The 49135-nt window shown below is 62.9% G+C and carries 47 protein-coding genes, 1 rRNA gene and 1 riboswitch (1 of these 49 running past the window's edge); of the genes, 22 read left to right on the top strand and 26 right to left on the bottom strand.

The genetic code is table 11. From position 1 onward, the window contains the following. Nucleotides 1-63, bottom strand: a 16S ribosomal RNA gene (locus O3300_RS27270); the annotation flags it as partial. Nucleotides 64-574: 511 nt separating this feature from the next. Between O3300_RS27270 and cobT the strand changes: the two genes are divergently transcribed. The 13 genes from cobT to O3300_RS27205 all read left to right on the top strand — a co-directional run bounded on the left by cobT (nucleotide 575) and on the right by O3300_RS27205 (nucleotide 13424). Next, entirely contained in the window at nucleotides 575-1615 is a 1041-nt protein-coding gene (gene cobT / locus O3300_RS27265; protein WP_305054643.1) for a nicotinate-nucleotide--dimethylbenzimidazole phosphoribosyltransferase, read from the top strand. Nucleotides 1616-1619: 4 nt separating this feature from the next. Next, nucleotides 1620-2426 (top strand): adenosylcobinamide-GDP ribazoletransferase, encoded by an 807-nt coding sequence (locus O3300_RS27260; RefSeq protein WP_305054642.1) that lies wholly within the window; start codon nucleotides 1620-1622, stop codon nucleotides 2424-2426. Between the two features lie 5 nt (nucleotides 2427-2431). Further along, on the top strand, nucleotides 2432-2986 hold the full coding sequence (locus O3300_RS27255; RefSeq protein ID WP_305054641.1) for a histidine phosphatase family protein: 555 nt from the start codon (nucleotides 2432-2434) through the stop codon (nucleotides 2984-2986). A gap of 44 nt (nucleotides 2987-3030) precedes the next feature. Continuing rightward, a riboswitch (cobalamin riboswitch) is annotated at nucleotides 3031-3273 on the top strand. A 126-nt stretch (nucleotides 3274-3399) separates the two neighbouring features. Then, nucleotides 3400-5262, top strand: a complete 1863-nt coding sequence (locus O3300_RS27250; protein ID WP_305054640.1) for a TonB-dependent receptor domain-containing protein — start codon at nucleotides 3400-3402, stop codon at nucleotides 5260-5262. Between the two features lie 85 nt (nucleotides 5263-5347). Continuing rightward, nucleotides 5348-6373 (top strand): iron ABC transporter permease, encoded by a 1026-nt coding sequence (locus O3300_RS27245; RefSeq protein ID WP_305054639.1) that lies wholly within the window; start codon nucleotides 5348-5350, stop codon nucleotides 6371-6373. Further along, nucleotides 6370-7137 (top strand): ABC transporter ATP-binding protein, encoded by a 768-nt coding sequence (locus O3300_RS27240; RefSeq protein ID WP_305054638.1) that lies wholly within the window; start codon nucleotides 6370-6372, stop codon nucleotides 7135-7137. Before O3300_RS27245 ends, O3300_RS27240 begins: the two co-directional genes overlap by 4 nt. Nucleotide 7138: 1 nt before the next feature. Beyond that, nucleotides 7139-7771, top strand: coding sequence for a cob(I)yrinic acid a,c-diamide adenosyltransferase (gene cobO / locus O3300_RS27235; RefSeq protein WP_305054637.1), 633 nt, complete (start codon nucleotides 7139-7141; stop codon nucleotides 7769-7771). Between the two features lie 7 nt (nucleotides 7772-7778). Then, on the top strand, nucleotides 7779-8345 hold the full coding sequence (gene cobU, locus O3300_RS27230; RefSeq protein ID WP_305054636.1) for a bifunctional adenosylcobinamide kinase/adenosylcobinamide-phosphate guanylyltransferase: 567 nt from the start codon (nucleotides 7779-7781) through the stop codon (nucleotides 8343-8345). Next, nucleotides 8339-9292, top strand: a complete 954-nt coding sequence (gene cbiB, locus O3300_RS27225; protein ID WP_305054635.1) for an adenosylcobinamide-phosphate synthase CbiB — start codon at nucleotides 8339-8341, stop codon at nucleotides 9290-9292. The genes cobU and cbiB overlap by 7 nt, the downstream gene beginning before the upstream one ends. Then, nucleotides 9285-10271, top strand: coding sequence for a threonine-phosphate decarboxylase CobD (gene cobD, locus O3300_RS27220; protein WP_305054634.1), 987 nt, complete (start codon nucleotides 9285-9287; stop codon nucleotides 10269-10271). The genes cbiB and cobD overlap by 8 nt, the downstream gene beginning before the upstream one ends. Next, on the top strand, nucleotides 10268-11167 hold the full coding sequence (locus tag O3300_RS27215) for a cobalamin-binding protein (RefSeq protein WP_305054633.1): 900 nt from the start codon (nucleotides 10268-10270) through the stop codon (nucleotides 11165-11167). Before cobD ends, O3300_RS27215 begins: the two co-directional genes overlap by 4 nt. After that, complete coding sequence (locus O3300_RS27210) at nucleotides 11164-11973, top strand: ABC transporter substrate-binding protein (RefSeq protein ID WP_305054632.1); 810 nt, start codon at nucleotides 11164-11166, stop codon at nucleotides 11971-11973. Before O3300_RS27215 ends, O3300_RS27210 begins: the two co-directional genes overlap by 4 nt. Then, a complete protein-coding gene (locus O3300_RS27205; RefSeq protein ID WP_305054631.1) occupies nucleotides 11970-13424 on the top strand; it encodes a cobyric acid synthase in 1455 nt (484 codons plus the stop codon). Before O3300_RS27210 ends, O3300_RS27205 begins: the two co-directional genes overlap by 4 nt. 3 nt (nucleotides 13425-13427) lie before the next feature. Here O3300_RS27205 and O3300_RS27200 read toward each other — a convergent pair whose 3' ends face one another. Then, nucleotides 13428-14585, bottom strand: coding sequence for a hypothetical protein (locus tag O3300_RS27200; RefSeq protein ID WP_305054630.1), 1158 nt, complete (start codon nucleotides 14583-14585; stop codon nucleotides 13428-13430). A 206-nt stretch (nucleotides 14586-14791) separates the two neighbouring features. On the opposite strand from O3300_RS27200, the gene O3300_RS27195 reads away from it, so the two are divergent. The 6 genes from O3300_RS27195 to yacG all read left to right on the top strand — a co-directional run bounded on the left by O3300_RS27195 (nucleotide 14792) and on the right by yacG (nucleotide 20217). After that, nucleotides 14792-16264, top strand: a complete 1473-nt coding sequence (locus O3300_RS27195; RefSeq protein ID WP_305054629.1) for a DHA2 family efflux MFS transporter permease subunit — start codon at nucleotides 14792-14794, stop codon at nucleotides 16262-16264. A gap of 73 nt (nucleotides 16265-16337) precedes the next feature. Further along, on the top strand, nucleotides 16338-17534 hold the full coding sequence (locus O3300_RS27190) for a type II secretion system F family protein (protein WP_305054628.1): 1197 nt from the start codon (nucleotides 16338-16340) through the stop codon (nucleotides 17532-17534). 106 nt (nucleotides 17535-17640) lie between these two features. Next, a complete protein-coding gene (locus O3300_RS27185; RefSeq protein WP_289900359.1) occupies nucleotides 17641-18510 on the top strand; it encodes an A24 family peptidase in 870 nt (289 codons plus the stop codon). A 31-nt stretch (nucleotides 18511-18541) separates the two neighbouring features. Next, the gene (gene coaE, locus O3300_RS27180; protein WP_099665417.1) at nucleotides 18542-19189 is read left to right on the top strand and encodes a dephospho-CoA kinase; all 648 of its coding nucleotides are present in this window, start codon (nucleotides 18542-18544) and stop codon (nucleotides 19187-19189) included. Between the two features lie 62 nt (nucleotides 19190-19251). Further along, the gene (gene zapD, locus O3300_RS27175; RefSeq protein ID WP_077399896.1) at nucleotides 19252-20007 is read left to right on the top strand and encodes a cell division protein ZapD; all 756 of its coding nucleotides are present in this window, start codon (nucleotides 19252-19254) and stop codon (nucleotides 20005-20007) included. Between the two features lie 18 nt (nucleotides 20008-20025). Beyond that, on the top strand, nucleotides 20026-20217 hold the full coding sequence (gene yacG, locus O3300_RS27170) for a DNA gyrase inhibitor YacG (RefSeq protein ID WP_034748814.1): 192 nt from the start codon (nucleotides 20026-20028) through the stop codon (nucleotides 20215-20217). Between the two features lie 3 nt (nucleotides 20218-20220). On the opposite strand, the gene O3300_RS27165 is transcribed toward yacG, so the two are convergent. The 5 genes from O3300_RS27165 to argJ all read right to left on the bottom strand — a co-directional run bounded on the left by O3300_RS27165 (nucleotide 20221) and on the right by argJ (nucleotide 23508). Next, nucleotides 20221-20637: a PIN domain-containing protein gene (locus O3300_RS27165; RefSeq protein WP_305054627.1), complete on the bottom strand. Its 417-nt coding sequence runs from the start codon at nucleotides 20635-20637 to the stop codon at nucleotides 20221-20223. Nucleotides 20638-20643: 6 nt separating this feature from the next. After that, nucleotides 20644-20853 (bottom strand): DNA-binding protein, encoded by a 210-nt coding sequence (locus O3300_RS27160; RefSeq protein WP_251351086.1) that lies wholly within the window; start codon nucleotides 20851-20853, stop codon nucleotides 20644-20646. Nucleotides 20854-20972: 119 nt separating this feature from the next. Beyond that, nucleotides 20973-21395: an NUDIX domain-containing protein gene (locus O3300_RS27155; RefSeq protein ID WP_251351085.1), complete on the bottom strand. Its 423-nt coding sequence runs from the start codon at nucleotides 21393-21395 to the stop codon at nucleotides 20973-20975. Further along, on the bottom strand, nucleotides 21392-22273 hold the full coding sequence (locus tag O3300_RS27150) for an ATP-binding protein (protein WP_289906890.1): 882 nt from the start codon (nucleotides 22271-22273) through the stop codon (nucleotides 21392-21394). Before O3300_RS27150 ends, O3300_RS27155 begins: the two co-directional genes overlap by 4 nt. Next, nucleotides 22270-23508 (bottom strand): bifunctional glutamate N-acetyltransferase/amino-acid acetyltransferase ArgJ, encoded by a 1239-nt coding sequence (argJ, locus tag O3300_RS27145; protein WP_305054626.1) that lies wholly within the window; start codon nucleotides 23506-23508, stop codon nucleotides 22270-22272. The genes O3300_RS27150 and argJ overlap by 4 nt, the downstream gene beginning before the upstream one ends. A 220-nt stretch (nucleotides 23509-23728) precedes the next feature. On the opposite strand from argJ, the gene O3300_RS27140 reads away from it, so the two are divergent. After that, entirely contained in the window at nucleotides 23729-25093 is a 1365-nt protein-coding gene (locus tag O3300_RS27140; RefSeq protein ID WP_305054625.1) for an alpha/beta hydrolase, read from the top strand. 80 nt (nucleotides 25094-25173) lie between these two features. Here O3300_RS27140 and secA read toward each other — a convergent pair whose 3' ends face one another. Continuing rightward, a complete protein-coding gene (secA, locus tag O3300_RS27135) occupies nucleotides 25174-27942 on the bottom strand; it encodes a preprotein translocase subunit SecA (protein ID WP_099665423.1) in 2769 nt (922 codons plus the stop codon). Between the two features lie 279 nt (nucleotides 27943-28221). Between secA and O3300_RS27130 the strand changes: the two genes are divergently transcribed. After that, nucleotides 28222-28731, top strand: coding sequence for a DciA family protein (locus tag O3300_RS27130; RefSeq protein ID WP_099665424.1), 510 nt, complete (start codon nucleotides 28222-28224; stop codon nucleotides 28729-28731). A gap of 1 nt (nucleotide 28732) precedes the next feature. Here O3300_RS27130 and lpxC read toward each other — a convergent pair whose 3' ends face one another. The 3 genes from lpxC to O3300_RS27115 all read right to left on the bottom strand — a co-directional run bounded on the left by lpxC (nucleotide 28733) and on the right by O3300_RS27115 (nucleotide 31520). Next, the gene (gene lpxC / locus O3300_RS27125) at nucleotides 28733-29668 is read right to left on the bottom strand and encodes a UDP-3-O-acyl-N-acetylglucosamine deacetylase (RefSeq protein WP_077399869.1); all 936 of its coding nucleotides are present in this window, start codon (nucleotides 29666-29668) and stop codon (nucleotides 28733-28735) included. Nucleotides 29669-29743: 75 nt separating this feature from the next. Next, nucleotides 29744-30586: a DMT family transporter gene (locus O3300_RS27120; RefSeq protein WP_099668227.1), complete on the bottom strand. Its 843-nt coding sequence runs from the start codon at nucleotides 30584-30586 to the stop codon at nucleotides 29744-29746. Nucleotides 30587-30746: 160 nt separating this feature from the next. Continuing rightward, nucleotides 30747-31520, bottom strand: a complete 774-nt coding sequence (locus O3300_RS27115) for a helix-turn-helix transcriptional regulator (protein WP_305054624.1) — start codon at nucleotides 31518-31520, stop codon at nucleotides 30747-30749. A gap of 104 nt (nucleotides 31521-31624) precedes the next feature. Here O3300_RS27115 and O3300_RS27110 point away from each other — a divergent pair, with 104 nt between their 5' ends. Further along, nucleotides 31625-32392, top strand: coding sequence for a class I SAM-dependent methyltransferase (locus O3300_RS27110; protein ID WP_289919562.1), 768 nt, complete (start codon nucleotides 31625-31627; stop codon nucleotides 32390-32392). A 141-nt stretch (nucleotides 32393-32533) separates the two neighbouring features. On the opposite strand, the gene O3300_RS27105 is transcribed toward O3300_RS27110, so the two are convergent. The 15 genes from O3300_RS27105 to rsmH form a co-directional block, all read right to left on the bottom strand. After that, nucleotides 32534-33040 (bottom strand): peroxiredoxin, encoded by a 507-nt coding sequence (locus O3300_RS27105; protein WP_034784976.1) that lies wholly within the window; start codon nucleotides 33038-33040, stop codon nucleotides 32534-32536. Nucleotides 33041-33224: 184 nt separating this feature from the next. Beyond that, nucleotides 33225-34433 (bottom strand): cell division protein FtsZ, encoded by a 1209-nt coding sequence (ftsZ, locus tag O3300_RS27100; RefSeq protein ID WP_034748865.1) that lies wholly within the window; start codon nucleotides 34431-34433, stop codon nucleotides 33225-33227. A gap of 152 nt (nucleotides 34434-34585) precedes the next feature. Further along, the gene (gene ftsA / locus O3300_RS27095) at nucleotides 34586-35818 is read right to left on the bottom strand and encodes a cell division protein FtsA (protein WP_010394955.1); all 1233 of its coding nucleotides are present in this window, start codon (nucleotides 35816-35818) and stop codon (nucleotides 34586-34588) included. A 65-nt stretch (nucleotides 35819-35883) separates the two neighbouring features. Further along, nucleotides 35884-36702: a cell division protein FtsQ/DivIB gene (locus tag O3300_RS27090; RefSeq protein ID WP_099665427.1), complete on the bottom strand. Its 819-nt coding sequence runs from the start codon at nucleotides 36700-36702 to the stop codon at nucleotides 35884-35886. 1 nt (nucleotide 36703) lies between these two features. Beyond that, complete coding sequence (locus tag O3300_RS27085) at nucleotides 36704-37672, bottom strand: D-alanine--D-alanine ligase (RefSeq protein WP_305054623.1); 969 nt, start codon at nucleotides 37670-37672, stop codon at nucleotides 36704-36706. Between the two features lies 1 nt (nucleotide 37673). Then, nucleotides 37674-39077, bottom strand: a complete 1404-nt coding sequence (gene murC, locus O3300_RS27080; protein ID WP_305054622.1) for a UDP-N-acetylmuramate--L-alanine ligase — start codon at nucleotides 39075-39077, stop codon at nucleotides 37674-37676. Between the two features lie 10 nt (nucleotides 39078-39087). Continuing rightward, nucleotides 39088-40182 carry an undecaprenyldiphospho-muramoylpentapeptide beta-N-acetylglucosaminyltransferase gene (gene murG / locus O3300_RS27075; protein WP_289900366.1) on the bottom strand — a complete coding sequence of 365 codons (1095 nt, stop codon included), beginning with the start codon at nucleotides 40180-40182 and terminating at the stop codon, nucleotides 39088-39090. Then, a complete protein-coding gene (ftsW, locus tag O3300_RS27070) occupies nucleotides 40179-41390 on the bottom strand; it encodes a putative lipid II flippase FtsW (protein ID WP_305054621.1) in 1212 nt (403 codons plus the stop codon). Before ftsW ends, murG begins: the two co-directional genes overlap by 4 nt. Further along, nucleotides 41390-42946, bottom strand: a complete 1557-nt coding sequence (gene murD, locus O3300_RS27065; protein ID WP_305054620.1) for a UDP-N-acetylmuramoyl-L-alanine--D-glutamate ligase — start codon at nucleotides 42944-42946, stop codon at nucleotides 41390-41392. Before murD ends, ftsW begins: the two co-directional genes overlap by 1 nt. Continuing rightward, complete coding sequence (gene mraY / locus O3300_RS27060; protein WP_077399841.1) at nucleotides 42946-44121, bottom strand: phospho-N-acetylmuramoyl-pentapeptide-transferase; 1176 nt, start codon at nucleotides 44119-44121, stop codon at nucleotides 42946-42948. Before mraY ends, murD begins: the two co-directional genes overlap by 1 nt. A 2-nt stretch (nucleotides 44122-44123) precedes the next feature. Then, the gene (gene murF / locus O3300_RS27055) at nucleotides 44124-45554 is read right to left on the bottom strand and encodes a UDP-N-acetylmuramoyl-tripeptide--D-alanyl-D-alanine ligase (RefSeq protein WP_305054650.1); all 1431 of its coding nucleotides are present in this window, start codon (nucleotides 45552-45554) and stop codon (nucleotides 44124-44126) included. Nucleotides 45555-45565: 11 nt separating this feature from the next. After that, complete coding sequence (locus O3300_RS27050; protein ID WP_305054619.1) at nucleotides 45566-47074, bottom strand: UDP-N-acetylmuramoyl-L-alanyl-D-glutamate--2,6-diaminopimelate ligase; 1509 nt, start codon at nucleotides 47072-47074, stop codon at nucleotides 45566-45568. Between the two features lie 8 nt (nucleotides 47075-47082). Then, on the bottom strand, nucleotides 47083-48861 hold the full coding sequence (locus O3300_RS27045) for a penicillin-binding protein 2 (RefSeq protein WP_034748891.1): 1779 nt from the start codon (nucleotides 48859-48861) through the stop codon (nucleotides 47083-47085). Continuing rightward, nucleotides 48861-49130 (bottom strand): cell division protein FtsL, encoded by a 270-nt coding sequence (ftsL, locus tag O3300_RS27040; protein ID WP_034748894.1) that lies wholly within the window; start codon nucleotides 49128-49130, stop codon nucleotides 48861-48863. Before ftsL ends, O3300_RS27045 begins: the two co-directional genes overlap by 1 nt. Then, nucleotides 49127-49135, bottom strand: partial view of a 16S rRNA (cytosine(1402)-N(4))-methyltransferase RsmH gene (gene rsmH, locus O3300_RS27035; protein WP_099665434.1) — the end only. Its footprint extends 969 nt past the window's final position; 9 of the gene's 978 nt are visible here — the last part of the coding sequence; its start codon lies off the right edge, out of view; it ends in the stop codon at nucleotides 49127-49129. Before rsmH ends, ftsL begins: the two co-directional genes overlap by 4 nt.

Here is a 49135-nt window from a genome sequence, read left to right as displayed (position 1 = left end):
GACTTGCATGTGTAAGGCATGCCGCCAGCGTTCAATCTGAGCCAGGATCAAACTCTTCAGTTTAATCTCTGTTTAATGTCATTTCTGACAGGTCGGACAGTATCGCTACCATCCAAATCTTTTGCATTGCAAAAGATTTGCTCACTCAAAAAACTGACAGGCTACTTCCGAAGAAGTATCCTATTTCATTATTTCTTGTGAACATTTGATATATTTTAAGTATTACGTCAATCCGAAGATTGACGCTGCACTTACATCAAATGCCCACACTTATCGACTGTTAATTGTTAAAGAACTGTATTCGGTACTGCTTTCGCGCTATCGACAAAGCGTTGTGTTTGTCAGCTGCGAAGAAGGAAGAGTATGAAGCATTTCGCTACGTCCGTCAACACCTTCTTTTTACTGCATCGCCGTTTCCGGTGATCCTCAACTGCCGCATTTGACTGCGCCTCATTGGGGAGGCGAACTATAGCAAAGCCGTCCACGCCCCGCAAGCGCTATTTTGCAGTTGGGCAAATATTGCTGTGTGATATCGTAGCGCCGACCATACCCTGCCTCATCCACATAGATTCCCATGCCTATCCCACACATCAGCCCCACCGCCAATCCCGCCCTGGCCAGCGCACTCGAACATGCCATCAACAGCAAGACCAAGCCATTGGGCAGCCTCGGCATGCTGGAAACCCTGGCCCGCCAGATCGGCCTGATCCAGCAAAGTACGCAACTGGCGCTACACCAGCCCGCCATCATCGTTTTCGCTGCCGACCATGGCGTCGTTGCCGAAGGCATTTCTGCCTATCCACAAAGCGTGACCTGGCAGATGGTGGAAAACTTCCTGGGCAATGGCGCCGCCATCAATGTCTTTGCCCGCCAGAACGATTGCGCCTTATATATAGTAGACGCTGGCGTGAACCACGATTTCGGCCCGCGCGACGGCTTGCTTGACCGCAAACAAGGTCCCGGCACCCGCAACTTTGCCAAAGAGCCCGCCATGAGCCGGGAGCAGTGTCTGGCCGCCATGCAGGCGGGGATGGACCTGGTCGCTAGCCTGGACGGCAATGTGCTGGGCTTTGGCGAAATGGGTATCGGCAACACCACCGCCGCGGCAGCACTGATGCACAAACTGACCGGCACGCCCGTTGCCGATTGCGTGGGCGCCGGCACGGGCCTGTCGAAAGAGGGCGTACTACATAAACAGCAGGTGATCGAAGCGGCCGTCGCCCATCACACGGCAGTCGATGAGCCGCTCGACGTGCTGGCCACCTTCGGCGGTTTCGAAATCGCCATGATGGCCGGCGCCATGCTCAAGGCGGCCGAACGGCGCATGATACTGCTGATCGATGGCTTCATCGTCAGCAGCGCGCTGCTGGTGGCAGCCCGTTTGCAGCCAGCCATTCTCGATTACTGCGTGTTTTCGCACTGCTCCGATGAAAACGGCCACCGCCAGCTGCTGGCCAGCCTGGGCGCGCGTCCGCTGCTGCACCTCGATTTGCGCCTCGGTGAAGGCACGGGTTCCGCGCTGGCCTTGCCGCTGCTGCACGCGGCCGTCAACTTCATGCGCGAGATGGCGACCTTCGCCTCGGCCCAGGTCAGCGCAAAGTCCACGCCAGACTAAGACCATGGCCAATCCCATTTCCGCCGCAATCCACCAGTGCCGTCTATTCTTCATCGCGCTGCAGTTCTTCACGCGCCTGCCCATCCCGCGCTGGGTGGGTTTCGAGCCGGCCTGGCTGCAGCACGCCTCGCGCTACTTTCCCCTGGTGGGCGTGGTGGTGGCAGCCATCAGTGGCGCCGTGTATCTGCTGGCCAGCTGGCTGCTGCCTTCTGCGGTGGCCGTGCTGCTGGCCGTCGCCGCCGGCATTTACCTGACAGGCGCCTTCCATGAAGATGGTTTCGCCGACATGTGCGACGGCTTTGGCGGCGGCTTGACGCGCGAGCGTGTACTGGAAATCATGAAGGACTCGCGCATCGGCGCGTATGGCGCCATCGGCATCGTCTGCCTGCTGGCCATCAAGTGCACGGCGCTGGCCTCGTTGCCGCCACACATCGTCGTGGCGACACTGTGCATCGCCCATCCTTTGTCCCGCCTGGCCGCCGTCTCGCTGATCCGGTTCATGGATTACGCGCGCGACGAAGGCAAGTCCAAGCCCATGGCGCAGGAAATGCGTGCGGGTGAATTCATCATCGCCACCGTCTGCGGCCTGCTGCCTGCCATCGCCTATGGCGCTCTGGGGATATTCGACTGGGCCACGCTGGTCTTTGCCGTCGTGGTGGCGGCAGCTGCCGCTTTCTGGCTGGGCCGCAAATGCCAGCGCCGCCTGCAAGGCTACACGGGCGACTGCCTGGGCGCCGTGCAGCAGGTGGCGGAAGTGGCGGTCTATCTGGCCATCCTGTCCAGCTTTCAACCTCCACTGCGCTTCTATTAACAAACATGCGCCTGATCCTCGTCCGCCACCCCGCGCCACACATCACCAGCGGCACCTGCTATGGCCGCAGCGACGTGGCGGTGGCGCCGCACGAAATGGCCACGGTGCGCGCCAGCTTGCAGGCAACCTTGCCGCCGCATGTACCGCTGTATACCAGTCCGCTGCGCCGCTGTGCCGACCTGGCGACAGCCTTGGCGCAGGACTTGCCCGCAAGCGCCCTGCGCTTCGACGCGCGGCTGGCGGAGATGGATTTCGGCGCGTGGGAAATGCAACCCTGGCACGCGATTGCGCGCGCGGAAATCGATGCCTGGGCAGCCGACCTGGCCTGGCACCGCCCCGGCGGGGGCGAGAACGTGCTGGCGATGGCCGCCCGCATCGACGCGTTTCTAGGCGATCTGTTGCGCGAACAACACGAAACGGTCGTCATCATCTGCCATGCGGGCACCATCCGCCTGCTGTCGGCACTGCAAGCCCGGCTGCCATTGGAGGAAACAGCCCTGCTGGCCGCCCATTCTGCCCATAAAATCGCCTACGGTGCGACGGTCGTCGTCGATTTCTGATACTGAATTGTCCAGCCGACCATGTCAGTCCATGCCTGCTGCACGTATAATGGCGGGGTTTTGGTGCCCGCGTTCATGTCCATGAGCGCAGTTAAACGGGAAACACGATGCCGCGATCGCGGCGAGCGTGTGCTGCCCCCGCAACGGTAAGCAAGTGTCGCCCCTCCCTACCGGAAACGGGCGACAAGCTATCTCTGACAACCACTGTGCTTGCAATCATCGAGCATGGGAAGGTGAGATAGCCGTACTTGCCAGCCCGGATACCGGCCAGGACAGGTGGAAGTGTGCGAACGGGGATGTTCGCGATCCGAATGGCCCATGGCCATCTTCGATCGTCATCTTCAGTTCCCACTTCTGTTCAATCTGGCCTACGGGGACGTCGGCTGGTTGCATATTACTTACTGAAAATTATCATGACCCATGCTGTTTCCCGCCACGCGGCCCTCACGTCGCTCGCGCTAGCCATTGCCGCGCCTGCCGCTTTCGCCCAAGCCACGCCAGACACCTTCGATCCTATCGTCGTTACCGCCAACCGCTACCCGCAGCATCTGAGCGAAGTATTGAGCGATACGCAGACCATCAGCTCGGAAGACATCGCGCGCTCGGGCGCCGGTACGCTGATCGACCTGCTGCAAAAGCAGCGCGGCATCGAAGTCAATCGCAATGGCGGCCCAGGCACAAGTTCGAGCGTATTCATTCGCGGCGCGAACAGCAACCAGAATATCGTGCTGGTCGACGGCGTGCGCATTGGCTCCGCCACATCGGGCGCTGCCAACTGGAGCGCCCTGCCGCTGTCGAGCATCGACCACGTTGAAATCGTCTACGGCCCACTGAGCACCATGTATGGCGCCGATGCTGTCGGCGGCGTGATCCAGATCTTTACCAAGAAAGGCGACGGCGCGACGCGCTTTTCCGCCTTCGCCGGCTACGGCCGCGACAGCACCCGCCAGGTGGAAGCCAGCGTTGCCGGCTCTACCGGTGGCAACAACAGTTTCAGCTACGCGCTGACCGCGGGCAAGGAAAAATCAGATGGCTATTCCGCCACCAAACCTGGTAATTCTTCCTATAACGGCGATAAAGACGGCTACGACAAAGAAAGCGTCAGCGGCCAGTTTGGTTATCAGATGGCGAAGGGACATGACGTCGGCCTGGTTTTCCTGAACAGCAAACTGGATGCACAATACGATGCGGGCTTGAACTTCGACGCACGCAACTACAATAAGCAGGAAAGCGCCTCTGTCTTCACGAAGAACCAGTTCTTGCCGAACTGGACCAGCGAGCTGCGCTACGCAGAATCGAAGGACAAACTTACCTCAGTTTCCGCGCTCGGCTCCTCCGGCAGAAGCCAGTTCGACACCAAGCAAACTGACATCAGCTGGCAAAACGATATTCTCATTGGCCGTGATACTTTGCAATTACTGGGTGAATACCGTGACGAAGATGTCGTGAGCTCGGCCAAAGGCCTGTCCGGCGGACGCAATACAAAGTCTTTCGCGGCATCGTACAACCTGGTACGCGGCGCCCACCTGGCCAGCATCAGCGGCCGTCGCGACGACAGCTCGGCGTTTGGTACGCACAACACGGGTAGCGTCGCCTATGGCTATCGTTTCAGCAATGCCTTGCGCGCCAACGCCAGCTATGGCACCAGTTTCCGCGCACCGACCTTCAACGATCTCTACTACCCTGATTTTGGCACCCCCACGAACAAGCCAGAAAAAGGCCGCAATGCTGAAATTGGATTGCACTACAACGACGGCCAATCGCAACTGAGCGCGATCTACTACCATAACAAGATTACCGATATGATCAACTATGTGTCGGCTTGCCCAGTTATTGGATGGAAACCAGGCTATGGCTGCAGCACGAATGTCGACAAAGCCCTGCTCGAAGGCGTGACGCTGGCTGGCGCGCACAAGTTCGGCGCCTTCAACGTCAGTGGCAATATCGACCTGCAAGATCCACGCAATGAATCCATTGACAAGCAACTGACACTCCGCGCGAAAAAGCACGCCAATTTCGCTGTCGATTACACGACCGGTCCTTTGACCGCCGGTACGGAATGGCAGTTGTCGGACAAACGTTTTGCAGATCCTGCCAACAAGACCACCCTCGGTGGCTATGGCTTGCTGAACCTGTACACCACCTACCAGTTCGCACGCGACTGGTCGGTGCTGGCACGCTGGAACAACATCACCAACAAAGACTATGAACTGGGCCGTTTCTATGCGACGCCACGCTCGAACCTCTTCGTTGGCGTACGCTACGGCATGAAGTAACCGCGTCGTAATGATGTAAGCTGCGGGCGATGGCATGCCGTCGCCCGCAGATGCAGTTCTGCAGTCCCCGTTTTTAAGGCAGTACATGCACCCATTTTTCCGCAATATGCGCCACCGCGCCACCGTGATCCTCACGGTGCTGATCGTGTGCGCGGTTGCCAGCCTGATTTTCTCCGGCATGATCGGTTCGATCGCGATTCCGCTCGCCGACCTGCCTTCCGCCCTGTTCCATGTCATGCAGGGTAAGACCGATACCCTCGCCGCCACCTTGCTCGACCTGCGCCTTGGCCGCGCGCTGACCGCTTTTGTCACCGGCGCGGCACTGTCGCTGGCCGGCCTGATGATGCAGGCGCTGCTGCGCAATCCCCTGGCCGATCCGTACGTGCTGGGCATTTCCGCCGGCGCTTCCGTTGGCGCGCTGGCCGCGCTGCTGTTCATGTGCGCGCTGTGGGTCGTCGACGCGGCTGCGTTTGCCGGCGCCGTCGGGGTGTCCATGCTGCTGTACTTTTTTGCGCGCCGCGACCTGCGCGGCGGCACGGCGGCCGAAGGCGGCGCCTCGCTCTTGCTGCTGACGGGCGTGATCCTGGCCTCGGCCTGCATGGCCATCGTCACCCTGATGCTCTCCATCGCCCCGGAAAGCCGCTTGCGCAGCATGGTGTTCTGGATGATCGGCGACCTGTCCGGCGCGCCCGCGCGGCTGATGCCTTGGCTGGTCCTGGCCGGTGCCCTGGTCTTCGCACTGCGCTGCGCGCGCTCGCTGAACGTCATGGCGCTGCACGCGGAAGCGGCCAGCACCCTGGGCGTGCGCGTGGGCGCCCTGCGCAAGGGCCTGTTCTTCTGTTCCGGCCTGCTCACGGCCAGCGCCGTCACCAGCGCCGGCAGCGTGGGCTTTGTCGGCCTGATCGTGCCGCACGCGCTGCGCTTTGCCTGCGGCCCCGACCATCGCCTGTTGATACCGGCTGCCGCGCTGGCCGGCGGCACCTTCCTCGTACTGGCCGACACGCTTGCGCGCACCGTGCTGGCACCGTTACAGCTGCCCGTCGGCGTGGTCACGGCCATGATAGGCGCGCCCGTCTTCCTGTACCAACTGCACCGGTTGCGACGCACATGATACGTACCTACCAACTCGGCCTGAAGGCAGGCACGCGCTCTCTCGTGGAAAACCTCATCTGGCAAATCAAGGATGGCGAATGCTGGAGCGTGATCGGCCGCAATGGCGCGGGCAAGAGCACCTTGCTGCGCACCCTGGCCGGCTTGCGCGAACCGGATGCGGGCCACGTGACCATACAGGGCCGCGCCCTGGTCGACTGGCCGCTCGACGAACTGGCGCGTGAACGGGCCTTCCTGGCGCAGGCGCGCCACGATGCGTTCTCATACCGCGTCATCGAAACGGTACTGTCGGCGCGCCACCCGTATCACGACAACCATTACTGGGAAGGCAGCGACGACCAGCGCATCGCCCTGGCGGCGCTGGCGTCGATGGAAGTGGAACACCTGGCCGAGCGCGACGTGCGCAGCCTGTCCGGCGGCGAACGCCAGCGCGTGGCAATCGCTGCAATGCTGGCGCAGGACACGCCCTTGCTTCTGCTGGACGAACCGGCCAACGCGCTGGACCTGGCGCACCAGGTCAGCGTCATGGGCCTGCTGTCAAAGCTGTGCCGCGAACAGAATAAAACCGTGGTGATGGTGGGGCATGACCTGAACCTGGCGCACAGCGTCTCGACCCATGCGCTGCTGCTGATGGGCGACGGCGGCTGGCTGGCCGGACCCGTGGCCGACGTGATGCAGGCGTCCATCCTGGGCGACTACCTGGGCCACCCGATCGAGATCATCGATCACGGCAAACGCAAGATATTCATACCGAAAGAGGACTGACATGAGCGACAAGAAGACAATCGATGCGGACACCGCGGCCATCAATGAACGCCACCGCGTGCGCATGGAGCGCAAGAAGGCCATCATCGATGCGGCCATCGCCAAGGCCGACAAGGAAATCGGCATCATCATCGTCAACACGGGCAATGGCAAGGGCAAGAGTTCGAGCGGCTTCGGCATGGCTATCCGCGCCATGGGCCATGGCATGAAAGTGGGCGTGGTGCAGTTCATCAAGGGCGCCATGTCGACGGGCGAAGAAAAATTCCTGCGCCGCTTCCCCGATGAAATCAGTTTTCATGCGATGGGCGAAGGCTATACCTGGGAAACGCAAAACCGCGAACGCGACATCGAAAAGGCCGAACTGGCGTGGGAACAGGCGAAGACCTTCCTGGCCGACCCCAGCTACGGCCTGGTGCTGTTCGACGAGCTCAATATCGCCCTCAAATACAACTACCTCGAGGTGCATAAAGTCATCGCCGACCTGCTGGAACGCCCGGCCATGCAGCACGTGGTCATCACGGGCCGCGGCGCGCCGGACGAACTGATCGCCATCGCCGACACCGTCACGGAAATGGCCGTTGTCAAGCATGCGTATGCGGCCGGCATCGGCGCGCAAATCGGCACCGAGTGGTAACAGCGCCATGACGCGCACCCTGGTCTTCGGCGGCGCCCGTTCCGGCAAGAGCGCCCATGCGGAAACGCTGGCCTGCGAGTCGGGCAAGGAAGTGATCTACATCGCCACCGCGCAGGCGGGCGATGCTGAAATGGCCACGCGCGTCAAACATCACCGCACGCAGCGTCCGGCCGAATGGGTAACCCTGGAAGAACCGCTGCGCCTGGGCGACGCCATCCTGCGCGAAGCACTGCCCGGCCGGCTGCTGCTGGTCGACTGCCTGACCCTGTGGTTGACGAATCTGATGTTTTCCAGTGGCGAGACCTATCCGGACGTAGGCGACATCGCCCTGCCCGAGCTGTTCCACAGCGAGCGCGCGCACCTGCTGTATGCGCTGGCAGAAATCGAAGACACCGGCTGCAACCTTATTCTCGTGTCGAACGAAGTGGGCATGGGCATCGTGCCCTACGGCGCCATCTCGCGCTGCTTCACCGATGAAGCGGGCCGTTTGAACCAGGCCGTGGCAGCCGTGTGCGACAAGGCTGTCTTTGTGGCCGCCGGCCTGCCGCTGTACCTGAAAGGCGGCCCATGCTGAGCGGCTTGTCGCTGCCCATGCTGGCCGCTTTGATGACGGCCGGCGTGCTGCTCGACCTGCTGCTGGGAGAGACGCGCCGCTGGCATCCGCTGGTGGGCTTCGGCCGCCTCGCCAGCGCGTTCGAACGCCTGCTGAACCGGGGCCGTGGGCGCTTCCTGCGCGGCGTGCTGGCGTGGTCGCTGGCCGTGCTCCCCATCAGCTATGCCGCCTACTGGCTGTGCGGCCTGGCAGGCGCCGCCCTCCACGTCTGCCTGCTATATCTATGTCTGGGCCTGCGCAGCCTGCGCGACCACAATCAGCCCATCGCCGACGCCCTGGCCATCGATGACCTGGACAACGCGCGCCTGCTGACGGCGCGCATCGTCAGCCGCGACACGGCCAATGCCGACGCGGCCAGCCTGGCCAAGGCCAGCACGGAATCCCTGCTGGAAAACGGCAACGACGCCGTCTTCGGCACCCTGTTCTGGTTTGCCGTGGCGGGCGGCCCCGGCGCCGTACTCTTCAGGCTGGCCAATACCCTCGACGCCATGTGGGGCTACCGCAATGTACGCTACGACTGGTTCGGCTTCTGCGCCGCGCGCATCGACGACCTGTTGAATTATCTGCCGGCGCGCCTGACGGCCCTGTCCTACGTCTTGCTGGGCAAGACCATGGCCGACAAAAAACGCGCGTGGCAGTGCTGGCGCAGCCAGGCACCCAACTGGGGTAGCCCGAATGCGGGTCCCGTGATGGCCAGCGGCGCCGGCGCCCTGGGCCTGGCCCTCGGCGGCGACGCCATCTACGACGGCGAACTGGAACACCGCCCGCCTTTGGGCAGTGGCCGTCCCGCCGAAGCGCGCGATATCGATCGCGCCTGGCGCCTGGTGGCCGAAACGGCCGTGCTGTGGCTGATCTGGGTGGCGCTGCTGGCAAGCCTGTTCTACCTGAAGGGAAAATACCTTGCTTGAACATGGCGGCAACCTGCGCGACGCCGCGCGCGAATACGGCAGGCCGTTGGAAGACTGGATCGACCTGTCGACCGGCATCAACCCGCACTGGTATGCAGCGCCAGCACCGAACGCCAACGCCTGGCACCGGCTGCCGGAAGCCGATCCCGCGCTGGCCGCTGCCGCCTGCGCGTATTACGACGCGCCAGCCATGCTGCCCGTGGCCGGCACCCAGGCTGCCATCCAGGCCCTGCCCCGGCTGCGCGCGCCCTCGCGCGTGGTGGTGGCCGCACCGTCATATGCGGAACATGCGCACCACTGGGGCCAGCATGGCCACCAGTTGCGGCAAGTGCCGTATGCGCAGCTGGCCGATGCCGTCGACCACTGCGACGTGCTGGTGGTCTGTAATCCGAACAATCCCACGGGCGAGCGCATCGCGCCCGAGCTGCTGCTGGAGTGGGCGGACAAACTGACCGCGCGCGGCGGCTGGCTGGTGGTCGATGAAGCGTTTGGCGATACGGAAGCGTGCGCCAGCCTGGGCTCCCACTCTGCCCGGCCGGGACTCATCGTGCTGCGCTCCGTCGGTAAATTCTTTGGTCTGGCGGGACTGCGCCTGGGCTTTGTCGCCGCTCATTCAGCCTTGCTTGCGCGGCTGGCCGACCTGCTGGGGCCATGGGCCGTCAGCGGCCCGGCGCAGCACGTGGCGCTGGCCGCCCTCGCCGACACGCACTGGCAGGTGGCGATGCGCGAGCGCCTGCGCGGCGAAGGCACGCGCCTGCGCCAGCTATTGGCAGCGCACGGCATCGCCAGCAGCGGCACGGCGCTGTTCCAGTGGTGGCCGGAGGAGCGCGCCGAAGCGTTCTGGCGCCACATGGCGGAATCGGGCATCTGGGTGCGCCTGTTCCGCCACGCCGCCCACGGCATCCGCCTGGGCCTGCCCCCCGACGAACATTCCTGGCTGCGCCTGCAGCAGGCCCTCACCACATGGAAACACATATGAATCACTTGAAAACAGCACTGCTGCTGGCCGGACTGGTCTCGCTGCAGGCGCAGGCAGCCATCACCGTGCGCGACGACGACGGCAATGCCGTCACCGTGGAAAAACCGGCGCGGCGCATCCTGGCGCTGGCGCCGCATGTGACGGAACTGCTGTTCGCGGCCGGTGGCGGCGACAGGATCGCCGGTGTCGTCAGCTATAGCGACTACCCGGAAGCTGCAAAGAAGATCACGCAAGTGGGCGACAACCGCCAGTACGACATGGAACGCATCATCGCCCTGAAGCCGGACCTGATCGTCGTGTGGATGCATGGCAGCGCCGAGCGCCAGATCGCCATGCTGCGCCAGTTGAAGGTTCCCATCTATCACAGCGAACCGCGCAAGCTGGCCGACATCCCCGACAGCATGGAACGCCTGGGGCAGTTGATGGGAACGGAAAAAGTCGCCAAACCGGCGGCGGCCCAGCTGCGCGCCAAACTGGCCAGCCTGACGGCGCAATACGCGCAGCGCCCGCCCGTGCGCGTGTTTTACCAGGTGTGGGACAAGCCTTTATATACCTTGAGCGGCGCGAGCATCATCAGCGATTCCATGCGCGTGTGCGGCGCGCAAAATGTCTTTGCCGCGATGAAGGTGGTGGCGCCCGTCGTCACGCCGGAAGGCGTGCTGCAGGAAGACCCGGAAGTCATCTTCGGCACCAGCGAAAAAAGCGATCCGCGCAGCGAAGGCGGCCTGGCCATGTGGCGCGCCTTCCCGTCGATGACGGCCGTGCGCAAGAATAACCTGTTCCGCCTGAACGGCGACCTGCTGAACCGCGCCGGCCCGCGCATGATCGAGGGCACGGCCGCCATGTGCGAGCAGCTGGAAGTGGCACGCCAGCGCCGTACCAGGTCCGCGCCATGAGCCACTACCAGCGCATCGCCTGCCTGTCGACGGAAGCCGTGGAGACGCTGTATGCGCTGGGCGCGGAAGACGTCATCGCGGGCATTTCCGGCTTTACCGTGCGCCCTCCCCGCGCGCGCGAGGAAAAGACCAGGATCAGCGGCTTTTCCTCTTCCAGCCTGGAGCGCATCCTGGCCGTCCAGCCCGATCTCGTGATCGGTTTTTGCGACATGCAGGCCGATATCTGCCGCGACCTCGTCAAGGCTGGCATCGAAGTGCACCAGTTCAACCAGCGCACGGTGGAAGGCATCCTGCGCATGATCGGCGTGCTGGCGGCACTGGTTCAGCGCGAGGAAGCGGGCCGCGCACTGATCTCCAGCCTGCGCGCCGACATCGCCGCCGCCCGGGCCCGCGCCGCAGCCTGGACGCGCAAGCCCGTGATTTACTTTGAAGAGTGGAACGATCCGCTGATGAGCGGCATCGGCTGGGCGGCGGAATTGATCGACATCGCCGGCGGCACAGACGCCTTCCCGGAATTGTCCGCGCAGCCGGGCGCGAAAGAGCGCATCATCGCCGATCCGCAAGAGGTGGTGCGGCGCGCGCCCGACATCATCATCGCCACCTGGTGCGGCAAGAAGTTCCAGCCGGCGCAGCTGACGGCACGTCCGGGCTGGGATGCGATTCCCGCCGTACGCAATGACATGCTGTTCGAGATCAAGTCGCCCGACATTCTTTCGCCCGGTCCAGCCGCCATCACGCAAGGCTTGCGCCAGATCAGCGACATCATCGCGCAGTGGCAGGAGAATCAGAAAGAGCAGCAAGCATGAAGAGTCCCTTCCCCGCCCTGATGGTGCAAGGCACGACGTCGGACGCGGGCAAGAGCACCGTCGTCGCAGCCCTGTGCCGCCTCTTGAAACGCCGTGGCGTGACGGTGGCGCCGTTCAAGCCGCAAAACATGGCCTTGAATAGCGCGGTGACGAGCGACGGCGGCGAGATCGGCCGCGCGCAAGCCCTGCAGGCGCTGGCCTGCGGCATCGCGCCGCACACGGACATGAATCCGGTGCTGCTGAAGCCTTCGTCGAACACGGGCGCGCAAGTGATCATCCACGGCAAGGTGCGCGCCGAGATGGATGCGCGCGACTACCAGCAATATAAAACCATCGCCATGGGCGCCGTGCTGGAATCGTACGCGCGCTTGCGCCAGCAGTACGACGCCGTCGTCGTCGAAGGCGCGGGCAGCTCCGCCGAAGTCAATTTGCGCGCGCGCGACATCGCCAACATGGGGTTTGCGGAAGCCGTCGACTGCCCTGTGATCCTGGTGGCCGACATCGACCGTGGCGGCGTCTTCGCGCACATCATCGGCACCCTGGCCTGTTTGTCCGACAGCGAACGGGCGCGCATCCTTGGCTTCGTCATCAACCGCTTCCGCGGCGATATCTCGCTGCTACAGCCCGGCATCGAGTGGCTGGAACAGCAGACGGGCAAACCCGTGCTGGCCGTGCTGCCCTACCTGCAAGGCCTGTTCCTCGATGCGGAGGACGCCGTCGAAGCCATGCAGGCCGAACGCGGCGCCTTCAAGGTGGTGGTGCCGCAACTGCCGCGCATCAGCAACCACACGGATGTCGACGCGCTGCGCGCCCATCCCGATATCGACCTGCAATTCATCAAACAGGGACAGCCGATTCCAGCGGCCGACCTGGTGATCCTCCCCGGCAGCAAGAACACGCGCGGCGACCTGGCGTGGCTGCAGCAGCAAGGCTGGCCCACCTACCTGGCAAAACACCTGCGCTATGGCGGCAAGGTGCTCGGCATTTGCGGCGGCTTCCAGATGCTGGGGCAGTCCGTACGCGATCCGCTGGGCGTGGAAGGCGCGGCGGGAGAGTCGGCGGGACTGGGTTTGCTCGACATGGCGACGGAACTGACGCGCGACAAGCGGCTGGAACAGGTACGCGGCCACTGCGCGTTTGCCGGCGCGGCCGATGCGCCCGTGGCAGGCTATGAAATCCACATGGGCATTTCGCATGGCGCGGCGCTGGCGCAGCCGGCTTTTGTCATCGACGGCCGTCCGGAAGGAGCCGTATCGCAGGACGGACAAATCCTCGGCAGCTATTTGCACGGCATGTTCGACACGCCCGCCGCGTGTGCGGCGCTGCTGCGCTGGGCAGGGCTGGACTCCGGCCACACGGTGGATACCGCCGCCCTGCGCGAGGCCAGCCTGGAGCGCATCGCCGATGCGGCCATCCCGCTGCTGGCGGCCCTGGACCACCTCAAACGCTAGCCGTCATTTTTTCAGGCACATGCCCATGTACGAGCGGTCGGTCGAAAATTCGACGGCCATGCTCGATGACACGGGCATGAACATCGAATAGTCGGCCGGCATGTCGGCGGGGTCCTTGAACACGGCGATGCCATCGACATCGACGGCCTGCGCACCCAGGCCCAGCTTGTTCAGGGTCACGTTTTCCGCGTGCACCTTGCCCGTGCCGTTATTGGTGATGGTCGCCACATTGCCGGCGATGTCGATCTTGCCAGTCGTGCCACCCTGCGCCGCACAGGCGTAGCTGCCATTGATTTCCGTGCCTATTTTCTGCTGTCTGGCCGCCACGATGGTGCCCACGCGCAGGACGTTTTCCTGATTGCGGCTGTAGCGGTCGATGAACAGCGCCAGCCCCCGGTCCCCCGCATGCACGTGCACGATGCCGAAGTCCTGGCTGCCCTGGCGGGCGACGAGCAAGCCGTTCTTCGCATCCTTGACCAGGGTCAGGCTGGCGTTTTCCGCTTCCAGCAGCGGCGATACTGGCGAGCACACGCCTTGCGCATTGAACACGCCGCCATTGCACAGTTGGGCCGCCCCGTCGGCAGCGATCCTGAGACTGCCTTTCGGATTGAAACGGTCACCGCCGTTCGAGGCATTGCGCATGCCGCCCAGGAAGATATAGTTGCCGGCCAATTTGGCCACGTCACCCACCGCATAGCCGGTGCCGCTGACGGTCGAGACCACACTACCCAATTTGATGTTGCCAGAAAGAAGACGCGTGCGCGCATCGACGGCGACGCTGAAATCCGTTGCCGTGTAAGTGGTGAGATTGCCGGTGGTGGACGCGGTAAACGTGCCGCTGCGGTCGCTCAAGCCGAACTGCGTCGACAGCACGCGGATAGTGTAGGTTTTCTTGACGCTGTCGAACGTGATGCGCCAGGTGTCGCCGATATCGGCAGCCACGTCATACACGCTTTCATCGGCGCTGGTGCCGGCAATGATGGTCAAGCCAGCCTCCCTGGCCACGGCAACTGACGCCACCGTCACGCTGTCCACGGGAACGACGGGAGGCGTCACGACGGCCGGCGGTGTCACCGGCGTCGCTGGCGTGCCGCCATCACTGCCGCCACCGCATGCGGACAGGGCCGCGCCCAGGACAAGAAACGTAAGTGCATTTTTCATGTGGAGTGACTTTCAGGGAAAAGGGGCCGGAGCTGCCAGAAAACACATGCTAGCCTTGCCCGCAATCTATTGCTATAGAACAAATGTTCCATGGACTACGCCCCCGGCATGTTGCCAAAAGGGAAGGCGCGGGCGGCACGCCTGCGTCATTTATGTGACAATTCATCGTACTGTCGGCTCCGTTTCTCCTCTTCAGGCTCGCATCCATGACCAGTTCCCCCATTAAAAGCTACCTTCCCTGGGTGGTTGCCACCGCCCTGTTCATGGAGCAACTCGACTCCACCATCGTCAACACCGCCATCCCCGCCATGGCCGCCAGCCTCAACGTGACGCCGCTGAGCCTGAAGGCCGTCGTCACCAGCTACATCCTGAGCCTGGCCGTGTGCATTCCCATCAGCGGCTGGATGGCCGACCGCTTCGGCACGCGGCGCGTGTTTTCCGCCGCCGTCGCCATCTTTACCCTCGCCTCCATCCTGTGCGGCCTGTCCGTGAATGCGCCCATGCTGGTGGCCGCGCGCCTGCTGCAAGGGGTGGGCGCGGCGATGATGATGCCGGTGGGCAGGCTCACCATCATCCGCACCTTTCCCAAGTCGCAACTGCTGGCGGCCATGAATTTCGTCATCATCCCCGCGTTGATCGGTCCCCTGCTGGGGCCCACGGTCGGCGGGCTGATCGTGCACTGGCTGTCGTGGCGCGAGATTTTCTTCGTCAACGTGCCTGTCGGCCTGGCGGCGCTGTACCTGGCGCACCGCTACATGCCCGACTACTACGGCGACAAGCCCCGTCCGCTGGACCTGATCGGCCTCGTGTTGTTCGGCACGGGCATCGCGCTGCTGTCATGGCTGCTGGAAATTTTTGGCGAACACCGCATCGACGGCACCTCGTTTGCCGTGCTGCTGTTCATCTCCATCAGCCTGCTGGCCGCGTATGTCTGGCATTCAAGCGAAGTGCTGCATCCGCTGCTGCGCCTGACCCTGTTCAAGATCCGCACCTTCCGCGTTTCCGTGGTGGGCGGCTTCGTCACGCGCCTGGGCGTGGGTGGCCTGCCCTTCCTGCTGCCGCTGCTGTACCAGCTGGGCCTGGGCTTGCCCGCCTGGCAATCGGGCTTGCTGATGATGCCGTCGGCCGCTGCCGCCATGGGCATGAAATTCATTTCCGCGCGCGTGCTGGCCCGCTTCGGCTATCGCCAGGTACTGATCGTCAACACCGTGCTGATCGGCGTGACCATCGCCATGTTTTCGCAGGTGAGCGCGGGCACGTCCCTGTACGTCATCGTCGCCATCAGCCTGTGCATGGGTTTTTTCAATTCGCTGCAGTTTTCCAGCATGAATACCATCGCGTATGCCGACGTCGACAAGAACGATTCGAGCATGGCCAGTACGATCGCCAGCTCGATGCAGCAACTGTCGATGAGCTTTGGCCTCGCCTTCGGTTCGCTGATCACGGGCTGGTACCTGGGCGACATGCCGCAGTCGGACCGCGCCATGCTCAGCACGGCCCTGCATCACGCCTTCCTCACCTTGGCCGCCCTGACGGTGCTGTCCTCGCTGACCTTCTGGACCTTGCGCCGCGACGATGGCGAAAGCATCAGCAAGGGCACGGACAGCGACGAGGAGGATGCGGCCGACGTCAAGGCCCAGGCCGTTGTGCAGACGGAAGTGCAAACCACGAAAGGCTGAGCCACATCAAGCTTGCCGCCAGCACCGCTGGTACTTTTGCCTGACGCTGCTATCGTGATCGCAGGAGGTGCACATGGCGGCCGAGCGGCGCTTTGCGTGGAAGGGCACGGACCGCCATGGCAAGCCGGTCGATGGTGTCTTGCGCGCCGCCGACGCCTGCGCTGCCAAAGCAATATTGAGAAGCCAGGGCATCCTGGCCAACCGGGTGCAGGCCGCGCGCAGCGCACCCGGCAAGGCCATCACGCGCAAGGATATCGCGCTGTTTACGCGCCAGCTGTCGACCATGATGGCGGCTGGCGTGCCGCTGCTGCACGCCTTCGACATCGCCGGCAAGGGCCATGCCAAGCCCGCGATCACGGCGCTGATGCGCGACTTGCGCCACGACATCGAAGCGGGCAGCAGCCTGCAGCAGGCTTTCCGCCAGTTCCCGCTGCTGTTTGACGAACTGTATTGCAACCTGCTGGCGGCAGGCGAACAGGCCGGCATCGTGCAGGATTTGTTGGCGCGCCTGGCCACGCACCAGGAAAAGGCCATCGCCCTGCGGCGGAAGGTGCGCGGCGCGCTGATGTATCCGCTGGCCATCGTGCTTGTCGCCTTCGTCGTCACGGCCATCATCATGAGCGTGGTCGTGCCCGCTTTCCGCCAGGTCTTCGACAGCTTCGGCGCGCCCTTGCCGCTGCCCACCCTGCTCGTCATGGGCGTGTCCGCCTTTGTTGTCCGCTACTGGCTGGCCTTGCTGGCGGTGCTCGTGCTCGCTTGCGTGCTGCTGCACCTGGCCTGGCGCCGCTCTCCCGCGTGGCGGCGCAACACGCAACTGCGGGCGCTGCGCCTGCCCGTGTTCGGCTCCCTCTTGCGCAAAGCGGCGATCGCCCGCTGGACGCGCACCCTGGCCGCCATGTTCGCCGCCGGCGTACCGCTGCTCGACTCGCTCGGTCTGGTGGGCGCCGCCTCCGGCCACGCGCTGTACCAGGAAGCGACGACGCGCATCGAACGCGAAATCCGCGCCGGCGGCAGCCTGGCCCTGGCCATGGAACACAGCGGCGTGTTCCCTCCCTTGCTGACGCAGCTGACCCTGATCGGCGAGGAGTCCGGCGCGCTCGACGCCATGCTGTCGCGCGCGGCCGACATCATCGAGGCCGATATCGACGCCACCGTGGCCACCCTTTCCACGCTGCTGGAACCGGCGCTGATGGTGGTGCTTGGCGTGCTCGTCGGTTCCCTCGTGATCGCCCTGTATTTGCCGATTTTCAAGCTGGGGGCCGTGATTTGACCATTCACCCGCCTAAAACGTCCCCATGTGCCGGCGGATGTTTTACACTGCGGCAGTGCCAGGCAATGTTTGCACGGCAACATTCATCACCTCAGACAAGTTCACCATGCTGCAAGATACCCTGTTGTTCGCCGCGCCCGGCAATCTGCCCGTCGCCCTCGTTGCCGCCCTGTTCGGCCTGATCGTCGGCAGCTTCCTGAATGTGGTGATCCACCGCGTGCCGAAAATGATGCAGCGCGAATCCGATAATTATGTGGCGGAAGAAAGCGGCTTGCCCTTGCCGCACACGGACCGCTACAACCTGATGCTGCCGCATTCGAACTGCACCGCTTGCGGCCACCGCATCACGGCCATGGAAAACATTCCCGTCATCAGCTATCTGCTGCTGCGCGGCAAATGCAGCGCCTGCAAGGCACCGATCTCCGTACGCTATCCGCTGGTCGAGCTGCTGACGGGCGCGCTGTCGGCCCTCCTGGTCTGGCACTTCGGCAGCGGCTGGACGGGCCTGGCAACGCTCGTGTTTGCCTGGCTGCTGATCGCCATGACCTTCATCGACGCCGATACGCAAATGCTGCCGGACGACCTCACCTTCCCCCTGCTGTGGGCGGGCTTGCTGATCAATATCAATGGCACTTTCGTACCCCTGCAGGACGCCGTCATCGGCGCTGCCGCCGGCTATCTGGCCCTGTGGGCCGTGTACTGGGCCTTCAAGCTGGCGACAGGCAAGGAGGGAATGGGCTATGGTGACTTCAAATTGCTGGCGGCGCTCGGTGCGTGGCTGGGCTGGACCATGCTGCCGACGATCATCCTGTTGTCGTCGCTGGTGGGCGCCGTGGTCGGCATCGGCCTGATCGTGTTTGCCAAGCGGGGGCGCGACAAACCGATTCCGTTCGGCCCCTACCTGGCGGCGGCAGGCCTGATCGCGCTGCTGTACGGCACGCCCCTGTCGCGCCTCACGCTGGGCCTGACCAGCTGACCCGCGCAACACTGCCCCTATGGAAAAACACATGCAACTTCATAACGCACCGTATTTCAGCGTGGGTCTCACCGGCGGCATCGGTTGCGGCAAGAGCACCGTGGCCGACCAGTTCGCCGCGCTGGGCGCCTCCATCGTCGACACGGACCAGATCGCGCACAGCCTGACGGCACCCAATGGCGCGGCCATGCCGGCCCTGGTGGCGGAATTTGGCCCCGACTACACCGATGCGCGCGGTGCCCTCGACCGCACAAAAATGCGCAACCTCGTATTCGCCGACGCCGCCGCCAAGGCAAAACTGGAAGCCATCCTGCACCCGCGCATCCGCCAGGCGACCCTGGTGGCCGCCGCCGAAGCGACGGGCAGCTATGTGATCTTTGCCGTTCCCCTGCTCGTCGAGTCCGGCGGATGGGTGGAACGCGTCAACCGGGTGCTCGTCATCGATTGCCTGGAAAGCCTGCAAGTGTCGCGCGTGATGGCGCGCAATGGCTTATCGGAAGAACAAGTCAAAGCCATCATGGCCACGCAGGCCACGCGCGCCATGCGCCTGGCGGCGGCGGACGATGTGATCGACAATAATGGCGATTTGGTCGCCCTGGCGCCGCAGATTGCCCAGTTGCACGATTTATATCTGGCATTTTCAAAAAGAATGGCCGGAATCGGGCCGCAACGTTTGTAATTTGTCGACGCTTGGTTCAAAATCACGGGATTGTTTGCAGGTCCTTACTTAAGGGAATTATTTTGATTGTCTACGAATACCCTTTCAACGAACGCATACGTACCTTGTTGCGGCTGGAAGACCTGTACGACAAATTCAAGTTCTTCATCCAGCAAGAGCATGCAATGCAACACCATGTTGCCTTGGCAACTATTTTCGATATGCTCGAAGTGGCTGGCCGCGCCGACCTGAAGTCCGACCTGCTGCAAGAACTCGAGCGCCAGCGCCAAAGCCTGCTCGGTTACCGCAGCAATCCAAATGTGGAACCGGAAACGCTCGATGCCATCCTTGGCGAACTCGACAGTGTCAGCGGCGCCCTGGTGGCGGCGCAAGGCAAGACGGGCCAGAATATCCGCGACAATGAATGGCTGATGAGCATCCGCGGCCGCACCATCATCCCCGGCGGCGCCTGCGAATTCGACTTGCCGTCCTACTTTGCCTGGCAAAAACGCAGCTCGGAACAGCGCTTGACCGATATCCACGCCTGGTTCGCCCCGCTCGCCCCGCTGTTCGACGCGCTGGCCCTCGTATTGCGCCTGCTGCGCGATTCCGGCGGACCCGTTAAACTGATCGCCAATGGCGGCAGCTACCAGCAAATGCTGCAAGGCAAGGTATACCAGATGCTGCGCCTGAGCCTGGACGAAAGCAGCGGCGCCATCCCAGAAATTTCCGCCAACAAATACATGCTGTGGGTACGCTTCACTACCCAGGGCGGCGACTTGAAGCCCAAGCCGCTGGAAGAAGATGTCCCATTCGAGCTCACGCTCTGTAATTTTTAACTGTTACTTATTTGCCCCATCATGACCGTCGTTAATTGCCCTACCTGTGCCGCCAAAGTCGAATGGACTGAAGCCAACAAATTCCGCCCCTTCTGCTCGGAACGCTGCAAGCAGATCGACTTGGGTGCCTGGGCCGAAGAGAAATACACGATCCCCGCCGCCGACCCGTTCGAAGATCCGCTGGCAGACGAAGACAACAAGCCGCAATAATTCTCAGCGAAACGGACTTTCCAGGCGCAGCCCCTGCGCCATGAAACTGTCGAGCCTGCCACTGACCACCGTCAAGCCATAGGCGATACCCATCGCCGCGATCTGCCCATCGACGCCATGCGCATGGCCCCGCTCACACAGGCGTGCGCACACGAGGGCGCAATCGAGGTCGAATTCCAGCAGCCGCGGCGCATAGTCCGCCAGCACGGCTTCCAGCCAACCTTCCAGCGCCAGTGCTTCCAGCGCCGCTTCGCGCCGCCAGCTGCGCTGTATGCCTGCGCGCAACTGCGCGATCACCTGTACCGGCACATAGCGCATTTCCGGCGCCACCCGTTCAAAAAAAGTGCGCACACCCTCCGGCGCAGCGCTGCCCTTGCGCGCCGCAACGATCACATCCGTGTCGAGCAGGTAGGCGGACATCGCACGTCAAGTGCGGCGCTCGAAATCCGCATCAAGCCCCACGTCGGGCATGCCGCGCAAAATATCGTCGAGCGGACGCTTCGGCAGCGGCCGCAAGGCGCTGCGCAGAATGTCGCGGTGCTCGTCTTCGATGCTGCGGCCATGCGCGCGCGCACGCTTGTGCAGGGCGGCAATCAGCAATTCATCGGTATCGGTAAAGGTCAGTGTCAGCGGCATGCGCAACTCCCAATGCTAGATGAAAGCACTGTAGCGCAAAGCGCGCGCGATACAAGGAAAGTCACAGGAAAGCTTGCGCCAGCACGCAGCATGGTGCTGCCCGCTGGCACAAGTGTCAATCAGGCAAGCGCCAGCGATTCCCGGCGTACCTCGTCGAGCCATTCCAGCAAGGGAATGGTGGCCGGCAGCAAGGGTTCCACGCCGACCGTGCCCTGCCAGGCAAACGCCTGCCCTTCCAGGCTTTGCGGCTCGCCCCGCCACTCGCGGCTGATATAGAAATGCAGGCGCACGTGGGCGTGCGGATACACATATTCGACGCCGCACCAGGCCTCGGCACTGTCGATATATAAACCCAGTTCCTCGACAAACTCGCGCTTCAAGGCGTCAAAAATGGCTTCGCCCGGCTCGACTTTGCCGCCAGGAAACTCCCAATAGCCGTCATACGGCTTGCCAGCCGGGCGCTGGCCCAGCAACACGTCGCCATTCGGTTTCATCAGAATGCCGACGGCGACATCCACCGGTGTCACTTTCATATCACTCATTGCGGCAACTTTCCCGCAGGTAGTTTCCCAGCATAATCGCGTGCGAATTGCCACGCCACCCGGCCCGAACGGGAACCGCGCTGCAAGGCCCAGCGCAGGGCGTCGCCGCGCGCCTGCGCGATCTGTTCCGGCGTGCAGCCGAACGAAGCGAGCCAGTGCGCTGCGATATCGAGGTAGTCATCCTGCTTGAACGGGTAGAACGACAGCCACAGGCCAAAGCGCTCGGACAGCGAGATTTTCTCTTCCACCGTCTCGCCCGGATGCAAATCGCCGTCATCGTCCGTCTTGTAGCTGCTGTTGTCGGACATGCGTTCCGGCATCAGGTGACGGCGGTTCGACGTGGCGTAGATCAGCACATTGTCCGATTGCGCGGCGATGCTGCCGTCGAGCGCCACTTTCAGCGCCTTGTAGCCGCTCTCGCCCTCTTCGAACGACAGGTCGTCGCAAAAGATGATGAAGCGCTCGGGGCGCGCTGCCACCAGGTCGACGATGTCGGGCAAGTCGGCAAGATCCGCCTTGTCCACTTCGATCAGGCGCAGGCCTTGATCGGCGAACTGGTTCAGGCATGCCTTGATCAGCGACGACTTGCCCGTGCCACGCGCGCCCGTCAGCAACACGTTGTTGGCGGGACGTCCGCTGACGAACTGGCGCGTATTTTGCTCGATCTGCGCCTTTTGCGTGCCGATATTGTGCAAGTCATCCAAGGCGATGGACGACACGTGGGCCACGGCCTGCAGATGGCTGGCCGCGCCCTGGCGCCGGCGCCAGCGGAAGGCAAAGCTGTTCCAGTCCGTCGCCGGCAAGGCCGGCGGCAAGATCGACTCGAGGCGCGCCAGTACCCGTTCGGCGCGGATCAGGAATTGATCGAGGCCGGTCATGAGCGGTAGTCGGCGTTGATCGACACGTAGTCATGCGACAAATCGCACGTCCACAGGGTAGCCGTGGCATCGCCGCGCGCCAGTTTCACGCGGATGGTGATTTCGCTTTGCTGCATCACGCGCTGGCCATCCTGTTCCTGGTAGTCCGGGTTGCGGCCGCCGTTCTTGGCCACCCACACGTCGTCCAGATACAGGTTCAATTGACCCACATCAAGGTCGTCCACGCCCGCGTAGCCGATGGCGGCCAGGATGCGGCCCAGGTTCGGGTCGGAGGCAAAGAACGCCGTTTTCACCAGCGGCGAATGGGCGATGGAATAGGCGATCTTGCGGCACTCTTCCACGTTGCGGCCGTCTTCCACGGTCACGGTCATGAATTTCGTCGCGCCTTCGCCGTCGCGCACGATGGCTTGCGCGAGAAAAGTAGACAGTTCGGTCACGGCAGCGGCCAGTTCCGCATAGTGCGGCGAATCGATGGAATCGATGACCAGGCTGCCGGCGCCCGTGGCTACCAGCATGAACGAGTCATTGGTGGAGGTGTCGCCGTCGATGGTGATGCAGTTGAACGATTTATCGGCCGCCTGCTTCACCAATTGGTCGAGCACCGGTTGCGCCACGGTGGCGTCAAACGCGAGGAAACCCAGCATCGTGGCCATGTTCGGCTTGATCATGCCGGCGCCCTTGCTGATGCCCGTCAGGGTCACCGTGTGGCCACCGATGGTGACCGTGCGCGAACCGGCTTTCGGCTGCGTGTCGGTGGTCATGATGGCTTCGGCGGCCGAGAACCAGTTGTCCGGCGTCAGTGCGGCCACGGCTTGCGGCAAGCCGGCGACCAGGCGCTGCACGGGCAAGGGTTCCAGGATCACGCCGGTGGAAAACGGCAGGATTTGCTGCGGCGTGCAGCCCAGCAGCTCGGCCAGCGCGGCGCAGCTGGCCTGCGCGTCGGCCAGGCCCGATTCGCCCGTGCCCGCATTCGCGTTGCCCGTATTGACCAGCAGCGCGCGGATCGGCGCGGCGCCGGCCGTCACGGCGGCCAGGTTGGCCTTCGAGATTTGCACGGGCGCGGCGCAGAAGCGGTTCAAGGTGAACACGCCGGCCACGGTGGCCGTCGGCGCCAGTTTCAATACCAGCAAATCCTTGCGGTTGGGTTTCTTGATGCCGGCTTCGGCAACACCGATTTCAATGCCGGCGACGGCTTTCAAGTCGGCGGCGACGGGCTTGGGGGAATTGACGGCCATGGTGATTTCTTCTGCGAGGGAAAAGGGAAGCGCTATTGTAGCGCCTTCGCGGCGCCGGTGAACATGCGGCAAGGGAATAGTCGCGCCGGCCAGGGCAGTCGCGAAGCGGGTCGGCAACATGACCAAGCTTGCGATTTATCAGAACGCCGCCGCCTGGCGGCGCTAAGGTATAGGAACAGACGATCACGCGTCTCGCACAAGCGCCCGGGGAGGGGATGTCATGGCGCATGAAAAATCCTACCGCATGCATCGCAGCGATTCAGGCTCGTCACGCCCGTTGCGCCTATGGTGTTTATGCTGCCTGTTTTGCCTGCTGGCCTCGTTGACGGCCTGTACGCTGCCAGGTGAACCGGCCGATCATGCCATCGGCCACGCCACCGATCTGGCATCCACAGCGCCGCCGGCCGCTGAAACGCCGCCAGCGGCAGAATTTCCACCCGCGACCGGGGTGGGACGGCCACCGCCAACCTTCCCATGGAGCAGCTCATGGTCAGGCATCGGCGGCCTGGTCGGCAACCTGGGCAACCTGGCCGGCAGCAGCGGCATGCTCACGGGCAGCAGCGGCATGGCCAAGCCTGGCAACGATCCACCGCCGGCCGGCGCCGTGCACGTCACCGTGTACTACGCCACCGACAGGCAATACCAGGCCAGCAGCCGCAGCTATGGCTGGCAGCCCAACCGCGCCGCGCCCCACCTGAGTTACGGCAGCGTCCTCGTCAGCATCCCTGAAAAAAGAGCGCCGGGCGAACTGCCGCTGCCGCCCTGGTACGACATCCTGTCCGGCGACGATGCGCAAAAATATGTGCTGATCAAGGGAACCACGCGCCTGTCGCACGCGGATTTCCTCGCCACCGTCAAGGCAAGCATTCAAGCCGCACCGGAACGCCGCGCCGCCTTCATCTATATCCACGGTTACAGCAATTCCTTTGACGACGCTGCCCGGCGCACGGCGCAGATGGCCGTCGACCTCGATATCGGCGCCCTGCCCGTGTTCTACAGCTGGCCATCGAAAGGCTCGATGGCCGGCTACGAATACGACCAGAATTCCGCCGAATGGACGCAGGCGCACCTGCAGGCGTTCCTGGCCGATTTCGCGGAGCACTCCTCGGCCACCGATATCTACCTCATCGCCCACAGCATGGGCAACCGTCCGATGACCGTGGCCCTGGCCAACCTGCTGGAAAAGCGCCCCGACCTGCTGCCCCTGTTCAAGCAGGTGGTGCTGGCGGCGCCGGACATCAATGCCGATGTCTTCCGCGACCAGATCGCCCCCCGCTTTGCCAGCCTCAAGCTCTCCGCCACCCTGTACGCGTCCGCGAACGACAAGGCCATCCGCGCTTCCTACAACTTTGCCGACTGGGACAGGATAGGCGACATCCGCGGCCCCGTCGTCGGCATTCCCGGCATGGAGCTCGTCGATGCCTCGGCCGTCATCATGAACTTCATGGGGCACGATTACTTCGCCAGCAACCGCGTCTTGCTGACCGATATCGCCACCATGATCAAGACGGGGCAACGGGCAAAAAACCGCGGCGGCTTGAAGGGCATTCCCTCGCAGGCGCCGCAATACTGGGCCTTTCCCTGAGCCGGGACCGGGCAAGGCATGCCGGGCATAAAAAAACGGAGACCGCGGTCTCCGTTCTTGTTCAGGCCATGCAGCGGGCTTTACGCCAGCTTGCCGTGGCAAGCCTTGTACTTCTTGCCGCTGCCGCAAGGGCATGGGTCGTTACGGCCCACTTTGACGCCCATGCTCACGCTCATGTCGTCGACGTTGTCCATGTTGCCGCCGGCCGAAGGAGCCAGCAGTTCTTCCGGCGCCGCGTTCGGGTCGAATTCGGCGTGCTGGTAGTGCACGTTTTCCACGTGCGACTGCTGCATCGCCTGTTCGGCCGCATCGACTTCTTCGCGCGACTGGATACGCACCGTCATCACGTGTTTCGTGACGTCGTTCTTGATCATGTCGAGCATCTGGCCAAACAGTTCAAACGCTTCGCGCTTGTATTCCTGTTTCGGATTCTTCTGCGCATAACCGCGCAGGTGAATACCTTGGCGCAGGTGATCGAGCGCCGCCAGGTGTTCACGCCAGTGGCTGTCCACGCTTTGCAGCATGACGTTGCGTTCGAAGCCGCCGAACGATTCCTTACCGACGATATCGATCTTCGACTGGTACACGGCGTCGGCCGCGGCCAGCACTTTTTCCAGGATCTCTTCGTCCGTCAGGGTCGAATCGGCTTCCAGCATTTCATGCAGCGGCAAGTCCAGCTGCCATTCGCTCGCCAGGGTATTTTCCAGGCCCTTGATATCCCACTGTTCTTCTACCGATTCATGCGGCACGTACTCGTGCACCAGGTCGGTGAACACGCCATGACGCAAGGAAGCGATCATGTCGGAAATATCGGTCGTTTCCAGCAGCTCGTTACGCTGCTGGTAGATCACCTTGCGCTGGTCGTTGGCGACGTCATCGTATTCCAGCAATTGCTTGCGGATATCGAAGTTGCGCGCTTCAACCTTGCGTTGGGCCGATTCGATCGAACGCGAGACGATGCCTGCCTCGATCGGTTCGCCTTCCGGCATTTTCAAACGGTCCATCACGGCGCGTACGCGGTCGCCGGCGAAGATGCGCAGCAGCGCGTCGTCGAGCGACAGGTAGAAGCGCGACGAACCCGGATCACCCTGGCGGCCGGCACGGCCACGCAGCTGATTGTCGACGCGGCGCGATTCGTGGCGTTCGGTGCCGATGATGTGCAAGCCGCCCGCATTGACCACGTGGTCGTGCAGGGATTGCCATTCATCGCGCAAGGTCTGCGACTGGGCTGCCTTGTCGGCGTCGCTCAGTTCAGGATTGGCTTCGATGAACTTGATCTGGTTCTCGACGTTACCGCCCAACACGATGTCCGTACCGCGACCGGCCATGTTGGTGGCGATGGTGATGGCTTTCGGACGGCCTGCCTGGGCGATGATTTCCGCTTCGCGCGCATGCTGTTTCGCGTTCAGCACGTTATGCGGCAAACCGGCCTTGGTCAGGATGCCCGACAGCAGTTCCGAGTTCTCGATCGAGGTGGTACCCACCAGCACGGGCTGGCCGCGCTCGTAGCAGTCGCGGATGTCGTTCAACATCGCGTTGTATTTTTCCGCCGACGATTTATAGACCTGATCCTGACGGTCCTTGCGCTGCAGCGGACGGTTTTGCGGAATCACAACCGTTTCCAAGCCGTAGATTTCCTGGAATTCGTACGCTTCCGTATCGGCCGTACCCGTCATGCCGGCCAGCTTGGCGTACATGCGGAAGTAGTTCTGGAAGGTGATCGAGGCCAGGGTCTGGTTCTCGTTCTGGATCTTGACGCCCTCTTTCGCTTCGACGGCCTGGTGCAAGCCATCGGACCAGCGGCGGCCCGTCATCAGACGGCCCGTGAATTCATCGACGATCACCACTTCATTGTTCTGCACCACATAGTGCTGATCCTTGAAGTACAGCGCATGCGCGCGCAGGGCCGCATACAGGTGATGCACGAGGGTGATGTTGGCCGAGTCGTACAGCGAGGCGCCTTCCGGCAGCAGGCCCATCTCCATCAGGATGCCTTCGGCCTTTTCGTGGCCGGCTTCCGTCAGCAGCACCTGGTGCGCTTTTTCATCCTTGGTGTAGTCGCCCGGCACTTCAACCTTGCCCTTGCCGTCCGGCGTTTCTTCGCCGATCTGCAAAGTCAGGCGCGCAGGCACTTCATTGATCTTGTGATACAGGTCCGTATGGTTCTCGGCCTGGCCCGAAATGATCAGCGGCGTACGCGCTTCATCGATCAGGATCGAGTCGACTTCATCGACGATGCCGAAGTTCAGGCTGCGCTGCACGCGCTCGCGCGCTTCGTAGACCATGTTGTCGCGCAGGAAGTCGAAACCGAATTCGTTATTCGTGCCATACGTGATGTCGGAGTTGTACGCCTGCTGCTTGGCGCTGTGCTCCATCTGCGACATGTTTACGCCAGTCGACAGGCCCAGCCATGCATACAGGCGGCCCATGGTTTCGGCATCGCGCTGCGCCAGGTAGTCATTGACGGTGACGATATGCACACCCTTGCCCGACAAGGCATTCAGGTAGGCTGGCAAGGTTGCCATCAGGGTCTTGCCCTCGCCCGTGCCCATCTCCGCGATCTTGCCGAAATGCAAGACCATGCCGCCGATCATCTGCACATCGAAATGGCGCATGCGCAGGACGCGCTTGCTGGCCTCGCGGCAGACGGCAAAGGCTTCCGGCAGCAAGGCATCGAGCGATTCGCCCGCGGCGATGCGTTCCTTGAAGGCAGGCGTCTTCGCTTGCAGCTCGGCATCCGACAGCTTTTCGATGGCCGGCTCGAGCGCATTGATCTCGCGTACCGTTTTTTGGTATTGCTTGAGCAGCCGCTGGTTGCGGCTACCGAAAATCTGGGTCAGTAATGACATGCTTGAATTCTTGAAAAAACGCCGTTAAAAAAAGCTCGGTAGGGAACAACGCGGTAGTAATCGCGTCACCGCACGGAGTTCGACTATGGCAAAAGACGATGATTTTATCATGCGTTCCCGACATGGTTGGGGTAATGCGCCATATAACAATAGCTTAATGACAAACAAATAGCAGAAATTGCGGACATTTTCCATACTGTAAGGCAATACGGTTCGCCCGCCTGCACCGCACCCGCCGCCGCACTCGTCACGCGGGGGCGAGTGTGCTATGTTTCGGCCATGCGAACTCCCACTTATTCTCCGGCACCGCGCCGCGGCTACGGCTTTGCCCGCTCCGGCCCGGCCGTCACGGGCGCAACCGATTTTCTGCGCGGCAATGCGACGATGGCTTCCCTGATGCCCACCGTCACGCGTCTGGCCGCCCTGCAAAAAGATTGCGCCAAGGCCTTGCCGGCCATGTTCGAGCATTGCGACATCCTGCAATTCGAGAGCGGCCAACTGGTGCTGGCCACGCCGAACGCGGCGCTGGCGGCCAAGCTCAAGCAGCAATTGCCAAAGTTACAAGGGGAACTGGAAAGAAAAGGCTGGCAGATTTCAGGCATCAAGCTGAAAGTGCAGGTCATCAAGAGCATCGCGCCCATCGTGCATACGCGGGCGCTGGTCTTGCCGGAAAAAGCCATGTCGGCCCTGGAAGAGCTGAGCACGGCCCTGCCAGCGTCGAAGCAGAACGAGCAGCTGATCGCGGCGCTGCGCAATATGGTGCGCCACCACCGCGAACCTAAGGATTAACTCAGGTCAAAGACCACTCGCGCTCCATTTGACGCAGGTACGATTGCGGCGCCGCCTCATTGGTATCGAAGGAAACGATTTCATACGATTCCGGCTGTTCCAGCAGCGCCAGCAGCAGCTGGTTGTTCAGCGCATGGCCTGACTTGTGCGCCGTGTAATACGCGAGCAAGGGGTGGCCCACCAGGTACAGGTCGCCGATGGCGTCGAGGATCTTGTGGCGCACGAACTCGTCTTCATAGCGCAAGCCATCGGCGTTGAGGATGCGGTACTCATCCATCACGATGGCGTTTTCCAGCGAACCGCCACGGGCCAGACCCATGCCGCGCAAGCTTTCCACGTCCTGCATGAAGCCAAACGTGCGCGCACGCGCCACGTCGTGCACATACGACACGTCGCCGAAATCGACGGAGGCGCGCTGCATCGTGCCATCGACGGCCGGGTGATTGAATTCGATAAAGAAATCGAGCTTGAAGCCGTCATACGGCGACAAGCGCGCCCATTTCTCCGCGTCGCCCTTGCCGTGACGCACTTCCACAGGCTTGATGACCTTGATAAATTTCTTTGGCGCTTGCTGCTCTTCCACGCCAGCCTGCTGCAGCAGGTAGACGAAGGACGAGGCGGAACCGTCCATGATGGGGATTTCTTCCGCATTCACGTCGATATACATATTGTCGACGCCCAGGCCGGCCGCAGCCGACATCAGGTGTTCCACTGTAGAAACCCTGGCGCCATCCTTGATCAGCACGGAAGCCATGCGCGTATCGCCCACGGCCATGGCGCTGGCGGGGAACTCGACGATGGGATCAAGGTCGATGCGGCGAAACACGATGCCCGTGTCGATCGCGGCAGGACGCAGAGTCAGCTCCACCTTGGTGCCAGAGTGCAAACCGACACCGATGGTGCGGACCTGTTGTTTGATGGTGCGTTGTTTTAACATCTGTCGATTATATCTATTTGCCGGATTTTCGTTGCGGCATGGCATGGCCCACGCCAGAAATACCACAACCGCTACTCACGGATGCTCGCTCTCGGCGTGGACAGCCTCCCTGCGCACGAGGTAAATGCCGCTGCCGATGATGATGGCCGCACCGATCAGGGTGTATTCGTCGGGCAAGGCGCGCCACAGCATCCAGTCCAGGGCCATGCCCCAGGCCAGGGCCGAGTATTCGAACGGCGCCACGCTGGACGCCTTGCCATGGCGAAACGCTTCCGTAATCGCAAGCTGCCCCAGGAAGCCACTCAGCGACAAGCCCGCCAGCAGCCACCAGTCTTCGCGGCGGATGCTCACCCACTCGTGCGCCGACAGGGCCACGCCGCCGAGGGCCATCATCACCATCAGCCAAAAGACCATGCTTTCGCTGGCGTCCGTGCGGCTGAGGATGCGGCCCGTGACGGCGGAAATGGCGTAACAGGCGGCCGAGCCCAGCACGGCCAGCCCGGCCACCGAAAAGAATCCCGAACCGTCGGGGCGCAACGCCACCAGCACGCCCAGCAAACCCACGGCGATAGCGCACCAGCGCGCAAAATCGACTTTTTCCTTCAGGATAAAAACCGACAGGACGGTGATCAGCAAGGGGGCGACGAAAAACAGCGCATACGTCTCGGCCAGCGACATGCGCTTCAGGCCGTAGGCAAACAGGGTGATCATCAACACGCCCAGGACGCCGCGCAACAGGTGCAGCGGCCAGCGCACCTTCAGCACGTTCTTGAAGGCGCCGCGGTACAGCAGGTACAGGCAGACGAGCGGCAACGACGACAGGGCGCGCAAGGCCGTCACCTGCATGGGCGGATAATGGGCGGACAACAGCTTCATGGCTGTGTCCATCAGGGAAAACATGGCGACGGCGACCAGCATCACATAGATGCTGCGCAGGTTGGGATTGTGGGGTAACAGGACAGACTCCTGGCGAAAGAGCGGGACCGTCATCATGGCGACGGCCGGAGCCAGGACAGCATGGTCTGGAAAGGCAGGGCCAGGCGGTCAGCCCGATTATAACAAGCGCGGCCGTTTTACCTTATGACACAGGCAACAGCATCACCAGTTTCAAGTCGTGCTGGCGCGCCAGGTGCAGGGTCACTTGATTGAACGCAAGCAGGCCCTGTTGCGCATGCCGGAACTGGCGCAGGCCGCCATCGCGGCCCTGCACCTGCTGCGCGCCCCACCACTGGCGAAATTCAGGGCTGGCATCGGCCAGTTCGGCGATCAGGCCAGCCAGCGGCGCCTGGTCCGCCTGCCGGCCGATATCGGCGCGAAACTCCGCCACCAGGCGCTGCGCCCGCTCGGGCCAGCCGACGACCAGATCGCGCGCACCAGGTTCCAGGAACATGAAGCGCAACTGGTTCGGCGCGTCCCCGTCGCCGTGCCGCCAGCCCGTAAACAGCGTGGACGCCGCCCCGTTCCACGCCACGGCATTCCATGCGCGGTCCAGGATATACGCGGGCGCGTCGATGGCGGCGACGATGGCGGCCAACTCGGCGGCGGCAGGTCCCCCGCCCTCGCCTGCGCCATGGCTGGGGTCATGCTTGTCTGCCACCTCGAACAGGTAGGCGCGCTCGGCCGCGCTCAGCTGCAGCACCTGCGCCAGGCGCGCCAGCATCTTGGCCGATGCCGACACGGGCCGCCCCTGCTCCAGCCACGTCAGCCAGGTGGGACTGACATCGCACAGCTGTGCCAGCTCTTCGCGCCGCAAGCCAGGCGTGCGCCGCCGTCCGCCGCCGGGCAAGCCGGCCATGGCGGGGGTGACGGTTTCGCGCCGGGCGCGGATGAATTCAGCAAGTTTGTTCGACATGACGGGGAAGCATGGTAGTAGATATACCAGTATAAGTTATGGTCTTGTTACAGGATAATTTTATCCCTATTCTGCAGGAACTCAGCCATCCACAGGAGAAAACCATGCAGCAGCACGATGTCGTTACCGAACAGTTTGGCAAGACGGCCAATGCCTACCTGAGCAGCGCCGTACACGCGCAAGGCGCCGACCTGGTGCTGATGCAGGAATGCGCGCGCCGCCACGGCAAGCCGGTGGTACTGGACCTGGGCTGCGGCGCCGGCCACGCCAGCTTCGCCGTCGCCCCCGTGGCGCAATCGGTGGTCGCCTATGACCTGGCGCAGCCCATGCTCGACGTGGTCGACTGCGCCAGGGTGCAGCGCGGCTTGCACAATATCAGCACGCAACAAGGCGACGTGGCCCGCCTGCCGTTTGCCGACGCCAGCTTCGACATGGTCGTCACGCGCTTTTCCGCGCACCACTGGAACGACGTGGCGGGAGCCCTGGCAGAAGCGTGGCGCGTGCTGCGCCCGAACGGCACCTTATTAGTGGTCGACATCGTCGCGCCCAAGACGGCCCTCTACGACAGCACCTTGCAGGCGGTGGAAATGCTGCGCGACGCGTCCCACGTACGCGACTACCGCAGCTGCGAATGGGGCGCCAAGTTTGACAACGCAGGTTTTACGCACAGCTTGCGCAGCGTGTGGAAACTGACCATGCAGTTCGACGAGTGGGTGGCCCGCATGCGCACGCCAAGCGAAAGAGTGGCGGCCATCCGCAACCTGTTCGATGGCGCGCCCGAGGAAGCGCGCCGGTATTTCGCACTGCAGGACGATTATTCGTTCAGCATCGATGCGGCCATGTTCGAGGCGAGCAAGCCGTCGGTACAATAAAAAAACGGCGCCGATGGCGCCGTTTTTACGTCAAAAAAGGACAAGTCCCTGAAAAATGTTCAGGGCAAGGCGCATTGCCGCAGGCAGTACGAGTAGTACGCCAAGGCAGTGCAACACCGCCATGGACTTTTTCTCAGGGACTTAAGCCAGTTGGCCCAGCAAGGTTTCCGCGTTCGACACTTCAAACTTGCCGCCTTGCTCGATGTTCAATTGCGTCACGACGCCATTGTCGACCAGCAGCGAGTAGCGCTGCGAGCGCGTGCCCATGCCGTGCTTGGAAAAATCGGCGTCCAGGCCCAGGGCCTTGCTGTAGGCGGCGTTGCCGTCAGCCATCATGCGCACGACGCCGGTAGCTTTCTGGTCGCGGCCCCAGGCGCCCATCACGAACGCGTCGTTGACGGAGATGCACCAGATTTCATCGACGCCCTTGGCTTTCAGGTCCGCGGCGTGCTTGACGTAGCCCGGCACGTGCTGTGCGGAGCAGGTCGGGGTGTAGGCGCCTGGCAGGCCGAAGATGGCGATCTTCTTGCCCTTGACCAGGTCTTGCACGTTGAACGTGTTCGGACCCAGTGCGCAGCCTTCGGTTTCGCTTTCGATGAATTCAGCCAGGGTGCCTTCTGGCAGGGTGTCGCCGATCTTGATGGTCATGTTGACTCCTTGTGTACTGTCGGTTGAGGATGCTGCCGGCATGATGCCGACACTGCGCGATAGTATGCCTGACTTGCCGTATTTGTGCAGAAAACGGCCGAAAAGGCAAAGTCAAAAGTCAAAAGCCGGCAAAAAAAAACGGCGGCCCTCAGGCCGCCGTCATCGTTACATGCATCACATCACCTTAGTCGGCCTGTTTGCGCAGGAAGGCTGGAATATCGTACGTCTCCATACCATTCTTTTCCATCGCGCGCACCTGCTCGGAAGCCGATTCGCGACGCCATACTGCCGGCGCCTTCATGCCGTCGAAACCGGCAGCCGGCGTAGCCACGCCAACTGTCGTCGTCGCCGCTTGCGCGCTACCCATGGCAGCCGATGGGGTCAACGGGCTGTTGTGCGTACCGGTGCGCAGCACTTGCTGCGGTACCAGCTGGATGTTTTTCTTCGCGCGGCCCAGGCCCGTGGCCACCACGGTAACGCGGATGTCGTCGCCCATGGCGTCGTCGTAGGCGATACCTTGCGCGATCGACGCATCCGGTGCGGCAAACGCGCGCACGGCGGCCATGACTTCCTTGATTTCTTTACCTTTCAAGCCACGGCTGGCCGTGACGTTGACCAACACGCCGCGCGCGCCGGACAGGTCGATGCCGTCCAACAGCGGCGAAGCGACAGCCTGTTCCGCGGCGATGCGTGCGCGGTCGACGCCGGAAGCCGTCGCCGTGCCCATCATGGCCTTGCCCTGCTCGCCCATGATGGTTTTCACGTCGTTGAAGTCGACGTTGATATGGCCTGGCACGTTGATGATCTCGGCAATGCCGGCCACCGCGTTGTTGAGCACATCATCGGCATGCTGCATCCATTCCAGCATGCTTTCGTCTTCGTAGATCTCTTCCAGTTTTTCGTTGAGGATGATGATCAGCGAATCGACGTGCAGGGACAGCTGCTCCAGGCCTTCGTCGGCGATGTCCATGCACTTCTGGCCTTCATACGAGAATGGCTTGGAAACCACGGCCACCGTCAGCGCGCCCAGTTCCTTGGCCACTTCAGCCACGATAGGAGCGGCGCCCGTGCCCGTACCGCCGCCCATGCCGGCAGCGATGAAGACCATGTGCGCGCCGCGCAGCGAATCGGCGATGCGCGTGCGCGATTCTTCCGCCAGCTGGCGGCCAACGGCAGGTTTCATGCCGGCGCCCAGACCGGTATCGCCGATCTGGATGATGTTGTGGGCCTTCGATGTCGACAGGGCCTGTGCGTCGGTGTTGGCGGCAATGAACTCCACACCCGACATGCCTTTGTTGATCATGTGTTGGACTGCATTGCCACCCGCACCGCCGACGCCGACGACCTTGATGACGGTACCTAAAGCTGTGTTATCGACCATATCGAACTCCATGATGTGCTCCTATCAGATGCGGTTTCCAAGCGCCAGGCCTCATATTGGTAGGAGAACTGGAGATTGAAAACTGCGGTTAAATATAAAATAAAGTTATGTGTGTACCTGCGATGCTGCCAAAAAACCTGACCTGCCGGGCGTAAATCAAGCCCTTAAAAATTCCCTAAAAACCATTCCTTCATGCGCTGCCAGACTGCCTTCACCGAGCCGTCCTGACGCGTCACGATGTGGCCGCGCAGGTATTGCTTCTTCGCTTCCAGCAGCAGGCCCAATACCGTGGCATAGCGCGGACTGCGCACCACGTCGGCCAGCTGGCCCCGATACTCGGGCGTGCCAAGGCGCGCCGGTTTCAGGAAAATGTCTTCCGCCATTTCCACCATGCCGGGCATGATGGAGGTGCCGCCCGTGAGCACGATGCCCGACGACAGCACGCCTTCGTAGCCGGATTCACGTACCACCTGGTGCACCATCGCGAACAGCTCTTCGACGCGTGGCTCGATCACTGCCGCCAGCGCCTGGCGCGACAGGTTGCGCGGGCCGCGGTCGCCCAGACCAGGCACTTCCAGCGATTCGCCGGGATCGGCCAGGACCTGCTTGGCCACGCCATAGCGGATCTTGATTTCTTCCGCTTCCGCGGTCGGGGTGCGCAAGGCCATGGCGATGTCGTTGGTGATCTGGTCGCCGGCGATGGGAATGACTGCCGTATGGCGGATCGCGCCATCGGAGAATACCGCCACATCGGTCGTGCCGCCGCCGATGTCGATCAGCACCACGCCCAGTTCCTTCTCGTCGGGCGTGAGCACCGCATCGGCGGACGCCATCGGCTGCAGGATCAGGTCCGACACTTCCAGGCCGCAGCGGCGCACGCACTTGACGATGTTCTGCACTGCCGACACGGCGCCGGTGACGATATGCACCTTCACCTCCAGGCGGATGCCGCTCATGCCGATAGGCTCGCGCACATCTTCCTGGCTGTCGACGATGAACTCCTGCGGCACCGTGTGCAGCAATTGCTGATCGGTCGGAATGTTAACCGCTTTTGCCGTCTCGATGACGCGCGCCACGTCGGTCGCCGTCACTTCCTTGTCCTTGATGGCCACCATGCCGCTGGAATTGAAGCTGCGGATATGGCTGCCCGCAATGCCCGCATACACATTACGGATCTTGCAGTCGGCCATCAGCTCGGCCTCTTCCAGCGCGCGCTGGATGGACTCCACCGTGGCCTCGATATTGACCACCACGCCCTTTTTCAGGCCCTTCGATTCGTGCTGGCCCAGCCCGATCACTTCGTGGCGCCCGTCGGACATCACTTCGGCTACCACCGCCACCACTTTCGAGGTGCCGATGTCGAGGCCGACGATCAGGTTTTTCGCGTCTTTTGTCATTTCTTTCGCCTAGTTTTTTGGGCTATTAATTGATTAATTGATTAATTGATTAATTGATTATTCGGTTAAGTCGGTTTTTTAATCGGACTGCCATTTTTCTTCTTGATTGCCGCTGCCGGCCTGCCATCCTTGCCTTCGGCCGGTATCACCAGGCCGGCGGAACTGAGCGCCAGGCCATTCTGGTAACGCATATCGATCGTGTCGATATTTTCCAGCCGGCTCGCCAGCTGCGGGTAAATGCCCACCAGCCGGTCAACCCGCGCCTTCAGTGTCGTATGATTCTGTTCGCGCCCCAGCGCCACGCTCATGCCGTTATCCAGTTTTACGGTCCACGCATAGCGGCTCGACAGCGACAGGGTTTCCGGCACCATCTTCAACGGCGCAAACCACTTTGCCAGCTGCACGTAGGTCGCCAGCACTTCCTTTTCGCTGCCATCGGGGCCGGCAAACGCAGGCAATTCATGGTCGTCTTCCGCCTCGGCCACATTCGCCGTAAACACGTCGCCCTTGACTGACAGCAAGCGCCCGTCCTCGCCCCAGGTACCCAGCGCCTCATGTTCTTCCAGCGCCACGATCAGCTGGTTCGGCCACTCGCGCCGTACGCTGGCACGGCGCACCCAGGGCACCGATTCGAACACGCCGCGCACGCTTTCCAGGTTGGTCGTGAAGAAATTACCCTTGATGCGGCCCAGCGTGCCACTGCGCAGGGTCAGGTAATTCACGTGGCGCAGGCCCTTGTCGTCCGCGCTTTCCACCTTGATCGTGCGCAGGTCGAACATGGGACGCTGCGACACCCACCAGACGCCGGCGGCCACGCACACGACCAGAACCGCGGCCAGCAAGCCGTTGGCAGTCGTATTGAGGCTTTTAGCGTCATGCCACATATCAGCGCTGTCCCTTGTGCATTTTCAGGCTTGCGCCGGCGACGATTTCCAGGCACAGGTCTTCATAGCTGGTGCCTTCCGCGCGCGCCGCCATCGGCACGAGCGAGTGCCCCGTCATGCCGGGCGAGGTATTTACCTCCAGCAGGAACAACGCGCTGTCTGCCGCGCGCATCAGGACATCGACCCGTCCCCAGCCTTCGCAGCCCAGGGCGCGGTAGGCGGCCAGGGCGATGCGTTCCATCTCTGCGATGATCGCGCCATCGAGCTGCGGCGGGCAGAAATACTGCGTGTCGTCCGTGAAGTACTTGTTCTGGTAGTCGTAATTGCCTTGCGGCGCGACGATTTCGATCGGCGGCAACGCGCGCGCCGTGGCGCCCTTGCCCAGGATCGCGACGGTGAATTCGCGGCCCTTGATGAATTCCTCGGCCAGTACCGAATCATCGAGGCCGGCGGCGATGTCGTAGGCGGCCTGGAAGGCCGACGCTTCGTTGACGGTCGTGATGCCGATGCTCGAGCCTTCATGCGGCGGCTTGACGATCAGCGGCAAGCCCAGTTCCGCGGTGACCTTGGCCAAGTCGGAACTGTCGTCCAGTACCGCGTACTTTGGCGTCGGCAGCTGGTGCATCAGCCAGATCATCTTGGTATAAACCTTGTCCATGCCCACCGAGCAGGCCATCACGCCGCTGCCCGTGTATGGAATGCCCAGTTGTTCCAGCGCGCCCTGCAGGCTGCCGTCTTCGCCGAAGCGGCCGTGCAGCGCGATGAAGACGCGGTCAAATTGCTCAGCGGCCAATTCGGCCAGGCTGCGTTCGCCCGTATCGAAGCCATGCGCATCCACGCCATGGCTTTTCAGGGCTGCCAGCACGCCCGCGCCGGACATCAGCGACACTTCGCGCTCGGCCGAACGGCCGCCGAACAGGACGCCGACCTTGCCCAATTGTTTAACGTCGATAGCTGAAGCTTGGTTCACGTCAGGCCTTTACAGTGTGAGATTGATACGTTGTCAGTTGTTGCGGGATGCCGCTGATCGAGCCGGCTCCCATGGTCAGCACGACGTCGCCGTCGCGCGCCACGCTCATGATGGTGTCGGCCATGTCTTTCATGGATTCGACGAAAATCGGTTCGATTTTGCCGCGCGCGCGCAGCGCATGCGCCAGGGCGCGGCCGTCGGCGGCGACGATAGGCGCTTCGCCCGCCGCATACACTTCGGACAGCAGCAGCACGTCGGGTGCGCCCAGCACCTTCACGAAATCCTCGAACAGGTCACGCGTACGGCTGTAGCGGTGCGGCTGGAACGCCAGCACCAGGCGACGGCCCGGATAGGCGGCGCGCGCGGCGGCCAGCGTCACTTCCGTTTCCACCGGATGGTGGCCGAAATCGTCGACCAGCGCAAAGGTGCCGCCGTTCGGCAGCGCCACGTCGCCATAGCGCGTGAAGCGCCGGCCCACGCCGGAAAACTCGGCCAGGCCCTGCTGCGTGGCGCTGTCGGCGATGCCAATTTCGCGCGCGATGGCAATCGCCGAGCAGGCATTCTGCACATTGTGCATGCCGGGCTGGTTCAGCACCACGTCCAGGTCCGGGTAACCTTCCTGCAGCACGGTGAAATGCATTTCCAGGCCCACGGCGCGCGCGTTGATGGCGCGCACTTGCGCGTCTTCCGCGAAACCGTAGGTGGTGACGGGCTTGGTGACGGACGGGATGATGGCGCGCACGTGCGGATCGTCGATGCACAGCATGGCGCGGCCATAGAACGGCAAGCGGTGCGTGAACTGCACGAAGGCTTGCTTGAGCTTTTCGAAATCGTGCTCGTAGGTGTCCATGTGATCGGCGTCGATATTCGTGATCACTTCGATCATCGGCGTGAGATTCAGGAACGAGGCGTCCGATTCATCGGCTTCGGCCACTAGGTAGTCGCCCGAACCCAGCTTGGCGTTCGCGCCTGCGCTGGTCAGGCGGCCGCCGATGACGAAGGTCGGATCGAGACCGCCCTGCGCCAGCACGGAAGCGACCAGGCTGGTCGTCGTCGTCTTGCCATGCGTGCCGGCGATGGCGATACCGCGTTTCAGGCGCATCAACTCGCCGAGCATCACGGCGCGCGGCACCAGCGGAATCTTGCGCGCACGCGCAGCCGCCACTTCCGGATTGTCTTGCGGGACGGCGCCCGACGTCACCACCGCATCGGCGTCGCCGATATTTTCTGCGGCGTGACCGAGCATGACGGTCGCGCCCAGGCTCGCTAGGCGCTGCGTCGCCGCATTGCTGCCCAGGTCGGAGCCCGACACCTTGTAGCCCAGGTTGACCAGCACTTCGGCGATGCCGCTCATGCCGCTGCCGCCAATGCCGACAAAGTGGATATTGTTTACTTTATGCTTCACAGAGCTAACCTCATGCCAGTTTTTCCAATACGTGTGCGATCGCCTCATTGGCGTCGCGCTTGCCTGCTGCCAGTGCCGCTTGCGCCATCTGCTGGCAGCTGTCGCGGCTCAGCGACGCCAGCAGTGCGCTCAGCGACGCGGCACTCATTTCCGTTTGCGGCAGATGAATCGCCGCGCCTTGCTGCGCCATCCATTGCGCGTTGTCGCGCTGGTGGCTGGTGGTCGACGCCACCAGCGGCACGAGCACGCTGGCCACGCCGGCCGCCGTCAATTCCGACAGGGTGATGGCGCCAGCGCGGCAAATCACCAGGTCGGCCTCGGTATACGCTTTGGCCATGTCGTCGATGAAATCGACCACATTGGCTTGCACGCCCGCCTGCGCATACGCGGCATGCAGGGCGTCGATATTCTTCTTGCCCGACTGGTGCGTGACCAGCGGACGCTCGCCTTCCGGCATCAGCGCCAGCGCGGCAGGCAAGCTGTCGTTCAGCGCCTTCGCACCCAGGCTGCCACCTACCACGAGGATGCGCAATGGGCCGCTGCGGCCCGCAAAGCGCGGCGCCGGCGGCTCCATGGCGAGGATTTCCGCGCGCACGGGATTGCCCGTCACGACGGCCTTGCCGGCGGCGCTGCCGAAATCGGCGGGAAAGCCGAAGCACACTTGCTGCGCCAGCGGCACCAGGGTCTTGTTCGACAACAGCAGCGCCGCGTCGGCATTGACCAGCACTAACGGCACGCCTTTCAGGCGCGCCATCAGGCCACCCGGCACGGTGACGTAGCCGCCCATGCCCATCACCACGTCAGGCTTGCGGCTGGCGATGAAACGGCGGATGGCAAAGAAGCTGGCCAGCATCTTGAAGCCGCCTTGAATGGTATGCGCCAGGCCCTTGCCGCGCATGCCGGAAAATGCGATGGCATCCATGGGAATGCCGCTCTTCGGCACCAGCTCCTGCTCCATGCCGTGGGTCGTGCCCAGCCAGCTCACTTCCCAGCCGCGCGCGCGCATCGTCTGCGCAATCGCCAGGCCAGGGAAAATATGGCCGCCGGTACCGGCCGCCATGATCATCAGTCTTTTCGTCGTTTTCAAGTTCGTCGCGTTGTTCATAGCCGGCCTCCCCGCATGAGGATCCGGTTTTCGTAATCGATGCGCAGCAAAATCGCCAGGCCGATACAGTTAATCAGTACGCCCGTGCCGCCATAACTCATCAAGGGCAAGGTCAGGCCCTTGGTCGGCAGCAGGCCCAGGTTAACGCCCATGTTGATGAAGGTCTGCACGCCGATCCAGATGGCGATGCCTTTCGCCGTCAGTCCCGCGAAGGTTTGGTCGATGGCGATCGCCTGGCGGCCGATGTCGAACGCCCGCTTGATAATCCAGTAAAACATGCCGATCACGACCAGCACGCCCACCAGGCCCAGCTCCTCGCCGATCACGGCCAGCAAAAAGTCCGTGTGGGCTTCGGGCAGGTAATGCAGTTTTTCCACGCTGCCGCCCAATCCCACGCCAAACAGTTCGCCGCGCCCGAAGGCGATCAGCGAGTGTGTCAACTGGTAAGCCTTGTTCAGGGCATTGTCTTCCTGCCACGGGTCGAGATACGCAAAAAACCGCTCACGGCGGAATTTCGACAGAGCGATGATGGTGACAAAGATCGCCGTCAGCATGGCGCCTATGCCGCCGAACCAGATGGCGTTGACACCACCCAGGAACAGGATACCCATGGCGATGCAGACGATCACACCGAAGGCGCCCAGATCGGGCTCCATCAGCAGCAGCAGGCCGACGAAGCTGACGGCCAGCGCCATCGGCATGAAGCCCTTGGTCAGCTTGTGCATGTATTCCTGCTTGCGCACCGTGTAATCGGCCGCATACAGCACCATCACCACCTTCATCAGCTCGGACGGCTGCGGCCGCAGGCCCGGCAGGTTCAGCCAGCGGCGGCCGCCGTTGACCGACACGCCCAGACCAGGTATCAGCACCATCACCAGCAGCACCAGGGTGGCGATGAACAGCCACGGCGCCATCTTTTGCCAGGTCGCGACGGGGATGCGGAACACCATCGCGCCGACGATGATCGACACGCCGATGAACAGCGCCTGGCGCACGACAAAATAATTGTTCGTGTAGGCGGCAAACTTGCGCGCATCCGACAGCGAGATCGACGCCGAATACACCATCACCATGCCCAGCAACATGAGCAGCAGGACGACCCATACCAGCGGCTTGTCATAGTCCATCATCTTCGATTGCCGCGCGCGGCTATCCAGCGGCTTGGCAGCCGAGCCGGAACCAAAGCTGAAGGGCAGTTGGAAAGCCATCAGATATCCTGTCCGTTTTCCAGCGCGATGTCGCGCACGGCGTCGACAAACACCTGCGCGCGGTGCGCATAGTTCTTGAACATGTCCAGGCTGGCGCACGCGGGCGACAGCAGCACGGCATCGCCAGCCAGCGCCAGGCTGCTGGCGCGCTTGACGGCTTCCGGCAAGGTGGCGCAGTCGACGATGTCCACGCCGGCCGGCTCGAGGGCCGCGCGCAAGGCCGGTGCATCGCGTCCGATCAGCACCACGGAGCGCACGTAGCGCGATACAGGTTCGGCCAGCGGCGAGAAATCCTGTCCCTTGCCATCGCCACCGGCGATCAGCACCAGACGCTGTTCCGCGCCGCCAAACGCCTTGCCCAGGCCGAACAGGGCCGCCACGGTCGCGCCCACATTCGTACCCTTGCTGTCGTCGTAGTACTCGACTTCATTGACCGCCGTGATCAGCTCCACCCGATGCGGCTCGCCCTGGTATTCGCGCAAACCATGCAGCAGCGGCGCGAATGGCAGGCCGATGGCGCGACACAGGGCCAGCGCCGCCAGCGCATTCGAGGCATTGTGCTGGCCGCGGATTTTCAGCGCGTCGGCCGGCATCAGCTTTTTCGCCATCGTCGGCACCGGTTCCGGCGCCGGATCGTTCTTCTTGCGTTTTTTCTCGATCACTTCTTCGCTGGGTACGGCTTGCGCCAGCCAGAAGATGCCCCGTTCATTGACCAGGCCAAAGCTGTCGACTTCCGCCGGTTCGCCCGTGCCGAAGGTGATGGTTTCGACCAACGGGTCGGCCATGTGCATCACGGCCGCATCGTCGCGGTTCAATATGCGCACGGTCAGGTCGCCGAAGATGCGCGCCTTGTCTGCGGCGTAGGCGGCCATGTCGCCATGCCAGTCCAGATGGTCCTGTGACAAATTCAAGACCGTGGCCGCATCGGCCTGCAGGCTGAACGTCGTGTGCAACTGGAAGCTGGATAATTCCAGGATCCACGCTTGCGGCAAAGTGCTGGCGGCGGGTTCCGTCACGTCAGCTTCCGCATCCACCGGCTGCGGCGCAGGCTCGGCATCGAGCACTTCGCGCAGCACGTCCAGCGCGGCCGGGCTGATATTGCCGGCCACGCGCGTGGCAAGGCCGGCGCGTTCGCACAGCAAGCCTACCAGGCTGGTGACGGTCGTCTTGCCATTCGTTCCCGTGATGGCGATGACTTTCGGCGCATAGCCGCGTTCTGCCTTCAAGGCGGCCAGCGCCTGCGCGAACAGTTCGATTTCGCCCCACACGGGGATGTTTTTCTCAGTAGCGGCCGGCGCAATCTGCGCCAGTTCGCGGCCCGGCGCGAGGCCTGGGCTGACGGTGACAAAGTCCACGCCGTCAAGCAAGTCGGCCGTGAAGGCGCCGGCGATGAACTGCGCCTGCGGCACGGCGGCCCGCAACGCGGCAAGGCGCTCCGGGGCCTCCCTTGTGTCGGCCACGCGCACGGTCGCACCACTGCGGGCCAGCCACAGGGCCATGGCCAGGCCTGACTCCCCGAGGCCCAGTACCAGTGCGGTTTTAGCGTCGTACATCATCAGCGCAGCTTCAAGGTGGTCAGGCCGAGCAGCACCAGCATCATGGTGATGATCCAGAAACGCACGACAACCTGCGTCTCCTTCCAGCCTTTTTGTTCAAAATGGTGATGCAATGGCGCCATCAGGAAGACGCGGCGGCCAACGCCAAAGCGCTTCTTGGTGTACTTGAACCAGACGACCTGGATGATCACGGACAGCGTTTCAACCACGAAGATGCCGCCCATGATGAACAGGACGATTTCCTGGCGCACGATGACGGCGATGGTACCCAGTGCGCCGCCCAGTGCCAGCGCGCCCACGTCGCCCATGAATACTTTCGCGGGGTGGGTGTTATACCAAAGGAAGGCCAGGCCGGAACCGGCCAGCGCGCCGCAGAAGATCACCAGTTCGCCGGCGCCCGGGATGTGCGGGATGAACAGGTAGCGCGCATACGTGGCATTACCCGTCAGGTAGGCGAACAGCCCCAGGGCCGTGCCCACCATCACGGTCGGCATGATGGCCAGGCCGTCAAGTCCATCGGTGAAATTGACGGCGTTGCTGGTGCCGACGATGACGCAATACGTCAGCGCGATGAAGCCCCACACACCCAGCGGATAGCTGATGGTCTTGAAGAACGGGACGATCAGATCGGCCTTCGGCGGCAAGTCCATGGCGAAGCCCGACTGCACCCAGGCGTAGATCAGATTCCACACCTGGCCGGCATTGGGCTCGGAGATGGAGACGGAAAACGCCAGGTAAAACGCGGCGGCGATGCCGATCAGCGACTGCCAGAAGTATTTTTCGCGCGAGCGCATGCCTTCCGGATCCTGGTGCACCACCTTGCGGTAGTCGTCGGCCCAGCCGACGGCGCCAAAGCCCAAGGTGACGATCAACACGGGCCAGATGAAACGGTTCGACAGGTCGGCCCACAGCAAGGTGGAAATGCCGATGGCGATAAGGATCAGCACACCGCCCATGGTGGGGGTGCCGTGTTTTTTCAGATGCGTTTGCGGGCCATCCGTACGCACGGCCTGGCCAACCTTCATGCGCGTGAGCATGCGGATCACGGCAGGACCGGCGCACAGGCCGATCAAGATCGCCGTCAGGGTGGCGAAGACGGCGCGGAACGTGATGAAGTTAAAGACCCGCAATGGGCCAATGTCGTCCTGGAAATAATGAGCGAGCCAGAGCAGCATGATTAGTGAGCTTCCTTGTTATTGTTGTTTGAACCAATCAAATGCTGCACGGCCCGTTCCATCTTCATGAAACGGGAGCCCTTGATTAATACTGTTGCATCCGAACGGCCGGACAAATGCGCATCGAGCGCCGCCAGCAAACCGTCGAACTGTTCGAAATACTCCACGACCGTGCCTGATTCCTGGCTCGCGGCTGCCTGCGCCGGATTGACCAGATGGCGCGCCAGACCGCCCGTCGCCAGCACGTGTTCGATGCCTTTGGCGGCGGCGTAGGCGCCGATCTCTTCGTGGAACTGCTGCCCCTGCGTGCCGACTTCTCCCATCTCGCCCAGCACCAGGATGCGCGGTGCCGCTGCCTGCGCCAGCACATCGATGGCCGCGCGCGCCGAATCCGGATTGGCGTTATACGTGTCGTCGATGATGGTGGCGCCATTGGCGGCGCGTTTTTTCTGCAGCCGGCCGTTCACGGGAGAAAACGCCTCCAGGCCCTGCTTGATATGTTCTGGCGCGATGCCTGCGCCGATAGCGCATGCCACGGCCGCCAGCGCATTGCGCACATTGTGTTCGCCTGCCGCCTGCAAGCCCACGAAGAACTGGCGCAAGCCGCCGTCCTGTGCGCGCACGCTGACGAACAGATCGCTGCCAAAATCCTCGGCCGCGCGGTGCGTGCAGCTGACATCCGCCTCTTTCGACAGGCCGAAGGTAATGACGGCGCGCGCGCCGGCCAGTTCGCGCCACACGGGCGTGAACTCGTCGCCATGCGGGAAGACGGCCACGCCGTCATGCGCCAGGGCTGCCAGCGCGGCGCCGTTCTCGCGCGCCACCGCTACCACCGTGTGCATGAATTCCTGGTGCTCGCGCTGCGCATTGTTGACCATTGCCAGGGTCGGCGCGGCAATCGCCGCCAGGCGGGCGATCTCGCCCGGATGGTTCATGCCCATCTCGATGACGGCTGCCTTATGCTGTTCGCTCAGGCGGAACAGGGTCAGGGGCACGCCGATCTCGTTATTCAGGTTGCCGCGCGTGGCCAGGCGCGCCTCTTCACCAAAGGCTGCCGCCAGGATGGATGAAATCATCTCCTTGACGGTGGTCTTGCCATTGCTGCCGGTGACGCCGATGACGGGCAAATTGAAACGGCAGCGCCAGTGGTTGGCGATGCGGCCCAGCGCGGCCAGGGTATCGGCGACTACGATGGCCGGCACCTTGTCGCTGTCCCAGCCCGCCGGCAGGCGCTCGACCACCACGGCGGCGACGCCGCGCGCGGCCACCTGGTCGAGGAAATCGTGGGCATCGAAACTCTCGCCACGCAGGGCCACGAACAGCGAACCGGCTTGGGCGCTGCGGCTGTCGGTGGACACGCCGTCAAAAACGGCGTCGCCCGTCAGCTGTGCGCCGTCCAGCGACGGCATCAATTCAGCCAGGCTTGCGTGCATCAGGCTATCCATCAATTCGTCCTCATCATCGTCAGGCGCGCGGACAGGGCCAGCTGCGCATGGTCGGCATCGGAGAACGGCAGTTTCTTGCCCTTGATTTCCTGGTACGGCTCATGGCCCTTGCCCGCCAACAGGATCACGTCCGGCTTGGCCGCGTGCTTGATGGCCGACAAAATGGCCCCGGCGCGGTCTTCGATGGCTTGCGGCTGCGGACCGTCGGCACGCATGCCGGCGACGATCTGCGCGATGATGGCGTGCGGGTCTTCGCTGCGCGGATTGTCGCTGGTGACCAGCACGTGATCGGCCAGCTGCGCGATGGCGCCCATCTGCGGACGCTTGCCCGGATCGCGGTCGCCGCCGCAGCCGAACACGCACCACAGCTGGCCGCCCCGCTCCTGCGCCACCTGGCGCAAGGCAGCCAGGGTTTTTTCCAGCGCGTCAGGCGTATGCGCGTAATCGATGACGACCATCGGCGCTTCCTGGCCGCCCACCTGCTGCATGCGGCCCGGGGCCGGCTGCAGGGATTCGATGCCGTCGATGGCGGCGCGCAGACCGGTTCCGTGCGCCAGCAAGGCGCCCAGCACGGCCAGCGCGTTGCTGATATTGAAGTGGCCCACCAGCTGCGTCTTGATCAGCGCAACGCCCAGCGCGCATTCCAGATGGAAGTCGGTGCCGGCATTACGGCTGCGGAACTGGCTGGCGCGCAGCATCAGCACACCGGGCAAATCGGGCAAGGCGGCGGCATCCTGCAAGGTATAGCCGATGACCGGATACTCGCCCGCCAGCTTGCCGTCCACGTGGCGGACCAGGCGCAAGCCCATGGGGTCGTCCAGGTTGATGACGGCCGTTTTCAGGCCGGGCCAGTCGAACAGCTTGACCTTGGCCGCCTCGTAGGCTGCCATGTCGCCATGGTAGTCGAGGTGGTCGCGCGTCAAATTGGTAAACATGGCGACATCGAAATGCATGCCGGCCGCGCGTTCCTGGTCCAGGCCGATCGACGACACTTCGATGGCGACGGCCTTGGCGCCGGCGTCGCGCATGGCGGCGAGTTTGCGCGCCAGCAGCACGGCGTCGGGCGTGGTGTAGCCGGTCACGTCGAATTCGATGGCGCCGCGCGGCTTGCACAGGCCCACGCCCAGGGTGCCGATGACGGACGACGTTTCACCCAGGCGTGCCAGAGCTTGCGCCAGCCACAGCGCGCACGAGGTCTTGCCGTTCGTGCCCGTGACGCCGGCGCTGAACATGGCGCTGTCGGGCATGTCGTAAACAGCATGCGCCACGGGGCCAGCCAGGCGTTTCAGGTCGCCGACCAGCAGATGCGGCACATTCCATGCGGCGTTCCATTCAACGGCGTCATGCACGATGGCAGCGGCGCCCTGCTCGATGGCGGCGTCGATGAAATGGGTGGCGTCCGCATAGGCGAAAAACACGTCGCCGCGCTGCACGCGGCGCGAGTCGGACGTCAGCTGCCCGGACGGGGCAGCCGCTTTGATCCACAAACTGATGTCTTGTATGGTCATGAGTGACTTCACATGGCCTCCGGACCGGCATTGGCCGGGACCACGATTTCGGTAACGGAGGAATCGGGCGGTACGTTCATCGCGCGCAGCGCGTTGGTCGCAATCGCCGCGAAAGCGGGAGCGGCAACCTGGCCGCCATAGTGGGCAGGGCCGGTCGGTTCATCGATCATCACGGCAATGATGAAGCGCGGTGCCGACATCGGCACCATGCCCACGAACGAGCCGATATATTTGCGCGGCATCGCATAGCGGCCGTTTTCCACTTTATAGGCGGTACCCGTCTTGCCGCCCACGCGGTAGCCGGCGACCTGGGCGCGCTTGGCCGAGCCGTGCGCGCCGGAGACCACCAGTTCCAGCATGGCGCGCATTTCGGCGGCCGTCTTCGGCTTGATCACTTGCTGCCCCACGGGCAGTTCATTGACCTTCTGGAACGACAGGGGAATCGTGTCGCCGTCGCGCGCGAACATCATGTACGAGCGCGCCAGCTGGATCAGCGAGACGGAAATGCCGTTACCGTAGCTCATGGTCGCCTGTTCCACAGGGCGCCACGATTTATACGGACGCACGCGGCCGGCCACGGCGCCGGGAAAACCCCATTTCGGCTGCTGGCCGAAGCCCACCTTGGTAAACATTTCCCACATTTCCTGCGACGGCATGCCCAGCGCGATCTTCGAGGTGCCGATGTTCGACGACATTTCGATGATTTCGGAGACATTGATCACGCCATGCGGCTTGGTGTCGGTGATCGTGCGGTCGGCGATGGTATAGCGGCCCGGCCCAGTGTCGATCAGGGTGCCCGGCTTGACGCGGCCCGTGTCGAGCGCCAGCGAGACCGTAATCGGCTTCAGGGTCGAACCCGGCTCAAAAGTATCGGTCATGACGCGGTTGCGCAGCTGCTGGCCCGTGAGCTTGCGGCGGTCGTTCGGGTCGTAGCTGGGGTAATTGGCCAGGGCCAGCACTTCGCCCGTGTGCACGTCGAGCACCACGGCGCCGCCGGCCTTGGCATTGAATTTTTCCACCGCTTCCTTCAACTGCGTGAAGGCGATGTACTGGATCTTGCTGTCGACGGACAGGGTCAGGTCCTTGCCATCGTGCGGTTCGTGGATGAAGCCGATGTCTTCGACGATGTGGCCCAGGCGGTCCTTGATCACACGGCGGCTGCCGGTGGTGCCGACGAGGGTCTTCTGCTGCGCCAGCTCCATGCTTTCCTGGCCCACGTCTTCCACGTTGGTAAAGCCCACCACGTGGGTCATCACTTCGCCCTGTGGATAAAAGCGCTTGTATTCCTTGCGTTCGTCGATGCCGTCGATGCCCAGCTTGGAAATCTTGTCGGCCACGTCCATCTCGACCTGGCGTTTCAGGTAAACGAAGCTGCGGTCCGAATCGAGTTTCTTGCGCAATTCGTTGACGTTCATTTCCAGCAGACCGGCCAGCGCATTGATTTTTTCGGGCGATGCCTGCAGCACGTCGTCGGGAATGGCCCAGATGGCTTTCACGGGGACGGACGAGGCGAGCACCTGGCCATTGCGGTCGGTGATCTTGCCGCGCGTGGCCGGCAATTCCAGCGTGCGCTCATAGCGCGCCTTGCCCTGCTTTTGCAGGAACTGCGTCGAGACGCCCTGCAGCCACAGCGCGCGCGCGCCCAGGCCGGCGAAAGCGAAGAACAGCAGGAACAGCACGACGCGCGAACGCCAGACGGGCAGGCGCACCGCCAGTACGGGGTTCTTCGAGAATGGCACACCTTTCGATGCCGCCACCCGGCCGTTGCTGTTACCGCCCAACTTCATTATTCGCCCTCCGTCAGGTATTGCGTACGCGCCGCCGTCAGCGGCGTCATGCTCAGGTCGCGCCGCGCGATCGATTCGATGCGTTCATGCTTGCCCAAAGTGGACTGGTCCAGCTGCAGTTGCGCCCAGTCGATGTCGAGCTGGCGCGACAGCGCTTGCGCGCGCTCCAGGTCGATCAACAGGTGGCGCGACTGGTATTGCGCGTTCACCAGCGACAGGCCGCAGCACACCAGCAGGGCCGACAGCACGACACACAGCTTGCCAGTCATCGGGC

It is taken from the genome of Janthinobacterium sp. SUN206, assembly GCF_030587305.1.
In the GTDB taxonomy this organism is placed as follows: Bacteria; Pseudomonadota; Gammaproteobacteria; order Burkholderiales; family Burkholderiaceae_D; genus Janthinobacterium; species Janthinobacterium kumbetense.
Note: the sequence above shows the minus strand (reverse complement) of the source record. Positions and strands in the feature narration are given on the sequence as shown.

Bases quoted from the DNA above. Each gene is read 5' to 3' on its own strand.
- cobT (WP_305054643.1), top strand. From the start codon at position 575: ATGCCTATCCCACACATCAGCCCCACCGCCAATCCCGCCCTGGCCAGC.
- O3300_RS27260 (WP_305054642.1), top strand. From the start codon at position 1,620: ATGGCCAATCCCATTTCCGCCGCAATCCACCAGTGCCGTCTATTCTTC.
- O3300_RS27255 (WP_305054641.1), top strand. From the start codon at position 2,432: ATGCGCCTGATCCTCGTCCGCCACCCCGCGCCACACATCACCAGCGGC.
- O3300_RS27250 (WP_305054640.1), top strand. From the start codon at position 3,400: ATGACCCATGCTGTTTCCCGCCACGCGGCCCTCACGTCGCTCGCGCTA.
- O3300_RS27245 (WP_305054639.1), top strand. From the start codon at position 5,348: ATGCACCCATTTTTCCGCAATATGCGCCACCGCGCCACCGTGATCCTC.
- O3300_RS27240 (WP_305054638.1), top strand. From the start codon at position 6,370: ATGATACGTACCTACCAACTCGGCCTGAAGGCAGGCACGCGCTCTCTC.
- cobO (WP_305054637.1), top strand. From the start codon at position 7,139: ATGAGCGACAAGAAGACAATCGATGCGGACACCGCGGCCATCAATGAA.
- cobU (WP_305054636.1), top strand. From the start codon at position 7,779: ATGACGCGCACCCTGGTCTTCGGCGGCGCCCGTTCCGGCAAGAGCGCC.
- cbiB (WP_305054635.1), top strand. From the start codon at position 8,339: ATGCTGAGCGGCTTGTCGCTGCCCATGCTGGCCGCTTTGATGACGGCC.
- O3300_RS27215 (WP_305054633.1), top strand. From the start codon at position 10,268: ATGAATCACTTGAAAACAGCACTGCTGCTGGCCGGACTGGTCTCGCTG.
- O3300_RS27210 (WP_305054632.1), top strand. From the start codon at position 11,164: ATGAGCCACTACCAGCGCATCGCCTGCCTGTCGACGGAAGCCGTGGAG.
- O3300_RS27205 (WP_305054631.1), top strand. From the start codon at position 11,970: ATGAAGAGTCCCTTCCCCGCCCTGATGGTGCAAGGCACGACGTCGGAC.
- O3300_RS27200 (WP_305054630.1), bottom strand. From the start codon at position 14,585: ATGAAAAATGCACTTACGTTTCTTGTCCTGGGCGCGGCCCTGTCCGCA.
- O3300_RS27195 (WP_305054629.1), top strand. From the start codon at position 14,792: ATGACCAGTTCCCCCATTAAAAGCTACCTTCCCTGGGTGGTTGCCACC.
- O3300_RS27190 (WP_305054628.1), top strand. From the start codon at position 16,338: ATGGCGGCCGAGCGGCGCTTTGCGTGGAAGGGCACGGACCGCCATGGC.
- O3300_RS27185 (WP_289900359.1), top strand. From the start codon at position 17,641: ATGCTGCAAGATACCCTGTTGTTCGCCGCGCCCGGCAATCTGCCCGTC.
- coaE (WP_099665417.1), top strand. From the start codon at position 18,542: ATGCAACTTCATAACGCACCGTATTTCAGCGTGGGTCTCACCGGCGGC.
- O3300_RS27165 (WP_305054627.1), bottom strand. From the start codon at position 20,637: ATGTCCGCCTACCTGCTCGACACGGATGTGATCGTTGCGGCGCGCAAG.
- O3300_RS27160 (WP_251351086.1), bottom strand. From the start codon at position 20,853: ATGCCGCTGACACTGACCTTTACCGATACCGATGAATTGCTGATTGCC.
- O3300_RS27155 (WP_251351085.1), bottom strand. From the start codon at position 21,395: ATGAGTGATATGAAAGTGACACCGGTGGATGTCGCCGTCGGCATTCTG.
- O3300_RS27150 (WP_289906890.1), bottom strand. From the start codon at position 22,273: ATGACCGGCCTCGATCAATTCCTGATCCGCGCCGAACGGGTACTGGCG.
- argJ (WP_305054626.1), bottom strand. From the start codon at position 23,508: ATGGCCGTCAATTCCCCCAAGCCCGTCGCCGCCGACTTGAAAGCCGTC.
- O3300_RS27140 (WP_305054625.1), top strand. From the start codon at position 23,729: ATGGCGCATGAAAAATCCTACCGCATGCATCGCAGCGATTCAGGCTCG.
- secA (WP_099665423.1), bottom strand. From the start codon at position 27,942: ATGTCATTACTGACCCAGATTTTCGGTAGCCGCAACCAGCGGCTGCTC.
- O3300_RS27130 (WP_099665424.1), top strand. From the start codon at position 28,222: ATGCGAACTCCCACTTATTCTCCGGCACCGCGCCGCGGCTACGGCTTT.
- lpxC (WP_077399869.1), bottom strand. From the start codon at position 29,668: ATGTTAAAACAACGCACCATCAAACAACAGGTCCGCACCATCGGTGTC.
- O3300_RS27120 (WP_099668227.1), bottom strand. From the start codon at position 30,586: ATGCTGGTCGCCGTCGCCATGTTTTCCCTGATGGACACAGCCATGAAG.
- O3300_RS27115 (WP_305054624.1), bottom strand. From the start codon at position 31,520: ATGTCGAACAAACTTGCTGAATTCATCCGCGCCCGGCGCGAAACCGTC.
- O3300_RS27110 (WP_289919562.1), top strand. From the start codon at position 31,625: ATGCAGCAGCACGATGTCGTTACCGAACAGTTTGGCAAGACGGCCAAT.
- O3300_RS27105 (WP_034784976.1), bottom strand. From the start codon at position 33,040: ATGACCATCAAGATCGGCGACACCCTGCCAGAAGGCACCCTGGCTGAA.
- ftsZ (WP_034748865.1), bottom strand. From the start codon at position 34,433: ATGGAGTTCGATATGGTCGATAACACAGCTTTAGGTACCGTCATCAAG.
- ftsA (WP_010394955.1), bottom strand. From the start codon at position 35,818: ATGACAAAAGACGCGAAAAACCTGATCGTCGGCCTCGACATCGGCACC.
- O3300_RS27090 (WP_099665427.1), bottom strand. From the start codon at position 36,702: ATGTGGCATGACGCTAAAAGCCTCAATACGACTGCCAACGGCTTGCTG.
- murG (WP_289900366.1), bottom strand. From the start codon at position 40,182: ATGAACAACGCGACGAACTTGAAAACGACGAAAAGACTGATGATCATG.
- ftsW (WP_305054621.1), bottom strand. From the start codon at position 41,390: ATGGCTTTCCAACTGCCCTTCAGCTTTGGTTCCGGCTCGGCTGCCAAG.
- murD (WP_305054620.1), bottom strand. From the start codon at position 42,946: ATGATGTACGACGCTAAAACCGCACTGGTACTGGGCCTCGGGGAGTCA.
- mraY (WP_077399841.1), bottom strand. From the start codon at position 44,121: ATGCTGCTCTGGCTCGCTCATTATTTCCAGGACGACATTGGCCCATTG.
- murF (WP_305054650.1), bottom strand. From the start codon at position 45,554: ATGCACGCAAGCCTGGCTGAATTGATGCCGTCGCTGGACGGCGCACAG.
- O3300_RS27050 (WP_305054619.1), bottom strand. From the start codon at position 47,074: ATGACCATACAAGACATCAGTTTGTGGATCAAAGCGGCTGCCCCGTCC.
- O3300_RS27045 (WP_034748891.1), bottom strand. From the start codon at position 48,861: ATGAAGTTGGGCGGTAACAGCAACGGCCGGGTGGCGGCATCGAAAGGT.
- ftsL (WP_034748894.1), bottom strand. From the start codon at position 49,130: ATGACTGGCAAGCTGTGTGTCGTGCTGTCGGCCCTGCTGGTGTGCTGC.